General features: G+C 60.9%; 57 protein-coding genes, 1 pseudogene and 1 riboswitch. Of the genes and pseudogenes, 21 read left to right on the forward strand and 37 right to left on the reverse strand.

Annotation, left to right across the window (positions count from 1 at the left end; translation table 11 throughout):
• Window positions 1–191: 191 nt before the first annotated feature.
• The 11 genes from CI807_RS28545 to CI807_RS28595 form a co-directional block, all read right to left on the reverse strand.
• Complete coding sequence (locus CI807_RS28545; protein ID WP_095017142.1) at window positions 192–1643, reverse strand: cobyric acid synthase; 1452 nt, start codon at window positions 1641–1643, stop codon at window positions 192–194.
• Window positions 1640–2629: a threonine-phosphate decarboxylase CobD gene (gene cobD / locus CI807_RS28550; protein ID WP_095017143.1), complete on the reverse strand. Its 990-nt coding sequence runs from the start codon at window positions 2627–2629 to the stop codon at window positions 1640–1642. Before cobD ends, CI807_RS28545 begins: the two co-directional genes overlap by 4 nt.
• A complete protein-coding gene (gene cbiB, locus CI807_RS28555) occupies window positions 2622–3530 on the reverse strand; it encodes an adenosylcobinamide-phosphate synthase CbiB (protein WP_095017144.1) in 909 nt (302 codons plus the stop codon). The genes cobD and cbiB overlap by 8 nt, the downstream gene beginning before the upstream one ends.
• Complete coding sequence (gene bluB / locus CI807_RS28560; protein ID WP_095017145.1) at window positions 3527–4177, reverse strand: 5,6-dimethylbenzimidazole synthase; 651 nt, start codon at window positions 4175–4177, stop codon at window positions 3527–3529. Before bluB ends, cbiB begins: the two co-directional genes overlap by 4 nt.
• A complete protein-coding gene (locus CI807_RS28565; RefSeq protein ID WP_095017146.1) occupies window positions 4174–5505 on the reverse strand; it encodes a cobyrinate a,c-diamide synthase in 1332 nt (443 codons plus the stop codon). The genes bluB and CI807_RS28565 overlap by 4 nt, the downstream gene beginning before the upstream one ends.
• A complete protein-coding gene (gene cobO / locus CI807_RS28570; protein ID WP_010208674.1) occupies window positions 5502–6113 on the reverse strand; it encodes a cob(I)yrinic acid a,c-diamide adenosyltransferase in 612 nt (203 codons plus the stop codon). Before cobO ends, CI807_RS28565 begins: the two co-directional genes overlap by 4 nt.
• 78 nt (window positions 6114–6191) lie before the next feature.
• Window positions 6192–6443, reverse strand: a riboswitch (cobalamin riboswitch).
• Between the two features lie 57 nt (window positions 6444–6500).
• The gene (locus CI807_RS28575; RefSeq protein ID WP_095017147.1) at window positions 6501–7037 is read right to left on the reverse strand and encodes a C40 family peptidase; all 537 of its coding nucleotides are present in this window, start codon (window positions 7035–7037) and stop codon (window positions 6501–6503) included.
• Between the two features lie 144 nt (window positions 7038–7181).
• A complete protein-coding gene (locus CI807_RS28580; RefSeq protein WP_016976518.1) occupies window positions 7182–7811 on the reverse strand; it encodes a C40 family peptidase in 630 nt (209 codons plus the stop codon).
• A gap of 213 nt (window positions 7812–8024) precedes the next feature.
• Window positions 8025–8729: a DnaA regulatory inactivator Hda gene (hda, locus tag CI807_RS28585; protein WP_010208669.1), complete on the reverse strand. Its 705-nt coding sequence runs from the start codon at window positions 8727–8729 to the stop codon at window positions 8025–8027.
• A 203-nt stretch (window positions 8730–8932) separates the two neighbouring features.
• Window positions 8933–10006 carry an AI-2E family transporter gene (locus tag CI807_RS28590; protein WP_038847700.1) on the reverse strand — a complete coding sequence of 358 codons (1074 nt, stop codon included), beginning with the start codon at window positions 10004–10006 and terminating at the stop codon, window positions 8933–8935.
• Between the two features lie 32 nt (window positions 10007–10038).
• Entirely contained in the window at window positions 10039–11079 is a 1041-nt protein-coding gene (locus CI807_RS28595; RefSeq protein ID WP_095017148.1) for a DUF2066 domain-containing protein, read from the reverse strand.
• A gap of 342 nt (window positions 11080–11421) precedes the next feature.
• On the opposite strand from CI807_RS28595, the gene purM reads away from it, so the two are divergent.
• The 4 genes from purM to CI807_RS28615 all read left to right on the forward strand — a co-directional run bounded on the left by purM (window position 11422) and on the right by CI807_RS28615 (window position 14305).
• Window positions 11422–12480, forward strand: coding sequence for a phosphoribosylformylglycinamidine cyclo-ligase (gene purM / locus CI807_RS28600; protein ID WP_016976515.1), 1059 nt, complete (start codon window positions 11422–11424; stop codon window positions 12478–12480).
• Window positions 12480–13130 (forward strand): phosphoribosylglycinamide formyltransferase, encoded by a 651-nt coding sequence (gene purN, locus CI807_RS28605; protein WP_095017149.1) that lies wholly within the window; start codon window positions 12480–12482, stop codon window positions 13128–13130. The genes purM and purN overlap by 1 nt, the downstream gene beginning before the upstream one ends.
• 8 nt (window positions 13131–13138) lie before the next feature.
• The gene (locus CI807_RS28610; RefSeq protein ID WP_033900686.1) at window positions 13139–13852 is read left to right on the forward strand and encodes a DUF3108 domain-containing protein; all 714 of its coding nucleotides are present in this window, start codon (window positions 13139–13141) and stop codon (window positions 13850–13852) included.
• 264 nt (window positions 13853–14116) lie between these two features.
• Window positions 14117–14305, forward strand: coding sequence for a hypothetical protein (locus tag CI807_RS28615; RefSeq protein ID WP_016976512.1), 189 nt, complete (start codon window positions 14117–14119; stop codon window positions 14303–14305).
• A gap of 153 nt (window positions 14306–14458) precedes the next feature.
• Here the strand turns inward: CI807_RS28615 and CI807_RS28620 are convergent, their stop codons facing one another.
• The 7 genes from CI807_RS28620 to CI807_RS28650 all read right to left on the reverse strand — a co-directional run bounded on the left by CI807_RS28620 (window position 14459) and on the right by CI807_RS28650 (window position 22088).
• Window positions 14459–15004 carry a DUF2058 domain-containing protein gene (locus tag CI807_RS28620; protein WP_016976511.1) on the reverse strand — a complete coding sequence of 182 codons (546 nt, stop codon included), beginning with the start codon at window positions 15002–15004 and terminating at the stop codon, window positions 14459–14461.
• 25 nt (window positions 15005–15029) lie between these two features.
• Window positions 15030–15863: a nucleoside triphosphate pyrophosphohydrolase gene (mazG, locus tag CI807_RS28625; protein WP_095017150.1), complete on the reverse strand. Its 834-nt coding sequence runs from the start codon at window positions 15861–15863 to the stop codon at window positions 15030–15032.
• Window positions 15863–18106 carry a GTP diphosphokinase gene (gene relA, locus CI807_RS28630; protein WP_033900680.1) on the reverse strand — a complete coding sequence of 748 codons (2244 nt, stop codon included), beginning with the start codon at window positions 18104–18106 and terminating at the stop codon, window positions 15863–15865. The genes mazG and relA overlap by 1 nt, the downstream gene beginning before the upstream one ends.
• Before the next feature lie 119 nt (window positions 18107–18225).
• Window positions 18226–19578 (reverse strand): 23S rRNA (uracil(1939)-C(5))-methyltransferase RlmD, encoded by a 1353-nt coding sequence (rlmD, locus tag CI807_RS28635; protein WP_095017151.1) that lies wholly within the window; start codon window positions 19576–19578, stop codon window positions 18226–18228.
• A complete protein-coding gene (gene cysM, locus CI807_RS28640) occupies window positions 19578–20480 on the reverse strand; it encodes a cysteine synthase CysM (RefSeq protein WP_095017152.1) in 903 nt (300 codons plus the stop codon). Before cysM ends, rlmD begins: the two co-directional genes overlap by 1 nt.
• A gap of 111 nt (window positions 20481–20591) precedes the next feature.
• Window positions 20592–21188 carry a tRNA-uridine aminocarboxypropyltransferase gene (locus CI807_RS28645; protein ID WP_095017153.1) on the reverse strand — a complete coding sequence of 199 codons (597 nt, stop codon included), beginning with the start codon at window positions 21186–21188 and terminating at the stop codon, window positions 20592–20594.
• A 6-nt stretch (window positions 21189–21194) separates the two neighbouring features.
• Window positions 21195–22088, reverse strand: a complete 894-nt coding sequence (locus tag CI807_RS28650) for a LysR family transcriptional regulator (protein WP_028617381.1) — start codon at window positions 22086–22088, stop codon at window positions 21195–21197.
• Window positions 22089–22237: 149 nt separating this feature from the next.
• Between CI807_RS28650 and speB the strand changes: the two genes are divergently transcribed.
• From speB to CI807_RS28670, 4 genes are read left to right on the forward strand one after another with little or no spacing between them, the layout of a single operon-like run.
• Window positions 22238–23188, forward strand: a complete 951-nt coding sequence (speB, locus tag CI807_RS28655; protein ID WP_016976505.1) for an agmatinase — start codon at window positions 22238–22240, stop codon at window positions 23186–23188.
• Window positions 23188–23610 (forward strand): nuclear transport factor 2 family protein, encoded by a 423-nt coding sequence (locus CI807_RS28660; RefSeq protein WP_095017154.1) that lies wholly within the window; start codon window positions 23188–23190, stop codon window positions 23608–23610. Before speB ends, CI807_RS28660 begins: the two co-directional genes overlap by 1 nt.
• Window positions 23611–23631: 21 nt before the next feature.
• Window positions 23632–25143, forward strand: coding sequence for a cytosine permease (locus tag CI807_RS28665; protein ID WP_095017155.1), 1512 nt, complete (start codon window positions 23632–23634; stop codon window positions 25141–25143).
• A gap of 34 nt (window positions 25144–25177) precedes the next feature.
• Window positions 25178–26560, forward strand: coding sequence for a sodium:solute symporter (locus tag CI807_RS28670; RefSeq protein ID WP_095017156.1), 1383 nt, complete (start codon window positions 25178–25180; stop codon window positions 26558–26560).
• A gap of 728 nt (window positions 26561–27288) precedes the next feature.
• On the opposite strand, the gene CI807_RS31970 is transcribed toward CI807_RS28670, so the two are convergent.
• Together CI807_RS31970 and CI807_RS28680 are read right to left on the reverse strand one after the other, a co-directional pair.
• On the reverse strand, window positions 27289–27411 hold the full coding sequence (locus tag CI807_RS31970; protein ID WP_003193089.1) for a PA1414 family protein: 123 nt from the start codon (window positions 27409–27411) through the stop codon (window positions 27289–27291).
• 142 nt (window positions 27412–27553) lie between these two features.
• Window positions 27554–28447: a LysR family transcriptional regulator gene (locus CI807_RS28680; RefSeq protein ID WP_095017157.1), complete on the reverse strand. Its 894-nt coding sequence runs from the start codon at window positions 28445–28447 to the stop codon at window positions 27554–27556.
• A 103-nt stretch (window positions 28448–28550) separates the two neighbouring features.
• Here CI807_RS28680 and CI807_RS28685 point away from each other — a divergent pair, with 103 nt between their 5' ends.
• Window positions 28551–29759, forward strand: a complete 1209-nt coding sequence (locus CI807_RS28685) for an MFS transporter (RefSeq protein WP_095017158.1) — start codon at window positions 28551–28553, stop codon at window positions 29757–29759.
• On the opposite strand, the gene CI807_RS28690 is transcribed toward CI807_RS28685, so the two are convergent.
• From CI807_RS28690 to CI807_RS28700, 3 genes are all read right to left on the reverse strand, one after another.
• Complete coding sequence (locus CI807_RS28690; protein ID WP_095017159.1) at window positions 29671–31113, reverse strand: NCS1 family nucleobase:cation symporter-1; 1443 nt, start codon at window positions 31111–31113, stop codon at window positions 29671–29673. The genes CI807_RS28685 and CI807_RS28690 overlap by 89 nt on opposite strands.
• A 198-nt stretch (window positions 31114–31311) precedes the next feature.
• Window positions 31312–31710 (reverse strand): DUF2177 family protein, encoded by a 399-nt coding sequence (locus CI807_RS28695; protein WP_095017160.1) that lies wholly within the window; start codon window positions 31708–31710, stop codon window positions 31312–31314.
• Window positions 31711–31762: 52 nt separating this feature from the next.
• A complete protein-coding gene (locus tag CI807_RS28700; RefSeq protein WP_017845295.1) occupies window positions 31763–32599 on the reverse strand; it encodes a S1 RNA-binding domain-containing protein in 837 nt (278 codons plus the stop codon).
• A gap of 311 nt (window positions 32600–32910) precedes the next feature.
• On the opposite strand from CI807_RS28700, the gene CI807_RS28705 reads away from it, so the two are divergent.
• From CI807_RS28705 to CI807_RS28715, 3 genes are all read left to right on the forward strand, one after another.
• Window positions 32911–33090: a hypothetical protein gene (locus tag CI807_RS28705; protein ID WP_003193095.1), complete on the forward strand. Its 180-nt coding sequence runs from the start codon at window positions 32911–32913 to the stop codon at window positions 33088–33090.
• Between the two features lie 206 nt (window positions 33091–33296).
• Complete coding sequence (locus CI807_RS28710) at window positions 33297–34019, forward strand: TorF family putative porin (RefSeq protein ID WP_016979367.1); 723 nt, start codon at window positions 33297–33299, stop codon at window positions 34017–34019.
• Between the two features lie 65 nt (window positions 34020–34084).
• Window positions 34085–34951, forward strand: coding sequence for a DUF6279 family lipoprotein (locus CI807_RS28715; protein WP_095017161.1), 867 nt, complete (start codon window positions 34085–34087; stop codon window positions 34949–34951).
• Here the strand turns inward: CI807_RS28715 and copD are convergent.
• The 5 genes from copD to CI807_RS28740 all read right to left on the reverse strand — a co-directional run bounded on the left by copD (window position 34948) and on the right by CI807_RS28740 (window position 39273).
• Window positions 34948–35802 carry a copper homeostasis membrane protein CopD gene (gene copD / locus CI807_RS28720; protein ID WP_095017162.1) on the reverse strand — a complete coding sequence of 285 codons (855 nt, stop codon included), beginning with the start codon at window positions 35800–35802 and terminating at the stop codon, window positions 34948–34950. The two genes, CI807_RS28715 and copD, sit on opposite strands and share 4 nt — an antisense overlap.
• The gene (gene copC, locus CI807_RS28725) at window positions 35799–36173 is read right to left on the reverse strand and encodes a copper homeostasis periplasmic binding protein CopC (RefSeq protein ID WP_095017163.1); all 375 of its coding nucleotides are present in this window, start codon (window positions 36171–36173) and stop codon (window positions 35799–35801) included. Before copC ends, copD begins: the two co-directional genes overlap by 4 nt.
• Window positions 36174–36223: 50 nt before the next feature.
• Window positions 36224–37039, reverse strand: coding sequence for a copper resistance protein B (locus CI807_RS28730; protein ID WP_095017164.1), 816 nt, complete (start codon window positions 37037–37039; stop codon window positions 36224–36226).
• Window positions 37040–37049: 10 nt separating this feature from the next.
• Complete coding sequence (locus tag CI807_RS28735; RefSeq protein WP_095017165.1) at window positions 37050–38756, reverse strand: copper resistance system multicopper oxidase; 1707 nt, start codon at window positions 38754–38756, stop codon at window positions 37050–37052.
• A 127-nt stretch (window positions 38757–38883) separates the two neighbouring features.
• The gene (locus tag CI807_RS28740) at window positions 38884–39273 is read right to left on the reverse strand and encodes a transcriptional regulator (protein ID WP_095017166.1); all 390 of its coding nucleotides are present in this window, start codon (window positions 39271–39273) and stop codon (window positions 38884–38886) included.
• 154 nt (window positions 39274–39427) lie between these two features.
• Between CI807_RS28740 and CI807_RS28745 the strand changes: the two genes are divergently transcribed.
• Entirely contained in the window at window positions 39428–39703 is a 276-nt protein-coding gene (locus CI807_RS28745; protein WP_028617399.1) for a hypothetical protein, read from the forward strand.
• 50 nt (window positions 39704–39753) lie between these two features.
• On the opposite strand, the gene CI807_RS28750 is transcribed toward CI807_RS28745, so the two are convergent.
• Window positions 39754–41100: a DEAD/DEAH box helicase gene (locus CI807_RS28750; protein ID WP_016979359.1), complete on the reverse strand. Its 1347-nt coding sequence runs from the start codon at window positions 41098–41100 to the stop codon at window positions 39754–39756.
• A gap of 193 nt (window positions 41101–41293) precedes the next feature.
• On the opposite strand from CI807_RS28750, the gene CI807_RS28755 reads away from it, so the two are divergent.
• Entirely contained in the window at window positions 41294–42592 is a 1299-nt protein-coding gene (locus tag CI807_RS28755; RefSeq protein WP_095017167.1) for a mechanosensitive ion channel family protein, read from the forward strand.
• Between the two features lie 2 nt (window positions 42593–42594).
• Here CI807_RS28755 and CI807_RS28760 read toward each other — a convergent pair whose 3' ends face one another.
• From CI807_RS28760 to CI807_RS28775, 4 genes are all read right to left on the reverse strand, one after another.
• Complete coding sequence (locus tag CI807_RS28760) at window positions 42595–43287, reverse strand: Abi family protein (RefSeq protein WP_095017168.1); 693 nt, start codon at window positions 43285–43287, stop codon at window positions 42595–42597.
• Window positions 43288–43559: 272 nt separating this feature from the next.
• Window positions 43560–44438, reverse strand: coding sequence for a carboxylate/amino acid/amine transporter (locus tag CI807_RS28765; protein ID WP_095017169.1), 879 nt, complete (start codon window positions 44436–44438; stop codon window positions 43560–43562).
• 202 nt (window positions 44439–44640) lie between these two features.
• Window positions 44641–45240, reverse strand: a complete 600-nt coding sequence (locus tag CI807_RS28770) for an FMN-dependent NADH-azoreductase (protein ID WP_095017170.1) — start codon at window positions 45238–45240, stop codon at window positions 44641–44643.
• A gap of 139 nt (window positions 45241–45379) precedes the next feature.
• Window positions 45380–45694, reverse strand: a complete 315-nt coding sequence (locus tag CI807_RS28775; RefSeq protein WP_095017171.1) for a 3-phosphoglycerate kinase — start codon at window positions 45692–45694, stop codon at window positions 45380–45382.
• A 49-nt stretch (window positions 45695–45743) separates the two neighbouring features.
• Here CI807_RS28775 and CI807_RS28780 point away from each other — a divergent pair, with 49 nt between their 5' ends.
• The 6 genes and pseudogenes from CI807_RS28780 to CI807_RS31980 form a co-directional block, all read left to right on the forward strand.
• Complete coding sequence (locus tag CI807_RS28780) at window positions 45744–46667, forward strand: LysR family transcriptional regulator (protein ID WP_095017172.1); 924 nt, start codon at window positions 45744–45746, stop codon at window positions 46665–46667.
• Between the two features lie 14 nt (window positions 46668–46681).
• Complete coding sequence (locus CI807_RS28785) at window positions 46682–47485, forward strand: alpha/beta fold hydrolase (protein ID WP_095017173.1); 804 nt, start codon at window positions 46682–46684, stop codon at window positions 47483–47485.
• A 3-nt stretch (window positions 47486–47488) separates the two neighbouring features.
• Window positions 47489–48052 (forward strand): peptidylprolyl isomerase A, encoded by a 564-nt coding sequence (locus CI807_RS28790; RefSeq protein ID WP_016979352.1) that lies wholly within the window; start codon window positions 47489–47491, stop codon window positions 48050–48052.
• Between the two features lie 94 nt (window positions 48053–48146).
• Window positions 48147–49979, forward strand: coding sequence for an ABC transporter ATP-binding protein (locus CI807_RS28795; protein WP_095017174.1), 1833 nt, complete (start codon window positions 48147–48149; stop codon window positions 49977–49979).
• A 226-nt stretch (window positions 49980–50205) separates the two neighbouring features.
• Window positions 50206–50907 carry an aquaporin Z gene (gene aqpZ, locus CI807_RS28800; protein WP_095017175.1) on the forward strand — a complete coding sequence of 234 codons (702 nt, stop codon included), beginning with the start codon at window positions 50206–50208 and terminating at the stop codon, window positions 50905–50907.
• 19 nt (window positions 50908–50926) lie between these two features.
• Window positions 50927–51013 (forward strand): annotated as a pseudogene (locus CI807_RS31980) (outer membrane lipoprotein carrier protein LolA); the annotation flags it as partial.
• 13 nt (window positions 51014–51026) lie between these two features.
• Here the strand turns inward: CI807_RS31980 and CI807_RS28810 are convergent.
• Entirely contained in the window at window positions 51027–52151 is a 1125-nt protein-coding gene (locus CI807_RS28810) for a GNAT family N-acetyltransferase (RefSeq protein ID WP_095017176.1), read from the reverse strand.
• A gap of 283 nt (window positions 52152–52434) precedes the next feature.
• Here CI807_RS28810 and CI807_RS28815 point away from each other — a divergent pair, with 283 nt between their 5' ends.
• Window positions 52435–53781, forward strand: coding sequence for a putative porin (locus tag CI807_RS28815; protein ID WP_095017177.1), 1347 nt, complete (start codon window positions 52435–52437; stop codon window positions 53779–53781).
• Between the two features lie 106 nt (window positions 53782–53887).
• Here the strand turns inward: CI807_RS28815 and CI807_RS28820 are convergent, their stop codons facing one another.
• From CI807_RS28820 to CI807_RS28830, 3 genes are read right to left on the reverse strand one after another with little or no spacing between them, the layout of a single operon-like run.
• Window positions 53888–54121: an anti-sigma factor gene (locus tag CI807_RS28820; RefSeq protein WP_095017178.1), complete on the reverse strand. Its 234-nt coding sequence runs from the start codon at window positions 54119–54121 to the stop codon at window positions 53888–53890.
• Complete coding sequence (locus CI807_RS28825; RefSeq protein WP_095017179.1) at window positions 54115–54729, reverse strand: RNA polymerase sigma factor; 615 nt, start codon at window positions 54727–54729, stop codon at window positions 54115–54117. Before CI807_RS28825 ends, CI807_RS28820 begins: the two co-directional genes overlap by 7 nt.
• A gap of 17 nt (window positions 54730–54746) precedes the next feature.
• On the reverse strand, window positions 54747–55868 hold the full coding sequence (locus CI807_RS28830) for a beta-ketoacyl-ACP synthase III (protein WP_016979343.1): 1122 nt from the start codon (window positions 55866–55868) through the stop codon (window positions 54747–54749).
• Between the last annotated feature and the right edge of the window lie 13 nt (window positions 55869–55881).

Here is a 55881-nt window from a genome sequence, read left to right on the forward strand (position 1 = left end):
AGGGCATGCCGAGCCTAGGCGAGGCACCGAGTGGTGGGGCGAAGACCTTTTGGTTACTTTTGGGTCTTTCCAAAAGTGACCCGCTGTAAGAGCGGAACCGTAAGCAGCCGTTACCGCAGCAACGGATATGTACACCGAAACACCGCCTTCGCGAGCAAGCCCGCTCCCACATTGGGACCGCGTACTCACCGTCAAACCCCACACAGTTCGCGTAATAAATCAGTGTCCAGGTGGTTCTCCACCAGGTCCGCCAAACGCTCGATATCGCGCTCACGCAACCCGTGGTAATCCACGGCCTGCACGTCCTGCAATCCAGCCCAACGCAGCAAAGCGCTACACGCCGCCGGGCTTTCAAACAAACCATGCAGGTAGGTCCCAAGAATTTGCCCATCGGCACTTTGCGCGCCATCACGGCGACCGTCCTCCAGGACCACAGCAGCGTTCGACAGCGCATCCCCCGTCGTCACACCCGCATGAATCTCATAACCACTGACCTCGGCATCCTCCAACACCAACCGCCCACGCACATTACGCAACTGCTTCTCTTCTTCCAGCGTGGTGCTGAACGCCAGCAACCCCAGGCCATCGCTGGAACCGGCAGCCCCTTCCAGGCCCAACGGGTCATGCACCTGCTCGCCAAGCATCTGCAGGCCACCGCAAATACCCAGTACCTTGCCGCCATAGCGCAAGTGCCGCGCCACGGCCGTGTCCCAGCCGTTGGCGCGCAGATAGGCCAAGTCGCTGCGCACGCTTTTCGAGCCGGGGAGGATGATCAGGTCGGCAGCCGGGATCGGCTGGCCAGGCCCAATAAATTGCAGATCCACTTGGGGATGCAGGCGCAACGGGTCGAAATCCGTGTGGTTGCTGATGCGCGGCAGCACGGGCACCACCACCTTGAGTACCTGGGCCGCCTTGTCGATCTGGCGCTGATCGATACCGTCTTCGGCTTCCAGGTGCAGGTCCATCACGTAGGGCAACACGCCCACCACCGGCTTGCCGGTGCGCGCTTCCAGCCAGTCCAGGCCGGGCTGCAGCAGCGCGATGTCACCGCGAAAACGGTTGATGATGAAACCTTTGACCCGCGCCTGCTCCGTGGGCGACAGCAGTTCCAGGGTGCCTACCAGATGGGCAAACACCCCGCCACGATTAATATCGGCGATCAGCAACACCGGGCAATCCACCGCCTCGGCGAAGCCCATGTTGGCGATGTCATTGGCGCGCAGGTTGATCTCCGCCGGGGAGCCCGCGCCTTCCACCATCACCACCGGGTAGGCCTGACTCAAGCGGGCGTGGGAGGCCAGCACCGCCTGCATCGCGATGGCTTTGTAGTCGTGATAGGCCACCGCGTTCATGCTGGTGACGGCACGACCATGGATGATCACTTGGGAGCCGGTGTCGCTGTTGGGCTTGAGCAACACCGGGTTCATGTCGGTGTGCGGCGCCAGATGGGCGGCCTGGGCCTGCACGGCCTGGGCGCGGCCGATTTCGCCGCCTTCGGCGGTCACAGCGCTGTTAAGCGCCATGTTCTGCGGCTTGAACGGCGCCACCGCCACGCCCTGGCGCACCAGCCAGCGGCACAGCGCCGTCACCAAGGTACTTTTGCCGGCGTCGGAGGTGGTGCCTTGCACCATCAGCGTACTCATGTGGCGTCCTTATAGGCGACCAGGGCTTGGTCCAGGCGTCGCCAATCAGCCTCGGTGTCGGGCAGGCCAAAGCGCAGACTGCTGTCGTGGACAAACAGCCGGAGCAGGATGCCGCGCTGGGCCATGAATTCGTGCAGGCGTTCGGCGTGGGGCGTGATCAGCCATTGAAACAACGCGCAGCCGCCCTGGGGCTGGAAGCCGTGGCGCTCCAGCAAGGCAAACAGACGCTGGCCCGCCTCGATGCAACGCGTGCGCTGGCGCACATGCCCGGCCGTGTCGCGCAAGCACACCTGGCCCAACACTCGCGTCGGTCCGCTGACCGCCCAGGGGCCGACCTGCTCGGCCAGCAACTTGAGCAGCTTGCGCTCGGCCAACACAAAGCCCAGCCGCACCCCGGCCAGGCCGAAGAATTTGCCGAATGAACGCAACACGATCAGGCCAACCTGATGGGCCTGGCCCGCCAGGCTCAGTTGCGGGGTGACGTCCATGAATGCTTCATCCACCACCAGCCAACCGCCGCGCTGTGCCAGCCGCGAGTGCCAGTCCAACAAGCGTTGCGGGGTCAGGCTCAGGCCGGTGGGATTGTTGGGGTTGACCACCACCAGCACGTCGAGGCCATCGAGAAAGAAGTCGACTTCCTGCTCCTGCACTTCGCGCACCACATAGCCGGCGCGGCGCCAGGCTTCGGCGTGTTCCGCGTAGCACGGTGACAACACGCCGACTTTGCCGGCGCGGCGCAGACGAGGCAGCAACTGGATGGCGGCCTGAGAACCGGGCACTGGCAACAGGTGTACAGCGCCGTAGTATTCGCTGGCGGCCCGCTCCAGGCCATCGTCGGTTTCTGGCAGGCGCGCCCAGGCCCGCAGGGGGATCTCGGGTATCGGCCAGGGCCAGGGCGCGAGGCCGCTGGACAGGTCTAGCCAATCGGCCTCGGCTATCCCGTATTGAATCGCCGCCTTGCGCAGCCGGCCACCGTGCTCAAGCATAGAATTGCGCCCCCGCGCATAGGATCAGCAGCCACAACCATACGCCGCGCTGCACCAGTTGCCAGCCCCGCTCGATGGAATCGGCATCCGCCGCCGGCCCTTCACCCAATTGCGGACGCTGATGCAGTTCGCCGTGATAGATCGCGGCACCGCCCAACTCCACGCCCAGGGCGCCGGCACCGGCCGCCATGACCGGACCGGCGTTGGGGCTGTCCCAGGTCGGGCCTTGGGTGCGCCAGCATTTGAGCGCCAGGCGCGTCTTGCCCAGTACGGCGTAGGTCAAGGCCACCAGGCGCGCAGGAATGTAGTTGAGCACGTCGTCGATCTTTGCCGCGGCCCAGCCGAAGCGTTCGAAGCGTTCGTTGCGATAGCCCCACATCGCGTCGAGGGTGTTGCTCAGACGGTAAAGCACCACGCCCGGCACACCCGCGACGACAAACCAGAAAATCGCAGCAAAGACCGCATCGCTGCCGTTCTCCAGCACCGACTCGGTGGCGGCGCGGGCGACTTCAGTGCTGTCCAGTTCACTGGTCTGACGGCTCACCAGGTAGCTCACGCGCTTGCGTGCTTCTTCCAGGTCATCACTGCGCAAGGCCTGGGCCACCGGGATCACATGCTCACCGAGGCTGCGCATGCCAAGGGCGCAATACAGCGCCAGGATCTCCAATACCCAGCCGATGTAAGGTGCCCAGGATAACGCCGTGGCCAGCAGAGTCAGCGGCACCACGGCGATAAACCATGCAGTCACGCCATGGCTGCGCCAGCCACGACCACCAGTATTGAAACGTTGCTCGATGCGCCCGGCGAAATTACCGAACGCCACCAGCGGATGCCAGCGCCTGGGTTCGCCCAGCAGCGCATCCAGCGCGACTGCAGCGACACACAGCAAGGCCACACTCATTGACTCACTCCCCACCCATTCTCATACACCATGTCACTCAGCGGCCGAGGCTCGGTCCAGCCTTCGAGTTGCAACATCGGTGCCGGGTAGAACTCGGCCACCGGCCCCAGGCACAGCACGGCCAAGGGTTTCGCGCCGGGCGGTAAACCCAGCAGATCGGCCAGGGCCTGGGGCTCGAACAGCGAGACCCAGCCCATGCCCAGCCCTTCTACTCGGGCCGCCAGCCACAGATTCTGGATAGCACAGGACAATGACGCCATGTCCATTTCCGGCAAGGTGCGCCGGCCAAAGATGTGCCGCTCACGATCATCCATCAACGCCGCCACCAGCACTTCGGCGCAGTCGTGAATGCCTTCGACCTTGAGCTTCATGAACTCGTCGGAACGCTCGCCCAGGGCTTCGGCGGTGCGTACGCGCTCTTCTTCCACCAACTGTTGAATCTGACTACGCAGTTGGCGGTCGCTGATGCGGATAAAACGCCAGGGCTGCATCAGGCCGACGCTGGGTGCCTGGTGCGCGGCCTGGAGCAGGCGGTGGAGTAATTCGGGGGCGACAGTGCCGCCGCTGAAATGGCGCATGTCGCGGCGTTCGGCGATGGCACGGTAGACGGCCTGACGGTCGGCCTCGGGAAAGGCGTTGTCGGTCATGGCCTCATCGCCGGCAAGCCGGCTCCTACAAGATCGGGCGCGAACAATGCGGCCACCGCCTGGGGATTCGAGGGGAAATAGAAGTGTACGTAGGACGCCGTCATCCGCCCCTGCCGATAAACCGCCTCGGCACCGCGCCCGCCATTCGGGCTCAGGCCACGGGCAATCGGCTGCCATTCGGTTGTGGTCAGCGAGTGGTGATAGGTATGGCCGCGCAGTGTGCCTTCGGGCAATTCGACATTTTGCAGCGCCAAGGCCGCGAGTTTCTTCTGCATTACCGCATCGCCTTGCAGCAAGCCGACCAATTCGGCGCGAGTGCCGTCGACATCAGTCAACGAGTCCAGCAGGTAGAGCATGCCGCCGCATTCGGCGAGCAGCGGTTTGCCGGCGGCATGATGAGCGCGGATGGCGTCGAGCATCGGGGTATTTTCCGACAGCGCCTGGTGGTGCAGCTCCGGGTAACCACCGGGCAGGTAGAGGCTGTCGGCGTCCGGCAATTGGCGATCATGGATCGGCGAGAAGAACTTCAGCTCGGCGCCCATTGCCCGCAACAGGTCAAGGCTGGCGCCATAGGTGAACGCGAAGGCTTCGTCGCGGGCCACGGCGATGCGCACGCCGTTGAGCAGTGGCTTGGCTTCGATCACTTCCGGTGCAGCAAAGGTCACTGGCGGCGGCAAGGCGACTTCACAACTGCTGCCCAGCGCTTGGGCGGCGGCATCGAGACGTACATCGAGGTCATTCAGTTCGCTCGCCTGCACCAGACCCAAGTGACGACTAGGCAGTTCGATACCGGTCTCGCGAGACAACGCGCCGTACCAGCGCAGGCCTTCGGTGAGGCTGCCTTCGAGCAATTGCGCATGGCGCAGGGTGCCGACGCGATTGGCCAGCACGCCGGCGAACGGCAAGTCTGGCTGATAACGCGCCAGGCCCAGGGCCAACGCGCCAAAAGTCTGGGCCATGGCGGTGCCGTCAATCACGCCCAAGACGGGCACGCCGAAGTGTCGCGCCAGGTCGGCGCTGGATGGCGTGCCGTCGAACAGGCCCATCACGCCTTCGATCAGGATCAGGTCCGCATCCCCCGCCGCTTCCCACAGCAAGCGGCGACTTTCCTGCTCGCCCACCATCCACATGTCCAATTGATACACCGGCGCACCGCTGGCGCGTTCGTGGATCATCGGGTCGAGGAAGTCCGGGCCGCATTTGAACACCCGCACCTTGCGCCCCAGGTTGCGGTGCAAGCGGGCCAGTGCGGCGGTGACGGTGGTTTTGCCCTGGCCGGACGCCGGTGCGGCGATCAAGACGGCCGGGCAATGACGGGGCTGATTCAAAGTTCGACGCCCTTCTGTGCCTTGATACCGGCCTGGAACGCGTGCTTGAGCATGCCCATTTCGGTGACGGTGTCGCCCATTTCGATCAGTTCAGGCTTGGCGCCACGGCCGGTGACCACCACGTGTTGCATCGGCGGACGGGCTTGCAGGTCGCTGAGTACCTGGTCCAGGTCGAGATAGCCGTGCTTGAGGGCGATGTTCAGCTCATCAAGTACGACAAGACCAATAGAAGGGTCCTGCAGCAGCTCGCGTGAAACCGCCCAGGCGGCTTCGGCGGCGGCGATGTCGCGCTGGCGGTCTTGGGTTTCCCAGGTAAAGCCTTCGCCCATCACATGAAAGCGCACTTGCTCGGGGAAACGGCGGAAGAACAACTCTTCACCCGTACTGTTGCGCCCCTTGATGAACTGCACCACGCCGCACTGCATGCCGTGGCCCATGGCCCGGGCCAGCATGCCGAACGCGGAGCTGCTCTTGCCTTTGCCGTTGCCGGTCAGCACCAGCAGCAGGCCGCACTCGTTCGGGGAATTGGCGATGCGTTCATCGATCACGGCTTTTTTGCGCAGCATGCGCGCCAGGTGGCGTTCGTCGCGGTCGGGGGAATCGGTCATGGCAGCTCTCCGTTGGGGCTGGACAAAAACGGCGGGCAGGAAAAAGAAAAAACAGACAGCCAAGCATCGCCCACCGTGATGCTGTTGGATGTTGCAGGCCGGTCTCCGGGCTCATGAGTGGCGCGCGCCTTATAGACGCGCAGACCGACGCTGCGCCTTCCCATATCGCGAGCGATACAGTGGCAAAAGGCAGCGTCTTGACTCATTTACCGTTGCGGGGGCAGCGCCGGAATCGCGGCGGCACTGTGTACAAGTGCGCTCACTCACCGGCTTCCCTGTTTCACTCGGTCGACCCATGGGTCACAGAGCACCTGGAACAAGCGGCGAAGGTTAGTGGGTTGGGGGTGGAGCGTCAATTAAACCCACCACATTTGGATCTCTGCCGATTCAGGGATTCCGCGCCAGATTCCCCGGCAATACGCGCTTGGCGCTCAGGTAGGCATTCTGCCAATACGCCTTGGACAAGGTGTCCAACTTCACTGTACCGCCGGTTTGCGGCGCGTGCACAAAGCGGCCTTCGCCGACGTAGATCCCGGCGTGGCTGACCTGTGAACCGCCGCCCGTGGCGAAGAACAGCAAGTCGCCGGTCTGCAGGTTCTGCTCGCTGACATCCTGCGCGCGCATCACGATCAGTTCACGGGTGGTACGCGGCAGGGAAATGCCAGCAGCGTCGCGGAAGACAAACCCGATCAGGCCACTGCAATCAAACCCGGAGTCCGGTGTGTTGCCACCCCAACGGTAAGGCGTGCCGACCAGGCCCAGCGCGCGGAAGAGTACGTCTTCGGCCGCAGGCGAGAAATTCTGGGTGGAATAGTTGAACACCGGCTTGGGCTTAACCGCTACAGGCGCGGGCGGTGGACGACTTGCGCAGGCGCTGAGCAGCGCGGCGCAAAGAAGAAGGATCAGGCGGGCCGAGGTCGACATGGGCAGAACAATCCTGGTCTGGATGCGGCTTTCGCTGCCGAACGCTGAAAACCAGAACGCGCAAGCAAAGCTCGCGCGAACGGATTACAACAATGTCCAGGGATTCTAGCGCTTACACGTCAAACTTCAAGTATCACTTTAAGTTTACTTGCTAGCGGTAACCGTCGTCGGGGCCATGGCGAGTGCGCGCTTGGCTTCGATGAAGGTTTTACTCCAGTAACTGTCGCCCAGGTTATCGACCCGAACACCGCCACTGCGACGACTGCTGGAGTGGATAAACTGGTTATCGCCCAGGTAGATACCGGCATGGCTTACACGGCCGCGGCCCGCTGTACTGAAGAAAAGCAGATCACCGGGCTTGAGGTTGTTGCGCGCGACCAACGGTGCATCCACGTTGATCATTTCGCGGGTGGAGCGAGGCAGGTTCATGCCCGCTTCTTCGCGAAACAGGTAGCCGATGAAGCCGCTGCAGTCGAAGCCGGCTTCAGAGGTGCCGCCGAAACGGTAACGGGTACCGATCAGGGACATGCCGCGTTCGAGGATGCTGTCGGCCAGAACAGGAAGCTGGTAAGGCTTGCTACCGGAGAAATTGGCCAGTTCTTTTTCCGTTGCCAGCTCTTCTTCATAAACAGAAGCAGACTGTGCAGCAACGAATTTTGCCTGATTTTGAACCTGTGGTTTTTGCTGTTCTGCCACCTGTTGAGGGTGGGATGCGCAACCAAACAACAGGGTAACGAGTGCGAGAGGCACGAGGGGTGCGAAGCGATTTAGCATGGGCACGACCGTGGCTGATATGTAAAGAAGACGAGACTATGCCCTCTATCACATCGATTTGCAAATTCAATCGTGATCTATGTGACTTCTTGTTTGGACTATGACATCTAAGCCCTTAACACCCTATATCTGCCTTTTGCGTAGCCAAACCGGCTCAAACGCAGGTTTTCTGGCGCCTGGAATCTGCCGAAAGCCGCGAAAACAGCGGGCTGACTACCAACCCAAGGTTTCTTTCAAGAAGGGAATCGTCAGCTTGCGCTGGGCCTGCAAGGAAGCCTGATCGAGCTGTTCGAGCAGGTCGAACAACGCGCTCATGCTGCGCGTGCCGCGGGTGAGAATAAAATGCCCCACCTCGTCTGTAAGGTGCAGGCCGCGACGCGATGCGCGCAATTGCAAGGCACGCAATTTGTCTTCATCGGACAGCGGGCGCATCTGGAAAATCAGCGCCAGGGTCATGCGCGACTTGAGGTCGGCCAGCTTGATCGGTAACTCGCGCGGCGAGGTGGACGCGGCAATCAGCAAGCGCCGGCCACTGTCACGCAAGCGATTGAACAGGTGAAACAGCGCCTCTTCCCACTCTGCCTTGCCAGCGATCGCCTGCAAATCATCGAGGCACACCAGTTCGTACTGTTCAAGATGGTCGAAGATGCCGATACCGCGATCCATCAACTCAGCCAGGGGCAGGTAAACCGCCGGTTCACCCATCTGCTCGAAACGCAGGCATGCGGCCTGCAACAGGTGGGTACGCCCTACGCCGTGCTTGCCCCACAGATAGATCAGGCTTTCGGTCCACCCGGCGTCGGCTTCGCAGAGCCGCTCGACATAGCCGAGTGCAGCGGCATTGGCGCCTGGGTAGTAGTTGATAAAGGTGGCGTCGTCACGCAGACGCACACCCAAGGGCAGCTGAATCGGTTTCATGCTGACTGAACGGCTCCAAACGAACCGTTAGTGGCCTCTGTGTAAAGTTTGCAAAGTTTATACCCGTGACGCCGGGCGCACAATGCAACAGACCCCAAGCAAAATCAAAGGTTTGCGTTAACTTGTTGGATTTACGCAGATTGTTTGACGCCCCGGCTCCAGAAACAACAAACCCGGCTTGGGCCGGGTTTGTGGCAGAGCGATTACAGATCGGGGTCTTCAACCCCCGTGTACACATCCGAATCCTTATACAAATCGTGTACATGGCGCACCAGCACCATGATCACCGCCGCCACCGGCAGCGCCAGCAGGATGCCCGTAAAACCAAACAACTCACCGCCCGCCAGGATCGCAAAGATCACCGCCACCGGGTGCAGGCCGATCCGATCACCCACCAGCAACGGCGTCAGCACCATGCCTTCGAGGGCCTGGCCAACCATGAACACCGCCACGATCCCCAGCATCGGGTAGAGGTCGCCGCCAAACTGGAACAACCCCGCCACCAACGCCGCACCGATACCAATCACAAAGCCCATATACGGCACGATGGCGGCGAGACCGGCGATCAGGCCGATCAACAGGCCCAGCTCCAGGCCGATGGCCATCAAGCCGGCGGCGTAGATGATTCCCAGGGCCAGCATCACCAGTAACTGGCCGCGCACGAAGGCGCCCAGCACCTCATGGCACTCTTCGGCCAACGAGACAATGCGCTCCTCACGATTGCGCGGCAGCAGGCTGCGAATCTTGGCCATCATGATGTCCCAGTCGCGCAGCAGGTAGAACGCCACCACCGGGATCAGCACCAGGTTGGTCAGCCAGCCGATCAACGCCAGGCTGGACGCCGTCGCCTGACTGAGGACCACACCGACGATATCGGTGGTCTGCCCCATATGCTCGCTGATGGCCGCCTTGACCTTGTCGAACTTCCAGAAACCATCCGACAACCCCAACTTGGCCTGGGCCCACGGCATCGCTGTGTGCTGCAACCAATCGAGCATCTGCGGCGCCAGCTCATACAGGCGAAACAGTTGCTTGGCCAGCATCGGCACCAGCACCAGCACCAACGCCGTGATGATCAAGGTAAACAGGGCGAACACTGCCACCACGCCCCAGGTTCGCGACAACCCGGCTTTTTCCAGGCGATCCACCACCGGATCGAACAGATAGGCCAGCAGCAACGCGACCAGGAACGGCGTCAGGATCGAATGCAGCAGGAACACAAAAACGCACAGCAGGACAATCCCGCCAAGCCACACCCAACGACGCGTATCCGCCATAAACCACTCCGTCTATATATAGAAGAAAACTGTTACCAACGAAAACGCAGCTGCGCCTGAGGCTCTGGGGCAACTGCAGGTTGAGTGCTATCGGTCACCGGTTGTTGGACCGGCGCCTCACCGGCAGGGATTTCCTGCAACTTGGCCAGGCTCAACTGCGTGCGCAACTGATCGGCACTGCCGTTGACGCGATACACAATGCGATTGCCGTCCACGAGCTGTGGTTGACCACCGAAAGGTTCGAGCAAATGACCCAGGGTGGCATAACGCTCAAGGGTCATGCCTTGCACCTCCAGCAATTGCTCGGTGCTCACGCCGGGCTTGACCGCAAACCGCGGCGCGAGCTTCTGACTGACTGCCAGCATCACCGCATCCGCCACGGCGCCAGTGTCGGCCCCTTGCGCAGTGCCCTGCTCGCTCTTGTCGCCCAGCCACAGGCGCCATTTGGCTTGCCATTGGCTGCCTTCCTGGCGCGCATGCACGGCCAGCAAAGCGTCGGCGCCGTAACGCTCGGAGGCGGCGCGCAACGGTGTAGCGTCAGCACTTTCCAGGTTCGGCGCGGTGGCGACCACCTGCTCATCCAGGTCGCCTAGAGGCAAGCGCAGCGGCAAGCCCCGGTGTTGCGCGGCACGGCGCAGCGCCTGGGCGACGGTCTGGCCATCACCCACCAGGCTGCTGCCTTCGGTGGAGTCGTTCAGCCACCAGCCGAGGATCGACGGCCGATTGCTGCCCCAGATCGACAAGCCGGCTTCACGCAAGACACGATCAGTGCTTACCGGGTCGAAATCCACTTGCAGGCTTTCCGGTGGGCCAGCGTCGTAGCCGTATTGGCTGATGATTTGTTGCGGATCTTTACGAACGGCCGCCAGGCCCGGGCCGTCGGCGGCCTTGGCGTCGCCGGTCAGGCGGATCACCAGGGTCTGCACGGCGCGCTGGGTGGCCTGGTCGCGCTCTTGGGGCGACTGGCTGCTGACGGGTTCGAGTACTTGATAAAGGCCATTGAGGGTTTCGGCATGACTCGCCAGGCTGACCAACGACAAGCAGCCTACAAAGAAGAATTTACACAGACGCATGGAAGATTCCCGAACGACAAATTTAGCGGCTGGAACAGACCGCGTGAACTCGGTTTGCCAAGGCTGTGACCACGGCGACCGGTAAAACATTCACAGGGTCTTGGTAAGTTTTCGTACTGTCATAACGCTAGCGCCGTAAAGGCTATACCTTAATACGCACCAAAGCAGACTCGATTAGCATTTTTTTAACGCCATATGCCCCTGCCCGTCGGCCCGAGGATGGCCGCTGCCCCTCAAGCCTGATAAAATCGCGCGCCTTCGCAGACCGTCAACGGCGTGGCCTTTATAAAAGCCCCCGCCCGCTCGGTCGTTACCCCTGAATCCCCCCTAAAGGCCTGGATCATGAGCAAGCAACCCTCCCTGAGCTACAAGGACGCCGGTGTAGACATCGACGCCGGTGAAGCATTGGTCGAACGCATCAAGAGCGTCGCCAAGCGCACTGCGCGCCCCGAAGTCATGGGCGGCCTGGGCGGTTTTGGCGCCCTCTGCGAAATCCCGGCCGGCTACAAGCAGCCTGTACTGGTTTCCGGCACCGACGGCGTGGGCACCAAGCTGCGCCTGGCACTGAACCTGAACAAGCACGACACCATCGGTATCGACCTGGTTGCCATGTGCGTCAATGACCTGGTGGTGTGCGGCGCCGAGCCGTTGTTCTTCCTGGACTACTACGCCACCGGCAAGCTGAACGTGGACACCGCTGCACAAGTGGTGACCGGTATCGGCGCTGGCTGCGAACTGTCGGGTTGCTCCCTGGTCGGCGGCGAAACCGCTGAAATGCCAGGCATGTACGAAGGCGAAGACTACGACCTGGCCGGCTTCTGCGTCGGCGTCGTGGAAAAAGCCGAGATCATCGACGGCTCCAAGGTTGCCGCCGGTGACGCCCTGCTGGCCCTGCCTTCTTCCGGCCCGCACTCCAACGGTTACTCGCTGATCCGCAAGATCATCGAAGTGTCCGGCGCCGAGATCGAGAACACCCAACTCGACGGCAAACCGCTGACAGACCTGCTGATGGCCCCGACCCGTATCTACGTCAAGCCTCTGCTCAAGCTGATCAAGGACACTGGCGCCGTCAAGGCCATGGCCCACATCACCGGCGGCGGCCTGCTGGACAACATCCCGCGCGTGCTGCCAAAAGGCGCCCAGGCCATCGTTGACGTGGCCAGCTGGCAGCGTCCGGCAGTATTCGACTGGCTGCAAGAGAAAGGCAACGTCGATGAAACCGAGATGCACCGCGTGCTGAACTGCGGCGTGGGCATGGTCATCTGCGTGGCACAAGAGCACGTTGAAACCGCGCTGAACGTGCTGCGTGAAGCTGGCGAGCAGCCTTGGGTCATCGGTCAGATCGCCACTGCTGCCGAAGGCGCAGCCCAGGTTGAACTGAAGAACCTCAAGGCTCATTAATGTCTCAGACCTGTGATGTCGTGGTGCTGCTTTCCGGCACCGGCAGTAACTTGCAGGCCCTGATCGACAGCACGCGCACCGGCGACAGCCCGGTGCGCATTGCTGCGGTGATCTCCAACCGCAGCGACGCCTACGGCCTGCAACGCGCCAGGGACGCGGGTATCGACACCCGCTCGCTGGATCACAAGGCTTTCGAAGGTCGCGAGGCCTTCGACAGCGCCTTGATCGAACTGATCGACGCCTTCAACCCCAAACTCGTGATACTCGCCGGCTTCATGCGCATCCTCAGCGCTGATTTCGTGCGGCATTACGCAGGGCGCCTGCTCAATATCCACCCTTCCCTGCTGCCCAAATACAAAGGCATGCACACGCACCAGCGTGCGCTCGATGCCGGCGACAGCGAGCATGGCTGCAGCGTGCACTTTGTCACCGAGGAACTCGATGGCGGGCCTCTGGTCGTACAGGCAGTGGTTCCGGTAGAGTCTGACGACTCGGCGCAGACGCTTGCGCAACGGGTTCACACCCAGGAACACAGGATTTACCCGCTGGCGGTTCGCTGGTTTGCCGAGGGGCGGTTGATTCTTGGTGACCAGGGTGCATTATTGGACGGTCAGTTACTCGCGGCCAGCGGCCACTTGATTCGAACCTAGGAGATTTTATGCGTCGCGCCTTGCTCTTCGCTTTTGCGCTGTTCGCCTTGCCAGCCGTGCAAGCAGCAGACCTTCACCCTTTCTCCGTAAGCTACACCGCCGACTGGAAACAGTTGCCCATGAGTGGTTCGGCTGAACGCAGCCTGGCCAAGAATGGCGACGGCACCTGGACCTTGAATTTCAAGGCCTCCATGATGATCGCCAGCCTCACCGAAACCAGCGTGATCCAATTCGACAAGGACACCCTGCAACCGAAGAGCTACACCTTCGAACGCGGTGGCCTGGGCAAGGCGAAGAAGATCAACCTGGACTTCGACCAGACCGCCAAGAAAGTCACCGGCTTTGAAAACAAGGACGCGGTCAACGTGCCCCTGCAAAGCGGCATGCTCGACAAGTCGACCTACCAGTTGGCCCTGCAGCGCGATGTGGCGGCCGGCAAGAAGAGCATGAGCTACAACGTGGTGGAAGGCACTGACGTCGACACCTACGACTTCCGCGTGATCGGCCCGGAAAAGGTCCAGACCAAGGTCGGCTCCATCGACGCGATCAAGGTCGAGCGCGTGCGTGACCCGACTCAGAGCAAGCGCATCACCCAGATGTGGTTTGCCAAGGACCAGGGCGGCATCCTGGTTGCCTTGCGTCAGGTGGAAACCGATGGCAAGGAATACAACATCATGCTGCAGGACGGCACTGTTGACGGTAAGGCTGTCAAAGGTAGCTGACCGGTAGTTGGAACAAAGAGCCTCGCGAATGCGGGGCTTTTTTTCGCCTGTCGCATGGGTTCCACCCTGACGCGAACATGAAACTTTTGTCATAAAACTCAGCACCATGCGAGGCAATGTCGCGATTTACGCGGCCTGCAGGACTGTTGCATTTGCTGCAATGAATTGTTGCGCGAAAAGTCGGTTTACTTAGCAAGCTAACAAATCATATAACAAAGGCCTGCGACGACTTGCCGCAGATCCACCAGAGATTGGAGCAAGCAGATGACTGTAAAAGTAACTGAACGCGACGACGAACATATGTCCCACGAAGCACTGGGCCATGGGATTCACATCTGGGATGTACACCAACAAGACCTGTTGGTCGGCATGTTTCACAACGAGAGCGACGCTCATAATTATAAAAACGAGCTCGAAGCCCTTGAGATGAGACGCCAGTCAGAAAGCCGTTAACCCCATACTGTAGGAGCGAGCTTGCTCGCGAAAAACTCATAGGCACCGCGCTCATTCAGGCTACACGCGTTTTCGTTGACGTTTTTCGCGAGCAAGCTCGCTCCTACAAATAAAAACCCCGCCTTTTGAGCGGGGTTTTTCGTTCCTATAGCTTTACCACATCAGATCATCCGGGATCTGGTAGGCCGCGTACGGATCATCCTCGTCCGGCACCTGGCTTTCCGTGAGGATATTGAGCTGCACGATACGCTCCGGTGCGCGCTCCTGGATCTTCAGCGCGGCTTCGCGCGGGATCACCTCGTAGCTGCCGCCGTGGTGCACGATAGCCAGGGAGCCGTTGCTCAGCTTGTTGCGCATCAAGGTATTGACCGACAAGCGCTTGACCTTCTTGTCATCCACGAAGTTGTAGTAGTCCTCGGTGGTCAGCTTGGGCAGGCGCGAGGTTTCGATCAACTGCTTGACCTGGGCGGTACGCGCCTTGGCCTCTGCTTTTTCCTGCTGCTGGCGGTTCAGTTCCTGGTCGCGCTTGACCTTCTCGGCGTGCGCTTCGGCCGCCAGGCGGGCCTGGGTGTCATCCGCCTCGATCTGGCCTTTGTGGACCAGGCGCTGCTGCTTCTGTTTCTCTTTGCCGACCTGCTTGGCCTGCTTTTGGTTGACCAGACCTGCTTTGAGCAACTGGTCGCGAAGGGAAAGGCTCATGGTGCTTACTCACTTAGGCAACTGCTCAACCGCAGCTGGACACATTCTTTTCCTGACGTTTGGCTTCGCCCCACAGGGCGTCCAACTCTTCGAGGGTGCAATCTTCTATGGGTTTGTGCGTATCGCGCAATGCCTGTTCGATAAATCGGAAGCGTCGTTCGAACTTGGCATTGGCGCCACGCAGCGCGGTTTCCGGGTCGACCTTGAGGTGACGGGCCAGGTTGACCGCCGCGAACAGCAGGTCACCGACCTCATCGGCAATCGCCGCAGAATCGTTGTCGGCCATGGCTTCGAGCACTTCATCCAGCTCTTCGCGCACGTTATCCACCACCGGCAGGGCCGACGGCCAGTCGAAGCCGACCTGGCTGGCGCGCTTCTGCAATTTGGCGGCACGGGACAGGGACGGCAGCGCCGTGGGCACATCGTCCAGCAGGGAAAGTTGCTCCGGCGCGTCGGACTTTTCCGCACGTTCCTCGGCCTTGATCTGCTCCCAGCGCTCCTTGACCTGTTCTTCACTCAGCTGCGGGATATCCAGCGGTGCATACAGATCGCCCGTGGGGAACACGTGGGGATGACGACGGATCAGCTTGCGCGTGATGCTGTCGATCACCCCGGCAAATTCGAAGCGCCCTTCTTCCCGCGCCAACTGGCTGTAATACACCACTTGGAACAGCAGGTCGCCCAGCTCGCCTTGCAGGTGATCGAAGTCGCCGCGCTCGATGGCGTCGGCCACTTCATAGGCTTCTTCCAGGGTGTGCGGGACGATGGTCGCGTAGGTTTGCTTGATGTCCCACGGGCACCCGTATTGCGGGTCCCGCAGGCGGTTCATCAGGTGCAGCAGGTCTTCAAGCGAATACATCATGGGGTTCGGTTACGCCGCGTCTCGATGATGTTCGGTAGCTGGGAAATCCGCCCCAGCAACCGCCCCAGTGCGTCCAGCCCCGGAATCTCGATGGTCAGGGACATCAACGCAGTGTTGTCCTCTTTGTTCGAGCGGGTATTGACCGCCAGCACGTTGATCCGCTCATTGAGCAGCACTTGCGACACGTCACGCAGCAAGCCGGAACGGTCGTAAGCACGAATAATGATGTCCACCGGGTAGGTGAGCACCGGCACCGGGCCCCAGCTGACCTGGATGATCCGCTCCGGCTCACGCCCGCCCAGTTGCAGCACCGAGGCGCAGTCCTGGCGGTGAATGCTCACGCCACGGCCCTGGGTGATATAGCCGACAATGGCGTCACCCGGCAACGGCTGGCAGCAGCCGGCGATTTGGGTCATCAGGTTGCCCACGCCCTGGATCTGGATATCGCCGCGTTTGCCAGGCTTGTAGCCGGTGGCCTTGCGTGGGATCAGCTCCAGCTGTTCGCTGCCGCGTTCCGGCTCGACCAGTTGCTGGGCCAGGTTGACCAGTTGGGCCAGGCGCAAATCGCCGGCACCGAGGGCGGCGAACATGTCTTCGGCGATCTTCATGTTGGCTTTTTCGGCCAACTTGTCGAAGTCCACCTGAGGCAGGCCGAGGCGCCCGAGTTCGCGTTCAAGCAAGGTTTTACCGGCGGCGACGTTTTGGTCGCGCGCCTGCAATTTGAACCAGTGGACGATCTTCGCCCGTGCCCGCGACGTGGTGATGTAGCCCAGGTTCGGGTTCAGCCAGTCACGGCTCGGCGTGCCGTGCTTGCTGGTGATGATCTCGACCTGTTCACCGGTCTGCAGGCTGTAGTTGAGCGGCACGATGCGCCCGTTGATCTTGGCGCCCCGGCAGTTGTGGCCGATCTCGGTATGCACACGGTAGGCGAAGTCCAGCGGCGTCGCGCCCTTGGGCAAGTCGATGGCGTGACCGTCCGGGGTGAAGATGTAGACCCGGTCCGGCTCGATATCCACGCGCAGCTGTTCGGCCAGGCCGCCGATGTCACCGAGTTCTTCGTGCCATTCCAGCACTTGGCGCAGCCAGGAGATTTTTTCTTCGTACTGGTTGGACCCGGCCTTGACGTCGGTGCCCTTGTAGCGCCAGTGCGCGCATACGCCCAGCTCGGCCTCTTCGTGCATGGCGTGGGTGCGGATCTGCACTTCCAGCACCTTGCCCTCGGGGCCAATCACGGCCGTGTGCAACGAGCGGTAGCCGTTTTCCTTGGGGTTGGCGATGTAGTCGTCGAACTCCTTGGGAATGTGCCGCCACAGGGTGTGGACAATACCGAGCGCGGTGTAGCAGTCGCGCATTTCCGGCACCAGCACGCGCACGGCCCGTACGTCGTAGATCTGGCTGAAGGCCAGGCCCTTGCGCTGCATTTTGCGCCAGATGGAATAGATGTGTTTGGCGCGGCCGCTGATGTCGGCTTCGACGCCGGTGGCCTGCAACTCAGAACGCAACTGGTTCATCACGTCGGCGATGAAGCGCTCACGGTCCAGCCGCCGCTCGTGCAGCAGCGTGGCGATCTGTTTGTATTGATCGGGTTCGAGGTAGCGGAAGGACAAGTCCTCCAACTCCCACTTGATATGACCGATACCCAGGCGGTGCGCCAGCGGCGCATAGATATCGAAGACTTCGCGGGCAACGCGGTTGCGCTTCTCGTCGTCGGCGGTCTTCACCGCACGAATCGCGCAGGTACGCTCGGCCAGCTTGATCAGGGCGACACGCACGTCGTCGACCATCGCCACCAGCATCTTGCGCAGGTTCTCGACCTGGCCCTGGGTGCCCAGCACCATGGACTGGCGCGGGCTGAGGCTGGCGCTGATGGCGGCCATGCGCAGCACGCCGTCGATCAACTTGGCCACCACGGCGCCGAAACGCTGGCTGACGGTGGGCAACTGAATATGCCCTTCACGCACGCCGCGATACAACACGGCGGCAATCAGTGAATCCTGGTCCAGCTTGAGATCGGCGAGGATCTCGGCGATTTCCAACCCGGTGCGAAAGCTCGAAGTGCCTTCGGCCCACAGGTTCTTGGCCGCATTGTCTTGCTGCTCAGACTCGCGAGCGAACTCGCAGGCTGCTTTCAAGGCTTCACGGTCCAGTGCCGGGTCGACACTGATGGCATGATCCAGCCATGCCTCGAGATTGATACTGCCGTCGGTGTTGATCGGCTGGTGTGCTCTCACCTGTACCATCTTGCTTACCTTCCCTACGACGCACCTTTGATGCGCCAGAATTCATCGCCGACCTTCTACTGCTCCCTGGCAGATCACAGGCCCTGGAGACGACAGGCCGGTCGGATTAAACGGGCATCCTAGCCCGCTTCAAATAACGCCATGGCCTCGACATGCGCGGTTTGCGGAAACATGTCGAGGATCCCGGCACGTTTTAGCCGGTAGCCCTGCTTGACCAACTCAACCGTGTCCCGCGCCAGCGTGGCCGGATTGCAGGACACATACACCAGACGCTTGGCTCCCAGGGTCGCGAGCTTGCGCACAACCTCCAGGGCACCATCACGGGGTGGGTCCAAGAGTACCGCAGAAAAGCCCTGTTTGGCCCATTCCGCGTCAGTCAAAGGCTGGGACAAATCGGCCTGAAAAAACTGCGCATTATGCAAATCGTTGCTGACGGCGTTGACGGCCGCCCGGTCCACCATGGTCTGCACGCCTTCCACCGCCACCACTTCGCGCACTTGGCGCGCCAGTGGCAGGGCGAAGTTGCCCAGGCCGCAAAACAGGTCCAGCACCCGCTCGTCGGGTTGTGGCGCCAGCCATTCCAGGGCTTGGGCGACCATCGCTTCGTTGACCCCGGCGTTGACCTGCACGAAGTCGCCAGGTCGGTAAGCGAGCTCCAGATCCCACTGTTCCAATCGAAAACCCAAGACCGAATCGACGTCGACCGGCTCAGGTTGACCCTCGCCATGCAGCCATAATTGGGCTTCATGGAAGGCACAGAATTCTTTCAATACCTGCAGGTCCGCTTCCGACAACGGCGCCATATGCCGCAGCAACACGGCGATGGAGGTACCGCTGAACAACTCCACGTGCCCCAGGGCCTGCGGTTTGCTCAGGCGACGCAGCATGTTCGGCAGGCGCTGCATGATCGGTTGCAAGGCCTGTACCAGCACCGGGCAATCGTCGATGGCGACGATGTCCTGGCTGGCCACGGCGCGAAAACCCACTTCCAGCTGTTTGGCCTTGGCATCCCAGCGCACGGCCACGCGGGCGCGGCGACGGTAACCGAATTCCGGACCGCTCAAAGGCGCAGCCCACTCTTGCGGTTCGACACCGGCCACACGGGACAGTTGCTCGGCGAGCATGCGCTGTTTCAGGGCAAGTTGTTCAGTGTGGGGCAAGTGCTGCACGCTGCAACCGCCGCAGCGGCCAACATGGGCGCACGGCGCCGGGCGGCGCAGTTCGCTGGCCTTGAACACGCGCTCGGTGCGCGCCTCGACGATCTTGCCGTGGGCCCCCAACACTCGCGCTTCAACTTCTTCGCCGGCCAGCGCGCCATTCACGAACCAGGTGCGGCCTTCAAAAAACACGATGCCACGACCGTCGTTGGCCAGACGCTCGATGGTCAGGCGCTGCTTCTTGCCCACAGGAATCTGCGGGGCCCGGCTGCCGCCCGTCGGTTGGAAGCGCAGGCCTCTCTCGTGCTTGGCCATCAGTTGGGTTCGTCGAAGATGCCGGTCGACAGGTAGCGGTCGCCTCGGTCACAGATGATCGCGACGATCACCGCGTTTTCCACTTCCTGGGACAAGCGCAACATCCCGGCCACCGCGCCACCGGACGACACGCCGCAGAAAATGCCTTCTTCACGGGCAAGGCGGCGGGTGGTGTCTTCGGCTTCACGCTGGGCCATGTCGATGATGCGGTCCACGCGGGTCGAGTTGTAGATCTTCGGCAGATACTCCTCGGGCCAGCGGCGGATACCCGGGATGGCCGCGCCTTCCATCGGTTGCAGGCCAACGATCTGGATCGCCGGGTTCTGCTCCTTGAGGTAGCGCGAGTTGCCCATGATGGTGCCGGTGGTGCCCATGGAGCTGACGAAATGGGTGATGGAGCCCTGGGTCTGACGCCAGATTTCCGGGCCGGTGGTGGTGTAGTGCGCCTCGGGGTTGTCACCGTTGGCGAACTGGTCCAGCACCAGGCCACGGCCTTCGGCGGCCATGCGCTCGGCCAGGTCCCGTGCGCCTTCCATGCCCTCTTCCTGGGTCACCAGGATCAGTTGGGCGCCGTAGGCGGTCATTGCCGCCTTGCGTTCGGCGCTGCCGTTGTCGGGCATGATCAGGATCATCTTGTAACCCTTGATCGCGGCGGCCATGGCCAGGGCGATCCCGGTGTTACCCGAAGTGGCTTCGATCAGGGTGTCGCCGGGCTTGATCTGCCCGCGCAGTTCGGCGCGGGTGATCATCGACAGCGCCGGGCGGTCCTTCACGGAGCCGGCCGGGTTGTTCCCTTCGAGCTTGAGCAACAGGGTATTGCTGGTTTCACCCGCCATGCGTTGCAAGCGGACCAGGGGCGTGTTGCCGACGCAATCGGCGATTGTAGGGTACTGCAAGGTCATGGCGTATTCGCAATCCAGACTGCGGGGGCGAACATCATACCGGGAAAGGCCGGCGGGCCATATCACGCAAAGTGCGGTGCTTATGGCTTAAAGGAATAAGGCACCGAATGTTCACTGCTCGCCATGGTTGCGTTTGAACACATCAGGCCCCATCGCCGCAATCTGGCCGTCGATCAACGCATCGAAGGGTTTGAGCAAGGGTGCAAACGAAGCGGGCGACTCCAGGACCTCCAGCGCCTGCACAATCGCTTCCACTGTCGACAGCGCGCCGGGGCCGGGGGCCTTGCGCAGCCGATAGCGGGACACTGCACTGTCGGCCAACGCCACCCTTGGCAACGCCGCCAATAGCGGGTTGAGGTGCAAAAGCTTGCGCGCCTTGCGCCAAGTGCCGTCGGGGACCACCAACAGCAGCGGCTGATCTTCGGGCGCGTACACCTTTAATGGCTGGGCGTCGTCTGCCGGAAACAGCAGCCGTGCCTGGTAACCGGGCACGTTCAACAACGTCGGCAAGTCTTCAAACACCTCCCCTACTACCAACTGCGCGTTGTTCAACCCCAACGCCGCCAACCGTGCGGTATTCAGCGCATGGTTGACCTCGCTCGGGTGCTGCAACAGCAACACGCGGGTGCGGCTATCGAGGCTGGGGATCAGCGCGCACAGGCCGTGGGCGACAGGCCTGAGGCAACGGGAACATTGGGGTCTGGACATGGTTTATCAGGCCTGGTTGAGCTGGGCTTTGAGCAAGTCGCGGAACGTCTGGATCAGCGGTTCACGGCTGCGACCTCGACGCATGATCATCGAGAAGGGTGCCTGGTAGCCGAAGGTCGCCGGCAGCAAGACGCGCAAATCGCCTTTGTCGGCCCAGGCCTGGGCGTAGTGTTCGGGCAAATAACCGATGTAGGCGCCGGACAGCACCAGGATCAACTGCGCCTCCATACTTTCCACGGTGGCGGCACTGTGTTTGAAGCCGTGTCTTGCCAATTCGGCCTGGCTCCAGTAGCCGCGACCGACCATGCGTTGCTGCGTGATCACCTGCTCGGGAATACGCCGTTCATTGAACAAAGGATGCCGCGTGCTGCAATACAACCAGTGCTGCTCGCGGTACAGCGGCATGTAGATCAGCCCGCTCATACGGTTGGAAAACGCGCCGATGGCCAAGTCCAGGCGGTTGTCCTGCACGCCAAGTTGCAGTTCATAAGGGCTCATCACCGACAGGTGCAGGTGCACCGCCGGGTGTTCCAGGCTGTAGGCGCCGATCACTTCGGCGAAGGGTAACGCTTTGTCGCTGACCGTGGAGTCCAGTACACCCAGCTTCAGCGTGCCGCGCAACTCGCCCTTCAACGCGGCGGCGTACTGCTCGAAACCTTCCAGCTCGCCCAACAGGCGCAAGGTTTCCTGATGGAACAACTCGCCCTTGCTGGTGAGGCTGAAACCACCCCGCCCGCGATGGCACAACACCAAGCCCAGCGCCGCTTCCAGCTGACTCATGTAGGTGCTGATGGCCGAGGTGGACAGGTTGAGTTCGTGCTGGGCATTGGCGAACCCCTGGTGCCGCACGACGCTGACGAAGATGCGCAGGAGTTTCAGGTCGGGCAAGGCGTTGGCCATGGTCGGCTCCGGGTGTGGGTCGTTGCAGTCTACCTGTGCGCATTAGTTTAGAAAAATCTGAACTAAGTATTTGCCCCTGCCGATTCTTTCGTTTCCATGTATTTCGCAGAATCGGCCCCTAATAAACAAAACAACGATGAGGCACTCCCGTGGACAAGATTTTCCACCAACCACTGGGCGGCAACGAAATGCCGCGCTTCGCCGGCATCGCCACCATGATGCGTCTGCCCCACCTGCAAACGGCCAAGGGCCTGGATGCCGCCTTTGTCGGCGTGCCCCTGGACATCGGCACCTCGCTGCGCGCCGGCACCCGCTTCGGGCCGCGTGAAATCCGCGCCGAATCCGTGATGATCCGCCCTTACAACATGGCCACCGGCGCCGCACCGTTCGACTCGCTGTCGGTGGCCGACATCGGCGACGTGGCGATCAACACCTTCAACCTGCTCGACGCCGTGCGCATCATCGAAGAAGCCTACGACGAGATCCTCGAACACGATGTGATCCCCATGACCCTGGGCGGTGACCACACCATCACCCTGCCGATCCTGCGGGCGATCCACAAGAAACACGGCAAGGTCGGGCTGGTGCACATCGATGCCCACGCCGACGTCAACGACCATATGTTCGGCGAGAAAATCGCCCACGGCACCACCTTCCGCCGCGCGGTAGAAGAAGGTTTGCTCGATTGCGACCGTGTGGTGCAAATCGGCCTGCGCGCCCAGGGCTACACCGCCGAAGACTTCAACTGGAGCCGCAAACAAGGCTTCCGTGTGGTTCAGGCCGAAGAATGCTGGCACCACTCACTCGCGCCCTTGATGGCCGAAGTGCGTGAAAAAGTCGGCGGCGGCCCGGTGTACCTGAGCTTTGACATCGACGGTATCGACCCGGCCTGGGCGCCCGGCACCGGCACCCCGGAAATCGGCGGGCTGACCACCATCCAGGCCATCGAAATCATCCGTGGCTGCCAAGGCCTCGACCTGATTGGTTGCGATCTGGTAGAAGTTTCGCCGCCCTACGACACCACCGGCAACACCTCGCTATTGGGCGCCAACTTGCTGTACGAGATGCTCTGCGTGCTGCCTGGCGTGGCACATCGCTGATGAGCGCCCACGAAGTACTGCAAGCCGCCGCCGACCTGGTGGCGGCCTTCGCCCGCAATGACCGCGCCGCCTACTTCGGCGCATTCACGGCGGACGCCAGTTTCGTGTTCTACACCCTGCCCCAGCCGCTGCTCAGTCGTGACGCCTACCAGGCGTTGTGGGACAGCTGGCGCCGGGATGAGGGGTTCGAGGTGCTGTCCTGCACCTCGAGCAACGCCTTTGTCAGCCTGCAAGGTGACGTGGCGATTTTCATGCATGACGTGGCCACCGAGCTGCGCATGAACGGGGAGCAATTCAATAGCCAGGAACGCGAGACCATTGTCTTCAAACGGCAAGGGCTTGGCGCAGAACAACAAGAAGGCCTGTGGCTGGCCTGTCACGAACATTTGTCCGCTATGCCGGAAGGGCTGCCGCCCCCTTAGCCAATGTGATCGGAGCAGATCATGAATAATAAAAACAACGATAAAAGTATTCGCAAGATAGAAACCAACGGGGTCGAGCAGATCCCGGACCACGAACGTACCGCCGGCCCCAAGGATCTGTTCCGACTGATCTTCGGCGGTGCCAATACCTTTGCCACCGCCGTACTGGGTTCTTTCCCCGTACTGTTCGGTTTGTCGTTCCAAGCCGGTGTCTGGGCGATTGTGCTGGGCGTGCTGGTGGGTGCGCTGATCCTGGCGCCCATGGGCCTGTTCGGGCCGATCAATGGCACCAACAACGCCGTGTCTTCAGGTGCGCACTTTGGCGTGCACGGGCGGATTGTCGGCTCGTTTCTCTCGCTGCTGACGGCGATTGCCTTCTTCTCACTGTCGGTATGGAGTTCAGGCGACGCGCTGGTGGGCGGTGCGAAACGTCTGATTGGCTTACCGGAAACCGACCTGAGCCTGGGCCTGGCCTACGGAGTGTTCGCGATCCTGGTGCTGACCGTGTGCATCTACGGCTTTCGCTTCATGCTGTGGGTCAATCGCATTGCGGTGTGGGCGGCGAGCCTGCTGTTCCTGCTGGGGATCTTCGCGTTCGCGCCGGCCTTCGACAGCCACTTCGCCGGCGCCGTAGCGCTGGGCCAGACCGGCTTCTGGGCCGCCTTTATCGGCGCCGCGCTGGTGGCCATGAGCAACCCGATCTCCTTCGGCGCGTTCCTGGGTGACTGGTCGCGCTATATCCCGCGTGAGACGCCGAAAATACGTATCATGCTGGCGGTGGTCCTGGCGCAAATCGCGACCTTGATCCCCTTCCTGTTCGGCTTGGCCACCGCGACCATCGTGGCGATCAAGGCACCGGACTACATCGCAGCCAACAACTATGTCGGCGGTTTGCTGGCGGTGGCGCCGAGCTGGTTCTTTCTGCCGGTGTGCCTGATCGCCGTGATCGGCGGCATGTCTACCGGCACTACTTCGCTGTATGGCACCGGGTTGGACATGTCCAGCGTGTTTCCACGCCTGCTGTCGCGGGTCAAGGCCACGTTGCTGATCGGGGTGATGTCGATTGCCTTCATCTTTATCGGACGTTTCGCCGCCAACTTGGTGCAAAGCGTGTCGACCTTCGCCGTGCTGATCATCACCTGCACCACGCCGTGGATGGTGATGATGATCATCGGCCTGATCGTGCGTCGCGGCTTCTATTGCCCGGATGACCTGCAGGTGTTCACCCGGGGTGAAACCGGCGGCCGCTACTGGTTCAGCCATGGCTGGAACTGGCGCGGGCTGGGCGCGTGGATCCCGAGTGCGCTGGTGGGCCTGTGCTTCGTCAACCTGCCGGGGCAGTTTGTCGGGCCGCTGGGTAACCTGGCGGACGGCATTGATATCAGCCTGCCGGTGACGCTGGGGTTGGCCTCGGTGGTGTACCTGACCTTGCTTCGTGTGTTCCCGGAACCGGCGGCTGTTTATGGGCCGACTGACTCCCGCAGCAAGCGCACGGATGCGCACGTTAAACCGGCGCTGCAACAAGCCGCCTGATCCTCATAAAAAAGATAATCGGAGAACCGCCGTCATGGCTTTGGATTTATTCGTCGTACTCATCTACGCCGCCGGCATGCTCGTGCTCGGCTACTACGGCATGCGCCGCGCCAAGACCCACGAAGACTACCTGGTGGCCGGTCGCAACCTGGGCCCATCACTGTACATGGGCACCATGGCCGCCACGGTATTGGGTGGGGCGTCCACCGTCGGCACCGTGCGCCTGGGCTACGTGCATGGCATCTCCGGCTTCTGGCTGTGTGCCGCGCTGGGCATGGGCATCATTGCGCTGAACCTGTTCCTGGCCAAGCCACTGTTGAAGCTGAAGATCTTCACCGTGACCCAGGTGCTGGAAAAACGCTACAACCCGATGGCTCGCCAGGCCAGCGCCGTGATTATGCTGGCCTACGCGCTGATGATCGGCGTGACCTCGATCCTGGCCATCGGCACCGTACTGCAAGTGCTGTTCGGCCTGCCGTTCTGGATCTCGGTGCTGCTCGGCGGTGGCGTGGTGGTGGTGTACTCCACCATCGGCGGCATGTGGTCGCTGACCCTCACTGACATCGTGCAGTTCGTGATCAAGACCGTCGGCCTGATGTTCATCCTGCTGCCGATCTGCCTGTACCGCGTCGGCGGCTGGGACGAACTGGTGGCCAAGCTGCCCGCATCGAGCTTCAGCTTCACTGCGATCGGTTGGGACACGATCATCACCTACTTCATGATCTACTTCTTCGGCATCCTGATCGGCCAGGACATCTGGCAACGGGTGTTCACCGCCCGTGACGAAAAGGTCGCCAAGTACGCAGGCACTTTCGCCGGTTTCTACTGCATCCTCTACGGCCTGGCCTGCGCATTGATCGGCATGGCCGCACATGTCCTGATCCCGGACCTGGATAACGTCAACAATGCGTTTGCCGCCATCGTCAAAGCCTCGCTGCCTGACGGCATCCGTGGCCTGGTGATTGCCGCAGCACTGGCCGCGATGATGTCTACCGCCAGCGCCGGCCTGCTCGCCGCCTCCACCGTACTGACCGAAGACCTGCTGCCGCGTCTGCGTGGCGGCAAGCAGTCGAGCCTGGCCATCAACCGTCTGTTCACGATGCTGACCGGCATTGCCGTGCTGGGTATCGCCCTGGTGGTGAGCGATGTGATCAGCGCTTTGACCCTGGCCTACAACCTGTTGGTGGGCGGCATGTTGATCCCGCTGATCGGCGCGATCTTCTGGAAACGCGCAACCACCTCGGGGGCCATCACCTCCATGACCTTGGGCTTTGTGACGGCGCTGGTGTTCATGATCAAGGATGGCTTGGATGCGAACACGCCGATCTACTACAGCCTGGCGATTGGGCTGGTGAGTTTTGTGGTGGTGAGTTTGCTGTCGCGCCGGCCAGAGGGTGTGGCGGCCAACGCGGTTTGAGATACAACTGGATTTAGAGCGGTTTCTTCAGCGGGCGCGACGTCGGATGTCGTGCCCGTTTTTTTTACTCAGCATCCAGGCGGACCTGTTCGAACAAATTACCGCAAGACTTACAGCCATAATACTGCTCGGTTGCAGGGCATTCGATCTCCCCTGTCGCCCCCGCCCTCACCCGCCAAGTACATGCCTTACCGCGATACTTCAGTGTGCCTTCAAGGTAACAAGGTGCCCAGTCGTGCTCGTCATGCAGCGTGCGTGCGTCAATAGGTTCAGCGCGTTTGAAGAAGGACGCGACTTGTCGCTCATCCAACGTAACGTCGCTGGGTCGACAGCGCTCCGGTTCTTCGGAGTGAAAACCCGAGATAGCGATGTTGTCGATATCTGGAGGGGAAGCCGCGCACCCGGCGAGTGATGCCCACACACCGAATGAGTACCCGCGCAGAGTCATTGACAACACGCGGTGGGTTAAATGTTTGGCGACTAAAACGCGGGACATCCCAACGCCTACTGATCCGTGAAGGCATAAATATAGAAGGACGAACCGGGAAAAGGGCACGCATGACAAAATAAGAAGAAGGTTCTGACAATGAGGCATGCCTCGTCAGGCAATTGCGGACACTAAAAAATGTACGGCGAATACAGCCTGATGACAGGGACCAAACACGCCCTGAAGAACGACCCGAGATATCAGCGCCCGCGCGATTCAATCGCGTGAGCGCTTCCAGGACTTACCTGCGACGTGGGCGACGTTGCTCGTCATCGGTGCGAATCGGCACGGGTTGCAGTGGGGGCTCGATCAAGCCCAGTGCAACACCCAGATCATGGAGCCAGTTTTGAATTTTCTCTTTCATGGTTGCCCCCTTTGAGGGTAATGCTGGTAGGCGCAAGTTCTGTCGCCCTTTCCTACACTGATAGTAGCCCTAAGTCCTACGTAATGCTTGAACGAAACCACAACGAACTATTACTGAATTCATCAAAATCCTGACGGATCGTTCAAGCAATGGCGCGGGTGTCTTGCAGGACCGCAGTCTTGCTGGCTTGCTGCAGGTCGATCCATGCGTTGAGGTTAGCGCCGAGCATACCCTTTCGCCACATCAGCCAGGTGGTCGCAGTGGCAAAAGGCCCTGTCAGCGGATGAACGGACACGCTGTCCTTGCCTGGCAGGCTCTCAAGCATGGATTCGGACATCAACGCCACCCCGGAGCCAGCGATCACGCACGCCAGCATGCCCTGATAAGACTCGATCTCAATTGCCCGCCCCATGGCCACGCGCTCGTGGGAAAACCAGGTTTCCAGGCGCGCGCGATAGGCGCAACTGCGACGGAAGGTGAACACCGAGCGTCCCGCGACATCCTGGGGCCCTCGCACGGGTGGGTGGTCGGCCTCGCAGATAAGCACCAGGCGTTCTTCGCACAGAGGCACACCGTCCAGGGAGGCGATCGTGATGGGGCCGTCCACAAATGCCGCATCCAGACGGCCAGTAATCAGGCCTTCGAGCAACTCACCGCTGGGCGCCGATTGCACCTGCAGATTCACCATCGGATAAGCCTTGTGATAGCCCGCCAGCAGCTTCGGCAAATGCACCGCCGCCGTGCTGTACATGCTGCCTACCACGAAATCGCCGGCCGGTTGCCCGCCTTGCACCGCGCCGTGGGCTTCGTCATGCAGGGCCAGCAGACGGGTGCTGTAGTCCAGCAACACCTTGCCAGCAGGAGAAAGCTGCAAGCGCTGGCGTTCACGTACGAATAGCTCGACGCCAAGCTGCTCCTCCATTTGCTTGAGGCGCGTCGACAGGTTCGATGGCACTCGATGCAAGCGCTCAGCCGCGCGCGTAATGGAGCCCTCTTCCGCCACCGCCTGGAAAATGCGCAATTGACTGAACTCCATACCTTTCTCCAAAACTGAATAAGTTACTCACTATTATTCATTTTTGCAGAAAGTCAATCCGCTTTAGCCTGAGGGTATTCGTTTACCCGCAGGAAAACTGACCATGTCTCCATTAGTCCGCTTACTCGCCAGCTTTGTCGCCCTGATGATGGCGATGGGCATTGGCCGCTTCGCCCTCACTCCCCAAATGCCCCATCTGCTCAGTGAAGGGCAGATCGATCTGACCGGCGCCGGCCTGATCGCCGCCGCCAACTACCTGGGCTACTTCGTCGGCGCGGTGGATTCGATCTTCGCACGCAGCCACCACCATGTCCGTGGGCGCTTATATGGCGGGTTGTGGTTGTGCGTGCTGCTGACGCTCGCCTCGTACTGGGCCCACGGGTTCTGGCCGCACCTGTTGCTGCGCTTTGGCACCGGGGTCGCGAGCGCCTGGGCGTTGGTGATGATCACTAGCCTGAGCCAGCCGCTGGCGATTGCCGCCGGACGTCCGCGCCTGGGTGCCTTGGTTTTTGCCGGACCGGGGCTGGGGATTTTGTTGACTGGCTTACTGGCGTTGGGCTCGAACCTGATGGGGCAAAATTCGGGCACATTGTGGCTGGTGTATGGCGGGGTGGCGCTGGTGATGTTGCTGGCCATCCTGCCTTTCCTGCCGAAGCCCTCCGCCAGCGGCACGCCCGTTGTCGGCCAGACCGATGCTGGAAGCAACGGCAGCATCGCGCACTTGTGCTGGATCTATGTGTTGTACGGTCTTGGCTACATCATTCCGGCGACGTTCCTGTCGCAGATGGCCAGCGCGCAATTCAAGGGTGCCTGGCAAGCCGACCTGTTCTGGCCGTGCTTTGGCTTGGCCGCCGCGATTGGCGTGGTGGTGGCGACCCTGCGCCGCAAGGACCCAGACACCACTCGCCGCTGGCTGATGACCACATTGTGGCTGCAAGCAGCCGGGGTGTTTGCCTGCTTGCTGGGCAATGGCTGGGGCCTGGCACTGGGGGTGTTGCTGTGCGGCGGACCGTTCCTGGCTTGCATGCAGTTGGTGATGGCCCGCCTGCGGGACGTTGCCCCCCACGGCTATCAGCGCAGCACCGGACTGCTCACCGCCAGCTTCGCCATCGGCCAATTGAGCGGCCCCTTGCTGGCCTCGGTCAGCAGCCACCTGAGTGGTGGGCTGCAACCGGCACTGGTAGTCGCCGGTGCCGGATTACTGGTGGCGGGCTCGATTCTGGTCAGCCGGCAACCAGCGGCGCAGGCACGCGCACCTGTTCACGCCGCGCCAACACCAGGAAAAACAGCCCACCCAGGAAGCAGCCGGTAAACCAGGCAAAGTTGGCCATGCCCTGCAACGCCGGGGTAAAGGTGATCGCGACGCCCACCAGCGTCGCGGGCACCAGCGCCTTGACCGCCGTCCAGTTCACGCCGCCGTCGAAGTAATAGCGCCCGCTCGGGCTGTCATCGAACAACGCGTCCACGTCGATCTGCTGTTTTTTGATCAGGTAGAAATCCACCAGCAGAATGCCGAACAGTGGCCCAATGAAGGCCGCGAGAATATCCAGGGTGTAGTGGATCATCAGCGGGTTATTGAACAGGTTCCACGGTGTGATGAAGATCGACGCCACGGCGGCGATCATCCCACCCGCGCGCCAGCTGATCTTGCTCGGCGCGACGTTGGCGAAGTCAAAGGCTGGGGACACGAAGTTGGCGACGATATTGATGCCGATGGTTGCGGTGACAAAAGCAAAGGCGCCCAGCAACACCGCCATGCTGTTATCGATGCGCGAAACCGTGGCGATCGGGTCATGCAACATTTCGCCAAACACCGGCAAGGTGCCCGAGACGATCACCACGGTGACCAGGGAAAACGCCAGGAAATTCACCGGCAGCCCCCAGAAGTTGCCGCGCCGTACGTCCCGCATGCTGCGGCAGTAGCGGCTGAAGTCGCCGAAGTTCAGGGTCGGCCCGGAGAAGTACGACACCACCAACGCCGTCGCCACGATCACCTGGCCAAATGCCTGCCAGCCCGACAGGGATTTCTCTGCCAGGGTGAAGCTGATGTTCGACCAGCCCGCCTTCCACACGATCCACCCCGCCAGGGCGAACATCACCGCATACACCACCGGCCCGGCCCAATCGATAAAACGCCGGATGGACTCCATGCCGGCCCAGAACACCGCCGCTTGCAACAGCCACAGGCTGAGGAAACCAAACCAGCCAAGGTAAGACAAACCCGCAAAATGCGGCTCCGCGTACACCGCCATCTGTGGGAAGAAGCGCAGCACCACGATGATCAAGGCGCTCGACGCCAGGTACGTCTGAATCCCGTACCAGGCCACCGCGATCAAGCCGCGAATCACCGCAGGAATGTTCGCACCAAACACGCCAAACGCCAGGCGACAGATCACGGGATAAGGCACCGCAGCCTGCTGGCTCGGTTTGGCTACCAGGTTGGCGATCACTTGCACGATGCAGATACCGGCGAGCAAGGCGATCAGTACCTGCCAACTGGCCAAGCCCAAGGCGAACAGACTGGCGGCAAACACATAACCGCCGACGCTGTGCACGTCGCTCATCCAGAAAGCGAAGATGTTGTACCAGTTCCACTTTTGCGGCAGCGGGCCCAAGTCCTGGTTGTACAGGCGCGGGCTGTAGCCTTTGGGCAATTGTTCGGTCATCGCGGGGCTCCTCGAAATACCGGCCTGCACTTCCGTCACGGGGTGCATACGGGAGGCGGCATGGTTTGTATACGAGGTATTCAGCAGAATGCGTGCCAATTGAACGCAATCCCTCTGGAACGGTGTTCCAAAGGGAGGGGGACAGGCTTGGATACAGGGCCTACGCTCAGCAACGGTGCACAAAATTCCTGTACACAATCAGCGCTGCACTCGATGTGCACACAGATAACCCACCGTGCAGCACGCTGCGGTCAAGAAGGTGCCCCACGCCATGTCCATGACCGCCAACTGCGCAGACCAACCTTGCAGCGTGGCCCAATTGCTCAAGTCATAGGTGCCATAGGCGACCAGGCCCAACAAGGCGCCCAGGCGTGCAGCGCGTTGCCAGCTTGCGCTTGGCAAGACAACGAACACCACGCAACCGAGCACATAAAGCAGATAAAAGAGTGTGGCGGGCAACAGACGGGGTTGGTCCAGCATCAGTGGACCCAGCAGGGACTTATAGGTGGGCCCCATGAGGACACCGAGCCAGAGGCCGTCCAGGATCAGGAAGGCGAACAACGTGCCGAAGTAGGCGAACAGCGATTTCTTGCTCATTGATGCAACCTCTGTAGACGCCGACGGGCGTCTACAGAAGAGCAAAGCGAACTCAGCTTAGTTCAATGCGATCCGCGTGAATCACAATCTGGCCTTGCTTGTACAACGCACCAATGGCCTTCTTGAAGTTGCCCTTGCTCACGCCGAACAAGTTGCTGATCACCGCCGGATCACTCTTGTCGCTGACCGGCAAGCTGCCGTTGTTTTCACGCAACTTGGCGAGGATCTTCGAGTTGAGGCTGGAGGCCGCTTCCTGGCCGACCGGTTGCAGGCTCAGGCTGATGTTGCCATCGGCGCGGATCTCTTTGATAAAGCCCTTCTCTTCTTTCCCTGGGCGCAGGAACTTGAACACTTCGTTCTTGTGGATCAGGCCCCAGTGCTTGTTGTTGATGATCGCCTTGAAGCCCATGTCAGTGGCTTCGGCCACCAGCAGGTCGACTTCCTGGCCTACCTGGTAGTTGGCCGGCGTCTTGTCCAGGTAGCGATCCAGGCGTGCAGTGGCGGTGATGCGCTTGGTGTGTTTGTCGAGGTAGACGTGCACCACGCAGTATTCGCCTGCGGTCATCTGGCGTTTTTCTTCCGAATACGGCAACAACAGGTCCTTGGGCAAACCCCAGTCGAGGAACACACCAATGCTGTTGACTTCCACCACTTTCAAACTGGCGAATTCACCCACTTGAACTTTGGGCTTTTCAGTCGTGGCGATAAGTTTGTCATCGCTGTCCAGATAAATGAAAACGTTAAGCCAGTCCTCATCTTCACTGGGAATATCTTTGGGGATATACCGATTAGGCAAGAGGATTTCGCCATCTTGCGCACCGTCCAGGTACAAACCAAAGTTAGTGTGTTTAACCACTTGCAAGCTGTTGTAGCGCCCGACCAAAGCCATTTTCAATACCCTCATTACGTGGGCGGCATTCTACCCGAGTTGCGCCCGCCACGCGCGCGTGCCTGAAAAATCGCGGGTTGCCATGGCTCCGCCCCACTCGTCTGATCAATCGGCCCATTTTTTCCGCGCAGTCAGCCGCGGACAGCTGCAGGGTTTCGAGTTAAAACAGTAAGTTAGGGGATTATTTCAAGGATGAACTTCGGCTATTTCCTACTACCGCACTTATTCCCGGAGGATATTTGCCAAGCAATTGTCAAGTATTTCCTGTACGATGCCTGGCCAAGTTAATTTTCTACAGGTTAGTGGCCGCCATGCGCGTAAAAGCATCCAACAGCAAAGCAAAGCCAGCTCCCGCCGTTGAAACCAGCGAATCGATCAACAGCCAGATTGCTGCATTCCTCAAGTCCGGCGGCGAAATCCAGCAGATTGCCAAGGGCGTGAGCGGCCAGACTTTCGGCCCATCCAAGCAGATCAGCCTGGGTAAGAAGTAATACCGCGCAACACACCTGGTCCCTAAGCGTCTTGCCATCAAGGCGCTAGGACTAGAGCCCGAAATACCTCTGCAATACCTTCAGAACCACGCGAATCGACGAACGGGCCTCATCGCTTGGCATTCGCCGGTATGCTTGCACACGTCTAGCACGGGCATCTGCCCGACTTTCTCTGTCACTGCTCCTCGCTTTTCATGGAGTGAAGCATGTTCAAACCCTGCATATTCCTGGTCGGTGCCCTGATTGCCAGCCCTCTCGCCGAAGCGCAGATCTTCCAGCGTGAATTGGGTGACTTCGACTTGAAATTGGGCACGACGCCCAGCCGCAGCATGGCCCAGGGCCTGGTCAAGCCAACGTCTCCCGGCAGCGATTCGTTCCATGGCGGGTTGGACTTGAGCCACGACAGCGGCCTGTACTTCGGCCAGTTTTCACCGAACATGGGCCTGTCCTCGTCCAGCAACCTCGAAGTCGATTCCTACATGGGCTTCAAGCACCCCTTCGACCAGACCTTGGGCTACGAAGTGGGTCTGATCCACTACAGCTACCCCAGGCTCAGCCCCCTCGACAGCCAGGAGTTCTACGGCGGCCTGAACCTGCTGGGCAATCGCTTCGGCGCCTCCTTCAGCAACGACCCGGACCGCCAGGACAGCACCCTGTTTGCCGACCTCGGAGGCACCCAGCCGTTCGGCATTGGCGTCAGCATGAAATACACCACTCATCAGTTGGGCACCCCGGTCTCGGTGGACGGCGGCTCCATTCGGGCCTTCAGCGACTGGTCGGTGCAATTCTCCCGGCAGTGGATGGGCGTGGACTTGAACCTGATCTACAGCGATTCCAGCCTCAGCGGCGGGGATTGCTCGGCCTATTCCGGACACAACTCGCAATGCGATGGGCTGTTGACGTTGAAGGCTGCGCGGTCGTTTTATTGAGGGGCTGAACTGTCGCACCCGGCGCGGGTTCACATGTGATAACCCACTCTGCGAAGGACCCGCCCATGCTGCGTCGGCTCAAACTATTGGTGGTACTGCTGACCCTGAGCCTGGTGCTCACCGGTTGCAATCGCGTGGGCCTGGCCTATCGCAACCTCGACGTGATCATCCCCTGGACCCTCAATGACTACCTGGACATGAATGCCGGGCAGAAGAGTTGGTTCAACGACAAGCTCAAGGAACACCTGGCCTGGCACTGCACCACGCAATTGCCGGGTTACCTGGATTGGCTGGACCGCCTGCAACAGATGGCCAACGACAATCAGGTCACCGACGCCGCGCTTCAGGCCCGGACCACCGAGGCCAAACAGGCCATCGACGAAGTCGCCCGTGAAATCACGCCCTCCGCCATCGAACTGCTCCAAGGCCTGGACGACCAGCAGGTCAACGAAATGAGCGACGCCCTGGCCAAGGACCTGCGCAAGCGCCAGGACGAATACCTCAAGCCGCCCCTGGCCCAGCAGATCAAGGACCGCGCCGAGCGCATGAGCAAACGCCTGGACGCCTGGATCGGCCCGCTCAGCGCCAGCCAGCAGAACCGCGTGACCGCCTGGTCCATCGCTCTGGGCGAGCAGAACCAGGCATGGATCGGCAACCGCGCCCGCTGGCAGGCGCAGTTTATCGACGCCGTGCAACAGCGCAAAAACGCTGACTTCCCACAAAAAATGCACCAGTTGCTGGTGGACCGCGAAAGCCTGTGGACCCCGCAATACCGCAGCGCCTATGCACAGACGGAAGCTGCGGCCCGCAGCCTGATTGTCGACGTGATGGCCGAAAGCACCGTGCAACAACGGCAGAAACTCACCCAGAAAATCGACAAGGTGCGCAGCGATTTCCAGGCGCTTAAATGCCTGAAGAGCGTGCAGCCCTAGCGGGGTGCCAAGGTTCCCAACCAGGCCACCAGCCCCAGGATCAGCACCACCGCCCCAAACTCCAGGGTGATGCTACGACGCAAGGCTTCACGCGCCGCTCGGTGATCGCCCGCCGCCAGCGAGCGTTGAAGCAACGGCGTCAAGTGCGAGCGATTAAGCGCGGCCAGCCCCAACATCAATCCAAACAAGCCCAACTTCAAGCAAAGCAGGATCGCGTAGGCGCCGCCCGTAATGCCATCCAGGTTCGGCCCGACCACAAACAGATAATTCGCCACGCCCGTTCCGATCAGCACCGCGACGAAGACTGCGCCGACACGCTCGAAGCCCGCCAAGGCATGTGCCAACACTGGCACCGCCTGCTCAGAGGTACTTCTCAACATCAGACTGAACGCCGCCAATGCCCCGACCCAACCCGCCGCCGCCAGCAGATGCGCACTGTCGCTGAGGAGATGCCACAGCCCCAAGGAGCCCTCATGCATCACGCCATGCCCGGCCCACGCCAGCGTCACCAACGCGACGCCGCCGAACAAGCTGGCCAATCGGGTATTCAGCGCAACCAGAACCAGCGCCGAAACACGCAACCACCACGTCCAGCCCAGTTCGGTCTGCCAGAGCATCATCTGCAGGTGCGTCCACAGTGTCGGCCAATCTTCGGCGCCGCTCATGGCCTGGGTCATGGACAATAACGACGCCACCGATAGCAGCAAACCCAGCCCCGCCAACCGGCGCAGCAGCGGCTTCAGATTCAGCAACCTGCTGTCTGCATACAGGCCAAACAGCCCCAGGCCAAACACCAGCATCAAGTCCAGATAAAGGGCGAAGCGCAGTAAAACCGGGACCAGTTCACTCATGGCTGGACGCTGAACACCACGTTGCCAAGGATCGGGTGCGTGTCGGACGACACGGCCCGCCAATCGACCCGATAGGTTCCGGTCGTCAGCGTGGAAGCCGGTTTGATCAGCATCACTTTGGGGTCGGTACTGGCGGCGACACTGGCCTTTACCGGCATCGGCGAATTGGGCATGCCGGGCATATCGGTCATGATCAGCTTGGCACCGGAAAACTGCGTCAACAGGTTTTCCGAGAAGCGCAGTTCAATGACTGCGGGTGCCGCGCCCCGGGCACCGGATGCCGGGCTGGAAGACAGCAGCGTGGGATGGGCTGAAGCCGCCACGCTGGTGCACAACACAACGCCCGCCAGGGCGGTTTTCAACATCGACATGCAAGGCTCCAGGCCGCTCGTGGCGGCGAGTTATAGGAAAAATAGAAACGTCAGAACCACAGGCGCACACCCACGACCCAGCGCACTTGGTTCGTGTCTTCGCCTTCATCCCTGGCGTATTGCGCGGTCTGGCCGTAGCTGCGATTCCAGGTCACGCCCACATAGGGCGCAAATTCGCGGCGCACTTCATAACGCAGCCTCAGGCCCAGCTCACTGTCTGACAGGCCCGAACCAACACCGCGCTGCGGATCGTTGCGCCCATAAAAGTTGAGTTCGGCGGTGGGTTGCAGGATCAGCCGATTGGTCAGCAGGATGTCGTAGTCGCCCTCCAGCCGCGCAGCAGTGCGCCCTGCCTCACCGACAAACACCGTGGCTTCGGCTTCAAAGTTGTAAAGAGCCATGCCCTGCGCGCCGAACGCGGCCCAGGTCTGGCCGTCACCGGGTTTGAAGTCCTGGCGCACACCGCCAACAAGGTCCCACCAAGGACTGATGGCATGCCCCCACAACGCCTGGACTTCAGCGCTTTCGGTGCGACCGGCACTGCGCTCGCCTTCGCTGCGCAGCCACAGGCGATCGATATCACCACCGACCCACCCCTTGATATCCCAGTTCAGCGCGCCCTCACCCTCGCCGCCCTGCCATTCCAACTGGTTGATCAGCAGCAGGGAATTGATGCCACTGTCGTGAACCCTATGCCCACCGGGCGCGTTGTAGACCGCAGCGCGATCGGCGTCAGTCAACACGGGAATCGGTGTGCGACTCTCGGTAAGCGCCGGTGTCGCCGGGCTCATGCCCTGGAACTCGTCGGCCTGTGCCAACGGAACAAACGCCAACGCGATTAAGCCGGATAAGACACGACGGCTCATGTTCGTTTCCTTATTCATGCACGCGTACCTCACGGAACATGCCCATTTCCATGTGATACAGCAGGTGGCAGTGATAGGCCCAACGCCCCAGCGCATCGGCGGTCACCCGGTAGCTGCGCCGGGAACCCGGCGGCATGTCGATAGTGTGTTTGCGTACCTGGAACTGGCCGTTTTCGTCTTCCAGGTCACTCCACAGACCGTGCAGATGAATGGGGTGACTCATCATGGTGTCGTTGACCAGCACCAGCCGGACTCGCTCGCCGTAAGTCAGTTGCAAAGGCTCGGCGTCAGAAAACTTCACGCCATTGAAGGACCAGGCGAACTTCTCCATATGCCCGGTGAGGTGCAGTTCAATGGTGCGGCTGGGATCACGCCCGTCGGGGTCCTCAAAGGTGCTGCGCAGGTCGGCATACGTCAGGACACGCCGGCCGTTGTTGCGCAAGCCGATGCCGGGATCGTCGAGCTTGGGCACCGGGCTCATGGCCTGCATATCCACCAGCGGGTTGTCTTGCTCGCTGGCCGGATGGGCCTGCATCGACATGGCACTGTGATCCATGCCCGCCATCTCCGGCATGTCCGCCATGGCGCCGTGGTCCATCCCTCCCATGCCCATGTCGTCCATGGTGATCCAGGGGCGCGGGTCCAGTGCCGGCACGGGGGCCGTCGCCCCGGTTTGTCGGGCAAGCGTACCGCGGGCATAACCACTGCGGTCCATCGACTGAGCGAACAGCGTGTAGGCCTTGGCCGTCGGCTCGACCAGTACATCGAAGGTCTCCGCCACGGCGATACGGAACTCGTCGACGCTCACCGGCTGCACTGGCTGACCATCGGCGGCAATCACGGTCATCTTCAGCCCCGGAATGCGCACATCGAAGTAGCTCATTGCCGAGCCGTTGATAAAGCGCAAGCGGATCGTCTCGCCAGCCTGAAACACACCGGTCCAATTGCGCTCCGGCGGCTGGCCGTTGAGCAGGTAGGTATAGGTCTCGCCGCTGACGTCGGCCAGGTCCGTGGGGTTCATCTTCATCTGCGCCCACATCAGGCGGTCGGCAGCCGTGGCCGACCAGCCCTGCTTGCCGACATCCCGGATAAAGTCGCCCACGGTGGGCTTGTGCAGGTTGTAGTAGTCGGACTGTTTCTTGAGGGTTTTCATCAAGGCGACAGGGTCTTCGTCGGTCCAGTCCGACAACATCACCACGTAGTCGCGCTGGTAGGTGTACGGCTCGGGATCCCTCGGTTCGATCACCAGCGGGCCATACACGCCCTGCTGCTCCTGAAACCCGGAATGGCTGTGGTACCAGTAAGTGCCGTGTTGCTTGACCGTGAATTGGTAGACAAACACGCCACCCGGCTCGATGCCCTTGAAGCTCAAGCCCGGCACACCGTCCATGGTCGACGGCAGGAGAATGCCGTGCCAGTGGATCGACGTCGGTTCGGCCAAGCGGTTCTTCACGCGCAAAGTCACGGTGTCGCCTTCGCGCCAGCGCAGCAGCGGGCCGGGCAAGCCGCCATTGATGGTCAGCGCCGTGCGGTGGCGTCCGGTGAAGTTGACGGGAGTCTGGTCGATGAACAGATCAAACTCGGTGCCTGCCAGCACCGTGGGCTGGCCGGGGCTGGTCAAGGCCCAGACCGGGCTGCGCCAGAGCCCAGATCCAGCGAGCAAGCCGCCGGCAGCCAGGCCTTTGACGAAGGTTCGTCGGGAGGTATTGGAGTGCATGCCGATTCAATTCCATGAGTTGAATGGCAGCAGAGTAGGCAGGGCCGGCTGTCAGCCAGCTTAGCGGCAGATTACCGATCTGACAGTTTCGCCCCGGCGTTGCGAGCGTGCCGGGGCGTAATGGGTATCAGGCGATCTGGGCCTTGGAGGCCACCTCGGCGAAAGTCGCCGGGTCCAGCGCGTCGGATTGCTCATCCAGCACCTGGCGTGGGTGATCGTTGCCCGGAATCGAACTGTCGATCAGCGCCAGCAACTGCGCGCCCATCGGGGTCAGGATGAAATTCTCGCCATTACCGCCCTCGTCTTCGGGGCGCGATTCGATAAAGCCGCGCTTGAACAGCAGCGCTTCATAATCCGCAGCCGTCTTCTTGAGCGCGTCCAGATTGCCGGTGGACTCGCCCGCCGTGGCCTTCTCGGCCGCTTCCTGCTCGGCGTATTTGCGCGGGGCGAAGCTGCCCTCGCCGTTCTGCACTTCATGCAGCAGACGTTCTATCAGATCCCAGTTGTAAGTCGTCATCCTGATTCCTCCTGCGGGCGGGTGGAAAGTAGCCCGTTAAGAGGTGTGACCCGCCACGTCACTGGCCGTTCAGCTCAGGAGACGAGCGTCATTGGCGTGAACTTTCCAGGGACCCACGACCTCCACTGAGTATCACTGCCAAGGAGGTCCACCCATGAAAACCCTGATGAACCTGGCCATCGCCGCCGCGTTGTTGACCGCCCTGCCCGCCTGGGCCTGTACGCCAGACGAGGCTACCGCCAAGCGCGAGCAACTGGCTCAGGAAGTGGCCAAGCTGACCGAGCAGAACCCGACCAAGGCCAAGGAGATGAACGACGAGCTGCAAAAGATGGACTTGGACACCGAAAGCGCGGAATTCCCCGACAAGTGCCAGTTGATCGATGCTCGCCTGAAGGAGCTCAAGGAAGCAGCCGCCAAGGCCAAGAACTGACGGCATAAAAAAACCGGACAATCGTCCGGTTTTTTCACATCACCTACGCCTTATTCGGCAGCAGGGGCTTCCGGCTTGCGGCGCTTGAGCGGCGCCATGCCGTCCTTACTGACGAGCGACAGGTTGTCGGTCTTCGGCCGGTTGGCGATCTTGCGCTTGGTCGGCGACTTCGCGCCGGTTTTCTTCTTGTCGCCCTTGGCGTCGGTCTTTTTCTTCTTCACGCCAACGGCCTTGCCCGACGCCTTGACCTTCTTCGGCCCGGTGTAGGTGCCTTTGACCTCCTTGATGGTGCGGCGCTCGAACGACTGCTTGAGGTAGCGCTCGATGCTCGACATCAGGTTCCAGTCGCCGTGGCAGATCAGCGAGATCGCCAGGCCATCGTTACCGGCACGCCCGGTACGCCCGATACGGTGCACGTATTCGTCGCCACTGCGCGGCATGTCGAAGTTGATCACCAGGTCCAGGCCGTCCACGTCCAAGCCACGGGCGGCGACGTCGGTGGCCACCAGGATTTTCACGCCACCCGCCTTGAGGCGGTCGATGGCCAGCTTGCGATCCTTCTGGTCTTTCTCGCCGTGCAGCACGAACGCCTTGTATTCCTGGGCCACCAGGCGGCCATAGATGCGGTCGGCGGCGGCGCGGGTGTTGGTGAACACGATGGCTTTCTGATAGGTCTCGTTGGCCAGCAGCCAGTTGAGAATCTGCTCTTTGTGCACATTGTGGTCGGCGGTGACGATCTGCTGGCGCGTGGTCGCGTTCAGGTCGCTGACGTTGTTGACCTGCAGGTGCTCAGGGTTGTTCAGTACCTTGGCGACCATGTCGCGCAGGGTCGAACCACCGGTAGTGGCGGAAAACAGCATGGTCTGCTGGCGATTGACGCATTCGCCCACCAGACGCTGCACGTCGTCGGCAAAGCCCATGTCGAGCATGCGGTCGGCTTCGTCCAGCACCAGCACTTCGACTTCCTTGAGGTCGAGGTTGCCGGCATTGAGTTGCTCGATCATGCGGCCCGGGGTGCCGATCAGGATGTCCGGCACCTTGCGCAGCATGGCGGCCTGGACCTTGAAATCTTCACCGCCGGTGATGATGCCGGACTTGATGAAGGTGAACTGCGAGAAACGCTCAACCTCCTTCAGGGTCTGCTGGGCCAGCTCGCGAGTCGGCAGCAGGATCAGGGTCTTGATGCTGACGCGAACCTTGGCCGGGCCGATCAGGCGGTTCAGCACAGGCAGGACGAAAGCGGCGGTCTTGCCGCTACCGGTTTGAGCTGTCACCCGCAGGTCACGCCCTTCGAGCGCGAGCGGGATGGCCGCTGCTTGCACAGGCGTAGGCTCGACAAATTTAAGCTCGGCCACGGCTTTGAGCAGGCGTTCGTGCAGGGCGAATTGGGAAAACACGGGTGCTACCTCGAAGAAATACAAAAAATCAGCTGCATAGGTTACCGGTTTCGGGCGCCCAAACCGAGTTTCTTTACGCGAACAGTGCTAATCGACCGCTTTTTTGTCAGGGCATTTGTCCATGACATCAACTTTGTTGCACTTAAATGCTCTAATCGCCCCGTGTTGTCTTATAGAAGAATCGGTTTCACCCATGGATATCAAACAGCTCTGGCTCAACGTCCAAGACCTCTGGGGCGCCCTCGACGAACACCCGCTGCTGCATGCCAGCCTCGGCTTGCTGGTGTTGCTGGTGGTGGCCCTGTTGCTCGGACGAGTGGCACGTTACCTCATCCTCCACGCCGTCAAACTGCTCGGCCGGCAACCGGCCCTGCACTGGCTCAACGACCTGCGGCACAACAAGGTGTTCCACCGCCTGGCGCAGATGACGCCGTCGCTGGTAATCCAGTTTGGCCTGTACCTGGTGCCAGACCTGAGCAAGACCGCCATCCTGTTCATCGGCAATGTGGCCCTGGCGATCACCATCCTGTTCCTGGTGCTGGCCGTCAGCGCCCTGCTCAACGCCCTGCTGGACATCTACGCCCGCACCGAACACGCGCGCACCCGCTCGATCAAGGGCTACGTGCAGTTGGCGAAGATGGTGCTGTTCGTGTTTGGCGCGATCATCATCGTCGCCACCCTGATCGACCGCTCGCCACTGTTGCTGCTGTCAGGGCTTGGCGCCATGTCGGCGGTGATTCTGTTGGTATACAAGGACACGCTGTTGTCGTTCGTCGCCAGCGTGCAGTTGACCAGCAACGACATGCTACGGGTCGGCGACTGGATCGAAATGCCCCAGGTCGGCGCGGATGGCGACGTGGTGGACATCACCCTGCATACGGTCAAGGTGCAGAATTTCGACAAGACCATCGTCTCCATCCCCACCTGGCGCCTGATGTCCGAGTCGTTCAAGAACTGGCGCGGCATGCAGGCCTCCGGTGGGCGACGCATCAAGCGCAGCCTGTTCATCGACGCCAGCGGCGTGCGCTTCCTACGCGACGACGAAGAACTGCGCATGACCCAGGTGCACTTGCTCACCGACTACATCGGGCGCAAGCAGGCCGAACTCAAGGCCTGGAACGAAGCCCAGGGCCACAGTGCGCAGCTCTCGGCCAACCGCCGCCGCATGACCAACCTCGGCACCTTCCGCGCCTACGCCCTGGCCTACCTGAAAAGCCACCCGGACATCCAGCCGAACATGACCTGCATGGTGCGCCAGATGCAAACCACCGCCCAGGGCGTGCCGCTGGAGATCTACTGCTTCACCCGCACCACGGCGTGGGCAGATTACGAGCGGATCCAGGGGGATATTTTTGATTACCTGCTGGCGGTGCTGCCGGAGTTTGGCTTGAGCCTGTATCAGCAGCCGAGCGGGAATGACTTGCGTGCGGGGGTGTTGCCGGCGGTGTTGGGGGCCAGTCATTTGCCGGCACCGGAAAAAGCCGTGATATAGCGCTATTGAGTTTTTGAAGCTGGTTGGGTGGCCGGACGCTTCGCCGCCTCCCTCCAGTGACTCCAATCGACCAATGCAGTAGGGAGTCGATCATGGCTTTTTAACCAGGCGCACAACCCAGGATCAATCCACTGCACCACCTCTGTGATATCCCGATGCAAGGCAAATAGCGGTTGCCATAGGAGTGGCTCGTGGTGGAAACAGCGATTTCGCAGGTCCCTCGCATTGTTCAGGCGGCTACGAATAACGTCGGCTTTTTTGGCGTTTCTTGGGCAGTAGAAAAATACCTTCATCAAAGGCTTGGAAACATCCGGAAAGGCCTTTCGATTGAACAGTGAAGTCCAGAAGCCAAAGCTCAACTCAGCCGTGATGTCGTCCGGACCTGGGTCGACACCTCTTTTCATGAGCGCCGTACGCGCGTCGTCCACTTTTTGATAGCTGGAGCGAAGCTCTGGATTGGTGCTTGCCTTGAAGGCCTCGTACCAGTCGTCACGTCGGTACTCGCGCACCATCTCGCGCTGAATACTGTTGCGCAGCCCAACTTCAAGCACGTGAAAAATCGAGACCAGGGACTCTGCGATCCTCATATTGTGCACATAGGCAGCAGCGGCATGCTCTTGATTGCCCTGATGCCCCTTGAGGTAGCGGTTCATTCGTGGTGTGGAGAGCTTTGCCTCCAACGTTTGCCAGACCATTTACCCGCAAGCTCCCTTCAGCGCAAAGAAATGTACAAGCGCGAGCGATAGTGCAGACAGGTTTTTTCGCTTGAAATAAACATACTGTTGCCAAATGGTGCAGTTGACCTAAACCGGCGCCAGATGGGGTTGACGTAAAAAACGCGGCTGGTAATCTGAGCCCGCAGCCCTAGGAACCTCCACTCCCGTGCGACACGAAACGGTGACGAGACTAGGTTATGTGACGGCCCCGCTTTGCGGGGCCTCCTCATTTCTGGCGATTCAACTTTTTGCTACGACGCTTTTTTCACTGCGTCACTGCCCGGTTGAATGCCCAACCGACTGATCCACACCGCCGCCAAAATCACCAACCCACCCAAGGCCAGTCGCCCTAACGGCTCATGCTGGTTCCAGATCAGCAGGTTCAGCAGCAACCCCACCGGCACATGCAGGTTGTTCATCACCGCCAGGGTGCCGCCCTGCACCAGGCAAGCGCCCTTGTTCCACCAGTACATGCCCAGCGCCGTGCTGACCAGCCCGAGGAACACCAGCACGCCCCATTGCAACGATGCATCGGGCAGGAAGTTGGCCTTGCCGAACAGCAGGAACGCCGGCAGCACCACCAGCAAAGCGCCCACGTAGAAGAAACCAAAACGCCGGTAATGCGGCAGTTCGCTTGGGTAGCGCTTGACCAGGTGCTTGTACATCACCTGTCCGGCGGCGTAGGTGAAGTTGGCCAGTTGCAGCAGCAGGAAGCCTCCAAGGAAGTGCGGAGTGATCTGGTCGAAACGGATCACCGCCGCGCCCGCCACCGCCACCAGCGCGGCAATCAACGCCCAGGGGTTGAAGCGCCGGTTGAGCGCATCCTCGATGAGCGTCACGTGCAACGGCGTGAGGATGGTGAACAGCAACACTTCGGGCACCGTAAGCACGCGAAAGCTCAGGTACAGGCACACGTAGGTCACGCCGAACTGCAACGCGCCAATCACCAGCAGGCCGCGCATGAAGCCCGGTTCCACCGAGCGCCAGCGCGTCAACGGGATGAATACCAAACCGGCCAGCAGCACGCGCACCAGCACGGCGAAGTAGCTGTCGACGTGACCGGCGAGGTATTCGCCGATCAAGCTGAAGGAAAATGCCTGAATCAGGGTGACAACCAGTAAGTAGCCCATGTGCGCCTCGTTTCGAATGGGCGGGACATTAAAGGTTTTCGGCGTTTGAAGAAACTCGGGGCAAAAAAAACCCGACCTCGCTAAAGCGGCAGTCGGGCAGGAGCACTCAGGAGCAAAAGTGCAAAGGGAGGTTCGTTACGCGTACTTGAAGGGCTTGCGTGGAGCTAGATAAACATCGCGGGATTATCTGGCGATTAAAGGATCACGCTACCTGTGCCAACAACGCCTTGGCGTGGTTGATGCCCTTTTCCTGGAAGTCCCCGCTCAGGTTCACCCCTTCGGCGTGGATGAAGGTCACGTCGTGAATCCCGATAAACGCCATGACCTGACGCAGGTAGGGTTCCTGGTGATCGGAACTGGCCCCGGTGTGAATACCACCGCGCGCGGTGAGCACGATGGCGCGCTTGCCGGTCAGCAGACCCTGTGGCCCGGTGGCGGTGTACTTGAAGGTCACACCGGCCCGCAACACGTGATCCAGCCAGGCTTTGAGGGTGCTGGGGATGGCGAAGTTGTACATCGGCGCGGCCATCACCAGAACGTCGGCCGCCAGCAGTTCGTGGGTCAATTCGTCCGAGCGGTCCAGGGACGCCTGCTCGCTGTCGTTGCGCTGATCCGCCGCTTTCATCCAGCCGCCGAGCAGGTTGGCGTCCAGGTGTGGAACCGGGTTGAGGGCCACATCGCGCACGGTGATCTGATCGGCCGGGTGAACGGCCTGCCACTGGCTGATGAATTGCTGGGTCAGTTGGCGGGAAATCGAATCCTGCTGGCGAGCACTGCTTTCGATGATCAGAACATTGGACATGGCTTTGTAGGCTCCATCGGAAATTGCTGTAAGGCGATGGAGTGGAGATTAAACAGAGCCAATTCGATAAAAAAGCGCAAAAAACTGCTATAACCCATCTATAAATTTGTTTATAAGCGGAGCATGCTCCGCTGCTCGGTCACTTCGGTGCGCAAGCCAGGGCGATCCGCATCTTGATAATGGCGCGAGTGAACTTGACCGTGGTGTTGGTGCTTTTGCCCGCTGGCACCGTGACCGTGCGGCGACGCGGCGATTCCGGGCCGTTGGTGAAGATTACCGAGCAGACCGCGTCTTGAGTGCCGTAGTTATTGAGCTGGATCGAGCTGATATCGCCGTCCACGTCAGAGGCGGTGTAATCGATGCTGACACCGTCGATCTTTTTCGTCACGTCGATGGGGTAGGCAAACGCACTCAACGGCAGCAGCGCCAGCAACACACAACAGAATTTTCTCATTCGGCAGTCTCCAATAAGGACTGTCAGCTTAGGACAAGAGGAACCCATCTTGAAAGCGCCCCGCGTTACCCTCGATCAATGGCGCACGCTGCAAGCCGTGGTCGACCATGGCGGCTTCGCCCAGGCGGCCGAAGCGCTGCACCGTTCGCAGTCCTCGGTGAGCTACACCGTGGCCCGCATGCAAGACCAGCTCGGCGTGCCGCTGCTGCGCATTGACGGGCGCAAGGCCGTGCTCACCGATGCCGGTGAAGTGCTGTTGCGCCGCTCCCGGCAACTGGTGAAAAACGCCAGCCAATTGGAAGACCTCGCCCACCATATGGAACAGGGCTGGGAAGCCGAGGTGCGGCTGGTGGTAGACGCGGCCTATCCGAACGCACGCCTGGTGCGCGCGCTTACCGCGTTCATGCCGCAGAGCCGGGGTTGTCGTGTGCGCCTGCGTGAAGAAGTGCTGTCGGGCGTGGAAGAGTTGTTGCTCGATGGCATGGCCGACCTGGCCATCAGCGGGTTCATTATCCCCGGCTACCTGGGCACGGAAATGAGCGATGTGGAATTCATTGCCGTGGCCCATCCGGACCACTCATTGCACCGCCTGAACCGCGAGCTGAACTTCCAGGACCTGGAAAGCCAGATGCAGGTGGTGATTCGCGACTCCGGTCGCCAGCAACCGCGTGATGTGGGTTGGCTTGGCGCCGAACAGCGCTGGACCGTCGGCAGCCTGGCCACCGCCGCCACCTTCGTCAGCAGCGGCCTGGGCTTTGCCTGGTTGCCGCGCCACCTGATCGAACGCGAAATGAAGGAAGGCCTGCTCAAGCAGCTACCCTTGGAAAAGGGTGGAAGCCGCAACCCGACGTTCTACCTGTACTCAAACAAGGACAAACCCTTGGGGCCCGCCACGCAGATCCTCGTGGAACTGCTGCGCACCTTTGACACCGCCCCGTTGGACGCGCCTTTCGCCGCCCCGCAGCAAGCCTGAAACGGAGTTCATGCATGGCCTGGTTCGACCACGAAGGATGCAGTCTGCACTACGAGGAATACGGCCACGGTACGCCGCTGATCCTGATCCACGGCCTGGGTTCCAGCAGCCAGGATTGGGAACTGCAGATTCCAGTGCTGGCCAGGCATTACCGACTGATCGTGGTGGATGTGCGCGGCCATGGCCGTTCGGACAAACCGCGCGAACGCTACAGCATCCAGGGCTTCACCTTTGATCTGCTGGCGCTGATCGAACACTTGGACCTGCCACCCGCCCATGTGGTCGGTCTGTCCATGGGCGGCATGATTGCCTTCCAACTGGCAGTGGACGAACCCGCACAGGTCAAGAGCCTCTGCATCGTCAACAGCGCGCCAGAGGTGAAGGTGCGCAGTGCCGATGATTACTGGCAATGGGCCAAGCGCTGGAGCCTGGCGCGCGTGCTCAGCCTGGCCACTATCGGCAAGGCGCTGGGCGACCGTTTGTTTCCCAAGCCGGAGCAAGCCGACCTGCGCCGCAAGATGGCCGAACGCTGGGCAAAAAACGACAAACGTGCTTATCTCGCCAGCTTCGATGCCATTGTGGGCTGGGGCGTGCAGGAACGACTTTCCAGAATCACCTGTCCAACCCTGGTCATCAGCGCCGACCACGATTACACCCCCGTGGCGCAGAAAGAAAACTATGTAAAACTGCTGCCCGATGCGCGGCTGGTGGTGATCGAGGATTCCCGCCATGCCACGCCCTTGGACCAACCCGAAGTCTTTAACGCAACCCTGCTCGATTTTCTAAAGACAGTCGAAACCACTACCCAGGATCACTGACCCATGTTGAAAAAAATCGCCTTCTTCGCCGGTTCCGTACTGTTCGCCGCCAACCTGATGGCCGCCGAGCCCGCCAAGGCGCCCCACGTATTGATCACCACCACCAACGGCGACATCGAGATCGAACTGGACCCGGTCAAGGCGCCGATCAGCACCAAGAACTTCCTGGCCTATGTCGACAAGGGCTTCTACACCAACACGATTTTCCACCGCGTGATCCCAGGCTTCATGGTCCAGGGCGGCGGGTTTACCGCACAGATGTCGCAGAAGCCGACCGAAGCACCGATCAAGAACGAAGCCAGCAACGGCCTGCATAACGTGCGTGGCACGCTGTCGATGGCGCGCACCAATGACCCGAATTCGGCCACCAGCCAATTCTTCATCAACGTGGCTGACAATGCCTTCCTCGACCCGGGCCGCGATGCCGGTTACGCCGTCTTCGCCAAAGTGGTCAAGGGCATGGACGTGGTTGATGTGATCGTCAACTCGCAGACCACCACCAAGCAGGGCATGCAGAACGTGCCAATCGATCCTGTTGTGATCAAGTCGGCCAAGCGCATCGACTGAGGTCAGCAGGGCGTTCTTCAGGTAGTCCCGCGCGCTGCCCACAAGGCCGCGCGCGCATTTGAAAGGAGAGCCCGCCCCGCGGGCGTCATACCTAATGCTCTATCGTCGTTTTGAACAACTGATCGATATTTTCCGCGACGCCCCCAGCGAAGCCCCGCCCGACAAAGTCTTGCCCTTCTACCTCTACTACCTGCGCCAGGTGTGGCCGCATTTCGCCGCCTTGCTGGTGGTGGGCCTGATCGGGGCGCTGATCGAAGTCGCACTGTTCAGCTACCTGAGCCGCATCATCGACCTGGCTCAGGGCACGCCGCCGGCCAACTTCTTCCAGGTGCACAGCACCGAGCTGATCTGGATGGCCGTGGTCGCCCTGCTGCTGCGCCCGATTTTCGGCGCCCTGCATGACCTGCTGGTGCACCAGACCATCAGCCCTGGCATGACCAGCCTGATTCGCTGGCAAAACCACAGCTACGTGCTCAAACAGAGCCTGAATTTCTTCCAGAACGACTTCGCCGGGCGAATTGCCCAGCGCATCATGCAGACCGGCAACTCCCTGCGCGACTCTGCCGTGGCGGCAGTGGATGCGATCTGGCACGTGGCGATCTACGCCATCAGTTCCCTGGTGTTGTTTGCCGAAGCTGATTGGCGCCTGATGATCCCGCTGGTGACCTGGATCATTTGCTACAGCCTGGCGCTGCGCTTCTTCGTGCCACGGGTGAAGGAGCGCTCGGTGATTTCCTCCGAAGCGCGCTCCAAATTGATGGGGCGCATCGTCGACGGTTACACCAACATCACCACCTTGAAGCTGTTCGCCCATACCCGCTATGAGCAGGAATACGCCAAGGAAGCGATCATCGAACAAACCGAAAAAACCCAGTTAGCTAGCCGCGTCGTCACCAGCATGGACATCGTGATCACCACCATGAACGGCCTGCTGATCGTCACCACCACCGGCCTGGCCCTGTGGTTGTGGACACAGTCGTTGATCTCGGTGGGCGCGATTGCCCTGGCCACGGGTTTGGTGATTCGTATCGTCAACATGTCCGGCTGGATCATGTGGGTGGTCAACGGCATTTTCGAGAACATCGGCCAGGTGCAGGACGGCCTGAAAACCATCGCCCAGCCACTCGCCGTGATCGACCGCGACAACGCCCCGCGCCTGAGCGTGCCACGGGGCGAAGTGCGTTTCGAACAGGTGGACTTCCACTACGGCAAGAAGAGCGGAATCATTGGCGGCCTGAACCTTGAGATCAAGGCCGGTGAAAAGATCGGCCTGATCGGGCCGTCGGGTGCCGGCAAGTCGACGTTGGTCAACCTGCTGCTACGCCTGTACGACCTGCAAGGCGGACGCATCCTGATCGATGGCCAGAACATCGCCGACGTCGCCCAGGAAAGCTTGCGCGAACAGATCGGCATGATCACCCAGGACACTTCGCTGCTGCACCGCTCGATCCGCGACAACCTGCTGTATGGCAAGCCCGACGCCACCGACGAAGAACTCTGGGCCGCCGTGCACAAGGCGCGTGCCGATGAGTTCATCCCGTTGCTGTCGGATTCCGAAGGCCGTACCGGGCTGGATGCGCACGTCGGTGAGCGCGGGGTGAAGCTCTCTGGCGGGCAACGTCAACGTATCGCCATTGCCCGCGTGCTGCTCAAGGACGCACCGATCCTGATCATGGACGAAGCCACCTCCGCGCTGGATTCGGAAGTGGAAGCGGCCATCCAGGAGAGCCTGGAAACCCTGATGCAAGGCAAGACGGTGATTGCGATCGCGCACCGGTTGTCGACCATTGCACGGATGGACCGCCTGGTGGTGCTTGAGAAAGGCCAGATTGCCGAGAGCGGCAGCCACGCCGAGTTGCTGGCCCATGGCGGGTTGTATGCGCGGTTGTGGCAGCACCAGACGGGTGGGTTCGTCGGTATCGACTAACCCCTCTCACTGTAGGAGCGAGCTTGCTCGCGAAAAACGTCAACGATAACGCGGGCAGCCTGGTTTTAACTGGCGTCCTGGCGTTCTTCGCGAGCAAGCTCGTTCCTACACTTTTGCCGCAATCCTGCTGTAATCAGTGCAGTGCCCAGAGGGGCGCTGAAGTAAATCTGCAAGGAGCATCACTGATTTACGGATCCGGTAGAGCGATCTATCAAGGACGGGTTGCATGTCTTTGTTCAAGCGTTCAATCACAGAGGGGCTAGGTACATTTTGGTTGGTGTTGGGCGGTTGTGGGAGTGCGGTGCTGGCCGCAGCGTTCCCTGCAGTCGGGATCGGGTTGTTGGGTGTGTCCCTGGCATTCGGGCTCACGGTGCTGACCATGGCCTTCGCCATCGGGCACATCAGCGGCTGCCACCTCAACCCGGCCGTGTCAGTGGGGTTGGTGGTAGGCGGACGATTTCCTGCCAGGGAACTGCCCGCGTACATCGTGGCGCAGGTGGTCGGCGGTACGATCGCCGCTGCGTTGCTGTATTTCATTGCCAGCGGCAAACCGGGGTTCGAACTGGCGTCGGGCCTGGCGTCCAACGGCTATGGCGAGCATTCACCGGGCGGGTATTCGATGGCGGCGGGGTTTGTCTGTGAGCTGGTGATGACCGCCATGTTCGTGGTGATCATCCTCGGCGCCACCGATCGCCGTGCTCCGCCGGGCCTCGCGCCCATCGCCATCGGCCTGGCGTTGACACTCATCCACCTGATCTCCATTCCCGTGACCAACACCTCGGTCAACCCGGCGCGCAGTACCGGCCCGGCCTTGATCGTCGGCGGGTGGGCGATCCAGCAGTTGTGGATGTTCTGGCTCGCGCCGATCCTTGGCGCGGTAATCGGTGGTGTGACCTACCGCTGGCTGGGCAAGGAGGCGCCTGCCTAACCCCTTTGTAGGAGCGAGCTTGCTCGCGAAAACCGTCAACGATGACGCAGCGCATCTGGTTTTACGCGGCGCTCTCAGGTTTTTCGCGAGCAAGCTCGCTCCTACAGGGGACCCGAGCGTTACACCTGCCGATAAGGCAGGGCTGCCCTCGCCTGCTCAGCATACGCCACGATCCCCACCCGCTCGCGCTCGAGGAAATCTTCCACGGCGTTCTTTAATCCCGGATGGCGCAAGTAGTGCCATGACCGTGTAATCACGGGTTCAAACCCACGAATCAACTTGTGCTCGCCCTGTGCCCCCGCATCAAAGCGTTGCAGGCCGTGGGCGATTGCGTAGTCCATGCCCTGGTAGAAACAGGTTTCGAAGTGCAGGCGGTCGAATTCCGCCAGGCAGCCCCAGTAGCGGCCGTAGAAGCTGTCGCCGCCGATCAGGCTGAAGGCCATGGCCACCGGGCGAGTGCCTTGTTTGGCCAGGACCACGCGGATCGCTTCGGGCACGCGCTCGGCCAGCAGGCTGAAGAAAGCGCGTGTCAGGTACGGTGATTGGCGGCGGATGGCGTAGGTGTTGGCATAGCAGGCGTAGACAAAATCCCACTGGGCTTCACTCAGCTCATGGCCTTGCAGCCACTCGAAGTCGATGCCCTGCCCCGCCACTTGTTCGCGCTCTTTACGCATCTGTTTACGTTTGCGTGAACTCAGCGCATCAAGAAAATCCTGGAAGTCTCGATAACCCCGATTCTGCCAGTGAAACTGACAGCCCAGGCGCTGCAACCAGCCCGGTTGTTGGGCCATTGCCGTATCGGCCAGTTCGTCAGTGAAGTTGATGTGGGCACTGGAGAGCCCTTCGATTTCCAGGTAACCCGGCAGGCTTTTCAGCAGTTCAAAACCCTCCTCTGCACTCGCCGCCAATAGGCGTGGCCCGCTGACCGGGCTGAACGGCACGGCAGTCAACAGCTTGGGGTAATACTCAATACCAGCCCGCTCGCAAGCATCGGCCCAACCGTGATCAAACACGTATTCGCCATAGGAATGCCACTTGCGGTAACTGGGCAGTGCCGCCACCAGCCGATCTCCTTCCCAATGCAGCAAATGCTCCGGCTGCCATCCCGATTGCGGGCCGAGGCTGGCGCTGTCTTCCAAGGCGCTCAGAAAGGCGTGCCGTACGAACGGCTGGGCCTGTGGCACCAGCGCATCCCAGGCTTGCGGGGCGATCTCGGACAGGCTGTCCAGGCGTTGCAACGGCATCGGCATCCTCACTGGTTTGGGGCGTGAAAGCCTGGCGAGTATCGCTGATTGCCGGCCTTGGTACACCCCCGTTTCGCACGACAAGGCTCTAAACCAATAGTTCCGAACGTGAAAAATTTGTCATCTAGATGACATCACTTCGCCACTGCTCCGTCATAAACGATCGTGATACTGACGCCTGTTTTTAGAGCGCCTGGTTCTACCCGGCGGCTATTTTTCCGTCCGTCATCGGTCGGTTGTGTCCTGGATGGTTTGCCATCCCTCCTCACTTTCGGAGATTGATATGCGTCTTGCTTCCACTAAAACTGCGGCGGTCCTGTGCGGCGGCCTGTTACTGGCCCTGAGCGTTCCGGCCAGCGCTGCAGTCGACGCTAAATTGCTCGACATGCTCAAGGCCAACGGCCAGATCACCAATGCCCAGTACAGCGAACTGCAAGCTGAACTGGCACGGGACCAGAAAGAGCAGCAGATCGCACGGCAAGCTCAACAAGAGACCAACGAACAGATCGCGGCCACCGCGAAGAAAACCAACGAGCTGAGCAGCTTCGACCAGAAGCTGGCCTGGGCGGCCAAGACTCAACTCAAGGGTGACGTGCGCTTCCGTCATGAAACCATCAAGATCGACGGCACCCCGAACAACGGCGGCAAAGACAAGGATCGTGAGCGCATCCGTGCTCGTCTGGGCGCCTACACCGAGATCAACTCACAAGTCGACACCGGCATCCGTATCGCCACCGGCAGCAGCGACGACGCCCGCTCCACCAACCAGGACCTGGACGGCTACTTCAACAAGAAGTCGATCTGGCTGGACCTGGGTTACATCGACTACCACCCGACTCAAATCAAGAACCTGCACGTGATCGGCGGCAAAATGCTGCAGCCGTGGGTCAGCATGGGCGATGTGATCTGGGACAGCGATATCAACCCGGAAGGCCTGGCCGTAACCTACAAATACCCACTGGGCAGCAGCGCCGAGCTGTTCGGCAGCTTGGGTAATTACAACCTCAAGGACAACGTCAACGGCGACGGCGTGCAATTTCGCAACGACCTGCGCATGACGGCAGGCCAGTTGGGTTCGCGCTTCTCGCTGACCGATAACCTGAAACTGACCCTGGGCGGCAGCGTCTACGCGTTCCAGAACGATGAAGACAGCCGCTGCCCGACCGCTGGCTCCTTCCAATGCCTGACCCCAGCCGAAACCATCGCGAACACCACCGCCGGCAATGCCAGCGAGTACCGTTTGTATGAAGGCTTCAGCCAGATCGACATCGGCGGCCTGGCCGTACCGCTGTCGTTCTATGGCCAGTACGTGCAAAACACCAAAGCCACTGACAAAGATCAGGACACTGCCTGGTTGCTCGGTGCCAAGTCCAAAGTCTTCGGTTTCAACCTGGACTACAACTACCGCGACGTACAACGTTACGCCGTGGTCGGCGCCCTCACCGACTCGGACTTCGCTGGCGGCTTCACCGGTGCACGCGGTCACAAGTTCAAGGTCGGTTACGACATCGACAAGAACTTCGCGGTCGGCGCCACTTACTTCCTGACCAAAGCGGACTACGCCAGCGCCCCGGGCTACCGCGACGCGAACGCCAACACCCTGCAGCTGGACGCAGAAGCCAAGTTCTAACGCCACCCCACTGTAGGAGCGAGCTTGCTCGCGAAGAACATCAACGGTAACGCGGTTATCCTGGATAGCCGCGTTGCCTGTGGACTCTTCGCGAGCAAGCTCGCTCCTACAGATCCTTGAGTCGCTCTTGCGCCAACCGCTGCGCCAAGGCCTCCACACCCTCTACCGGCTCATCCGGCATTATCTTCAGCGTCGCCTGCATCAGGCGCATCTGGCGGATAAACCGGCGGCAGTTCGGGCAGAACATCAAGTGATGACGCACCAGCAGACGCTCGCGAAAGGTCAATTGCCCATCGAGATAGTCACTGGAACGCGCCACTTGTTCTTTACAGGTCAACATTCGCCCGTTTCCTCAAAATGCTCCACCGTGGCGAAGACTTTAAGCCGTGCTCGATGCAACAGCACACGGACATTGGAGAGCGACAGCGTCAGAAGATTACAGATCTCTTCCAACTCCAACCCCTGGCGCTCACGCAGCACCAGCACGCTGCTTTGCAACTCAGACAAACTCAGCAACGTATGCTCCAGGCATTTGCGCAGTTCATCCTCGGTCAGCAGGGCTTCCGGAGTGTCCTGGTGCCAGGCGTAGGGGGCGACGGCCCAGTGACCATCGTCGGGGGTGAAGCGATCATCACCAATAGTGCCATGGGGCGACGGCAGGTCGTCGAGCAACACTTCGCGACGATTCTGCTTATAGCGCCCCTTGGCGGCGTTGGCGGTGATGGTCAGCAGCCAGGTCTTGAGGCTGGAACGCCCTTCGAACCTGGCCAGGTTGCGCACCACCGACAGCCAGGCGTCTTGCACGACTTCGTCGGCGTGACGCTGGCCGACGATGGCATAGGCCACCGCCCGCATGGCGCTCTGGTAGGTGGTGACCAATTCCTTGTAGGCCCGCTGCTCACCCTTGAGCAGGCGTTCAAGCAGGTGCGCGTCGTCCGCTGCTGCCATTCATGACCTCGATTGTCTTAGCGTTTGCGCAGGATCACGCTGCCGATCGAATAGCCCGCGCCAAACGAGCTGAGTACCGCCACGGAGCCCTTGGGCAAATCGTCCTGGTATTTGTGGAACGCAATCACCGAGCCCGCCGAACTGGTATTGGCGTAAGTATCGAGGATCACTGGCGCTTCTTCCACCGAGGCTTCACGGCCCAGCAGTTTCTTCACGATCAGGTGGTTCATGCTCAGGTTGGCCTGGTGCAGCCAGAAGCGCTTCACATCGGCCACGTTCAGCTGGTTTTCTTGCAAATGCACGCCGATCAGCTCGGCCACCATCGGGCACACATCGCGAAATACCTTGCGGCCTTCCTGTACGAAAAGCTTGTCCGGAGCGCCGACGCCCTCTTCCGCCGTGCGGTTGAGGAAGCCAAAATTGTTGCGGATGTTATTGGAAAACTTGGTCAGCAGCTTGGTGCTCACCACATCGAACTGGTGCTCGGAGGTCGCCAGGTCGGCGCGCTCCAGGATCACGGCGGTGGCCGCGTCGCCAAAGATGAAGTGGCTGTCACGGTCGCGGAAATTCAGGTGGCCGGTGCAGACTTCCGGGTTGACCATCAAAATCGCCCGCGCCTGGCCCAGTTGGATGCTGTTGGCGGCGTTCTGGATGCCGAAGGTGGCCGAGGAACACGCCACGTTCATGTCAAAACCAAACCCTTCGATACCCAGGGCTTCCTGGACTTCAATGGCGATGGCCGGGTAGGCACGCTGCAGGTTGGAGCACGCGACGATCACGCCGTCGATGTCGGCAGCAGTCTTGCCCGCACGTTGCAGGGCTTGTTCGGCGGCGCCGACCGCCATCTGGCAGAGCACCGACCATTCGTCGTTGCTGCGCTCGGGCAGGCGCGGGGCCATGCGCTGCGGGTCGAGAATGCCGTCCTTGTCCATCACGAAGCGGCTCTTGATGCCCGAGGCTTTTTCGATGAAGGCTGCGCTGGATTCGGTCAGCGGCTGCACGTCACCGCGCTCGATGGCGGCGGCGTTATCGCTGTTGAACTGATGCACGTAGGCATTGAAAGACTGCACCAGCTCTTCGTTGGAGATGCTGTTGGCCGGGGTGTACAGGCCAGTGCCGCTGATGACGACGTTATGCACGGTCGTTCCTCTA

The sequence above is a fragment of the Pseudomonas sp. NS1(2017) genome, from assembly GCF_002269425.1.
Lineage (GTDB): Bacteria > Pseudomonadota > Gammaproteobacteria > Pseudomonadales > Pseudomonadaceae > Aquipseudomonas > Aquipseudomonas reactans.

Bases quoted from the DNA above. Each gene is read 5' to 3' on its own strand.
- CI807_RS28730 (WP_095017164.1), bottom strand. From the start codon at position 37,039: ATGAGCCGTCGTGTCTTATCCGGCTTAATCGCGTTGGCGTTTGTTCCG.
- CI807_RS31970 (WP_003193089.1), bottom strand. From the start codon at position 27,411: ATGAAAGAGAAAATTCAAAACTGGCTCCATGATCTGGGTGTTGCACTG.
- CI807_RS28810 (WP_095017176.1), bottom strand. From the start codon at position 52,151: ATGCCGTTGCAACGCCTGGACAGCCTGTCCGAGATCGCCCCGCAAGCC.
- hda (WP_010208669.1), bottom strand. From the start codon at position 8,729: ATGAAACCGATTCAGCTGCCCTTGGGTGTGCGTCTGCGTGACGACGCC.
- CI807_RS28735 (WP_095017165.1), bottom strand. From the start codon at position 38,756: ATGCACTCCAATACCTCCCGACGAACCTTCGTCAAAGGCCTGGCTGCC.
- CI807_RS28770 (WP_095017170.1), bottom strand. From the start codon at position 45,240: ATGTCCAATGTTCTGATCATCGAAAGCAGTGCTCGCCAGCAGGATTCG.
- CI807_RS28620 (WP_016976511.1), bottom strand. From the start codon at position 15,004: ATGAGCCTTTCCCTTCGCGACCAGTTGCTCAAAGCAGGTCTGGTCAAC.
- rlmD (WP_095017151.1), bottom strand. From the start codon at position 19,578: ATGGCCAAGCACGAGAGAGGCCTGCGCTTCCAACCGACGGGCGGCAGC.
- cobD (WP_095017143.1), bottom strand. From the start codon at position 2,629: ATGCTTGAGCACGGTGGCCGGCTGCGCAAGGCGGCGATTCAATACGGG.
- CI807_RS28765 (WP_095017169.1), bottom strand. From the start codon at position 44,438: ATGGGCTACTTACTGGTTGTCACCCTGATTCAGGCATTTTCCTTCAGC.
- CI807_RS28825 (WP_095017179.1), bottom strand. From the start codon at position 54,729: ATGGCAGCAGCGGACGACGCGCACCTGCTTGAACGCCTGCTCAAGGGT.
- CI807_RS28590 (WP_038847700.1), bottom strand. From the start codon at position 10,006: ATGGCGGATACGCGTCGTTGGGTGTGGCTTGGCGGGATTGTCCTGCTG.
- CI807_RS28615 (WP_016976512.1), top strand. From the start codon at position 14,117: ATGACTGTAAAAGTAACTGAACGCGACGACGAACATATGTCCCACGAA.
- CI807_RS28660 (WP_095017154.1), top strand. From the start codon at position 23,188: ATGAGCGCCCACGAAGTACTGCAAGCCGCCGCCGACCTGGTGGCGGCC.
- CI807_RS28575 (WP_095017147.1), bottom strand. From the start codon at position 7,037: ATGTCGACCTCGGCCCGCCTGATCCTTCTTCTTTGCGCCGCGCTGCTC.
- CI807_RS28705 (WP_003193095.1), top strand. From the start codon at position 32,911: ATGCGCGTAAAAGCATCCAACAGCAAAGCAAAGCCAGCTCCCGCCGTT.
- CI807_RS28695 (WP_095017160.1), bottom strand. From the start codon at position 31,710: ATGAGCAAGAAATCGCTGTTCGCCTACTTCGGCACGTTGTTCGCCTTC.
- copC (WP_095017163.1), bottom strand. From the start codon at position 36,173: ATGTCGATGTTGAAAACCGCCCTGGCGGGCGTTGTGTTGTGCACCAGC.
- CI807_RS28680 (WP_095017157.1), bottom strand. From the start codon at position 28,447: ATGGAGTTCAGTCAATTGCGCATTTTCCAGGCGGTGGCGGAAGAGGGC.
- CI807_RS28820 (WP_095017178.1), bottom strand. From the start codon at position 54,121: ATGTTGACCTGTAAAGAACAAGTGGCGCGTTCCAGTGACTATCTCGAT.
- cbiB (WP_095017144.1), bottom strand. From the start codon at position 3,530: ATGAGTGTGGCCTTGCTGTGTGTCGCTGCAGTCGCGCTGGATGCGCTG.
- CI807_RS28700 (WP_017845295.1), bottom strand. From the start codon at position 32,599: ATGGCTTTGGTCGGGCGCTACAACAGCTTGCAAGTGGTTAAACACACT.
- aqpZ (WP_095017175.1), top strand. From the start codon at position 50,206: ATGTCTTTGTTCAAGCGTTCAATCACAGAGGGGCTAGGTACATTTTGG.
- CI807_RS28650 (WP_028617381.1), bottom strand. From the start codon at position 22,088: ATGGCCAACGCCTTGCCCGACCTGAAACTCCTGCGCATCTTCGTCAGC.
- purN (WP_095017149.1), top strand. From the start codon at position 12,480: ATGTCTCAGACCTGTGATGTCGTGGTGCTGCTTTCCGGCACCGGCAGT.
- CI807_RS28715 (WP_095017161.1), top strand. From the start codon at position 34,085: ATGCTGCGTCGGCTCAAACTATTGGTGGTACTGCTGACCCTGAGCCTG.
- CI807_RS28815 (WP_095017177.1), top strand. From the start codon at position 52,435: ATGCGTCTTGCTTCCACTAAAACTGCGGCGGTCCTGTGCGGCGGCCTG.
- CI807_RS28710 (WP_016979367.1), top strand. From the start codon at position 33,297: ATGTTCAAACCCTGCATATTCCTGGTCGGTGCCCTGATTGCCAGCCCT.
- cobO (WP_010208674.1), bottom strand. From the start codon at position 6,113: ATGACCGATTCCCCCGACCGCGACGAACGCCACCTGGCGCGCATGCTG.
- CI807_RS28785 (WP_095017173.1), top strand. From the start codon at position 46,682: ATGGCCTGGTTCGACCACGAAGGATGCAGTCTGCACTACGAGGAATAC.
- CI807_RS28545 (WP_095017142.1), bottom strand. From the start codon at position 1,643: ATGAGTACGCTGATGGTGCAAGGCACCACCTCCGACGCCGGCAAAAGT.
- CI807_RS28790 (WP_016979352.1), top strand. From the start codon at position 47,489: ATGTTGAAAAAAATCGCCTTCTTCGCCGGTTCCGTACTGTTCGCCGCC.
- relA (WP_033900680.1), bottom strand. From the start codon at position 18,106: ATGGTACAGGTGAGAGCACACCAGCCGATCAACACCGACGGCAGTATC.
- bluB (WP_095017145.1), bottom strand. From the start codon at position 4,177: ATGACCGACAACGCCTTTCCCGAGGCCGACCGTCAGGCCGTCTACCGT.
- copD (WP_095017162.1), bottom strand. From the start codon at position 35,802: ATGAGTGAACTGGTCCCGGTTTTACTGCGCTTCGCCCTTTATCTGGAC.
- purM (WP_016976515.1), top strand. From the start codon at position 11,422: ATGAGCAAGCAACCCTCCCTGAGCTACAAGGACGCCGGTGTAGACATC.
- mazG (WP_095017150.1), bottom strand. From the start codon at position 15,863: ATGTATTCGCTTGAAGACCTGCTGCACCTGATGAACCGCCTGCGGGAC.
- CI807_RS28775 (WP_095017171.1), bottom strand. From the start codon at position 45,694: ATGAGAAAATTCTGTTGTGTGTTGCTGGCGCTGCTGCCGTTGAGTGCG.
- CI807_RS28685 (WP_095017158.1), top strand. From the start codon at position 28,551: ATGTCTCCATTAGTCCGCTTACTCGCCAGCTTTGTCGCCCTGATGATG.
- CI807_RS28795 (WP_095017174.1), top strand. From the start codon at position 48,147: ATGCTCTATCGTCGTTTTGAACAACTGATCGATATTTTCCGCGACGCC.
- CI807_RS28740 (WP_095017166.1), bottom strand. From the start codon at position 39,273: ATGACGACTTACAACTGGGATCTGATAGAACGTCTGCTGCATGAAGTG.
- CI807_RS28665 (WP_095017155.1), top strand. From the start codon at position 23,632: ATGAATAATAAAAACAACGATAAAAGTATTCGCAAGATAGAAACCAAC.
- CI807_RS28755 (WP_095017167.1), top strand. From the start codon at position 41,294: ATGGATATCAAACAGCTCTGGCTCAACGTCCAAGACCTCTGGGGCGCC.
- CI807_RS28610 (WP_033900686.1), top strand. From the start codon at position 13,139: ATGCGTCGCGCCTTGCTCTTCGCTTTTGCGCTGTTCGCCTTGCCAGCC.
- CI807_RS28580 (WP_016976518.1), bottom strand. From the start codon at position 7,811: ATGCTAAATCGCTTCGCACCCCTCGTGCCTCTCGCACTCGTTACCCTG.
- CI807_RS28760 (WP_095017168.1), bottom strand. From the start codon at position 43,287: ATGGTCTGGCAAACGTTGGAGGCAAAGCTCTCCACACCACGAATGAAC.
- CI807_RS28670 (WP_095017156.1), top strand. From the start codon at position 25,178: ATGGCTTTGGATTTATTCGTCGTACTCATCTACGCCGCCGGCATGCTC.
- CI807_RS28645 (WP_095017153.1), bottom strand. From the start codon at position 21,188: ATGTCCAGACCCCAATGTTCCCGTTGCCTCAGGCCTGTCGCCCACGGC.
- CI807_RS28690 (WP_095017159.1), bottom strand. From the start codon at position 31,113: ATGACCGAACAATTGCCCAAAGGCTACAGCCCGCGCCTGTACAACCAG.
- CI807_RS28595 (WP_095017148.1), bottom strand. From the start codon at position 11,079: ATGCGTCTGTGTAAATTCTTCTTTGTAGGCTGCTTGTCGTTGGTCAGC.
- CI807_RS28745 (WP_028617399.1), top strand. From the start codon at position 39,428: ATGAAAACCCTGATGAACCTGGCCATCGCCGCCGCGTTGTTGACCGCC.
- cysM (WP_095017152.1), bottom strand. From the start codon at position 20,480: ATGACCTTGCAGTACCCTACAATCGCCGATTGCGTCGGCAACACGCCC.